36 protein-coding genes and 1 pseudogene (1 of these 37 cut by a window edge) are annotated in these 45,594 nt (G+C 70.0%); 11 read left to right on the forward strand and 26 right to left on the reverse strand.

The features are described 5' to 3' along the window. Positions 1 to 118, forward strand: the 3' portion of a protein-coding gene (locus BLU84_RS08205) for a DUF1684 domain-containing protein (protein WP_233431101.1). 869 nt of this gene lie to the left of the window's left edge; 118 of the gene's 987 nt are visible here — the last part of the coding sequence; the start codon falls outside the window, past its left edge; the stop codon is at positions 116 to 118. 736 nt (positions 119 to 854) lie between these two features. Continuing rightward, positions 855 to 1,949 carry a TraB/GumN family protein gene (locus tag BLU84_RS08210; RefSeq protein WP_074865062.1) on the forward strand — a complete coding sequence of 365 codons (1,095 nt, stop codon included), beginning with the start codon at positions 855 to 857 and terminating at the stop codon, positions 1,947 to 1,949. Between the two features lie 176 nt (positions 1,950 to 2,125). Here the strand turns inward: BLU84_RS08210 and rnfB are convergent, their stop codons facing one another. Both rnfB and metG read right to left on the reverse strand, forming a co-directional pair. Beyond that, positions 2,126 to 2,536 (reverse strand): Rnf electron transport complex subunit RnfB, encoded by a 411-nt coding sequence (gene rnfB / locus BLU84_RS08215; protein ID WP_074865065.1) that lies wholly within the window; start codon positions 2,534 to 2,536, stop codon positions 2,126 to 2,128. A 98-nt stretch (positions 2,537 to 2,634) separates the two neighbouring features. Further along, a complete protein-coding gene (gene metG / locus BLU84_RS08220) occupies positions 2,635 to 4,710 on the reverse strand; it encodes a methionine--tRNA ligase (RefSeq protein WP_074865068.1) in 2,076 nt (691 codons plus the stop codon). 35 nt (positions 4,711 to 4,745) lie between these two features. Between metG and BLU84_RS28400 the strand changes: the two genes are divergently transcribed. Further along, positions 4,746 to 4,979: a DUF6053 domain-containing protein gene (locus BLU84_RS28400; RefSeq protein WP_425479352.1), complete on the forward strand. Its 234-nt coding sequence runs from the start codon at positions 4,746 to 4,748 to the stop codon at positions 4,977 to 4,979. A gap of 81 nt (positions 4,980 to 5,060) precedes the next feature. On the opposite strand, the gene BLU84_RS08225 is transcribed toward BLU84_RS28400, so the two are convergent. From BLU84_RS08225 to BLU84_RS08235, 3 genes are all read right to left on the reverse strand, one after another. Further along, complete coding sequence (locus BLU84_RS08225; protein WP_074865071.1) at positions 5,061 to 5,498, reverse strand: DUF2147 domain-containing protein; 438 nt, start codon at positions 5,496 to 5,498, stop codon at positions 5,061 to 5,063. 260 nt (positions 5,499 to 5,758) lie between these two features. Further along, positions 5,759 to 8,752, reverse strand: a complete 2,994-nt coding sequence (locus BLU84_RS08230) for a TonB-dependent receptor domain-containing protein (protein ID WP_074865074.1) — start codon at positions 8,750 to 8,752, stop codon at positions 5,759 to 5,761. Positions 8,753 to 9,173: 421 nt separating this feature from the next. Continuing rightward, positions 9,174 to 11,996 (reverse strand): TonB-dependent receptor plug domain-containing protein, encoded by a 2,823-nt coding sequence (locus BLU84_RS08235; protein ID WP_074865077.1) that lies wholly within the window; start codon positions 11,994 to 11,996, stop codon positions 9,174 to 9,176. A 486-nt stretch (positions 11,997 to 12,482) separates the two neighbouring features. On the opposite strand from BLU84_RS08235, the gene apbC reads away from it, so the two are divergent. Next, positions 12,483 to 13,547, forward strand: coding sequence for an iron-sulfur cluster carrier protein ApbC (gene apbC / locus BLU84_RS08240; RefSeq protein WP_233431102.1), 1,065 nt, complete (start codon positions 12,483 to 12,485; stop codon positions 13,545 to 13,547). 163 nt (positions 13,548 to 13,710) lie between these two features. Continuing rightward, the gene (gene dcd / locus BLU84_RS08245; RefSeq protein ID WP_074865080.1) at positions 13,711 to 14,283 is read left to right on the forward strand and encodes a dCTP deaminase; all 573 of its coding nucleotides are present in this window, start codon (positions 13,711 to 13,713) and stop codon (positions 14,281 to 14,283) included. 64 nt (positions 14,284 to 14,347) lie between these two features. Here dcd and BLU84_RS28405 read toward each other — a convergent pair. After that, positions 14,348 to 14,671, reverse strand: a pseudogene (locus BLU84_RS28405) (DUF6053 domain-containing protein); the annotation flags it as partial. Positions 14,672 to 14,690: 19 nt separating this feature from the next. Between BLU84_RS28405 and BLU84_RS08250 the strand changes: the two are divergent. Next, positions 14,691 to 15,203, forward strand: a complete 513-nt coding sequence (locus tag BLU84_RS08250) for an RDD family protein (protein ID WP_074865083.1) — start codon at positions 14,691 to 14,693, stop codon at positions 15,201 to 15,203. Positions 15,204 to 15,378: 175 nt separating this feature from the next. On the opposite strand, the gene BLU84_RS08255 is transcribed toward BLU84_RS08250, so the two are convergent. The 14 genes from BLU84_RS08255 to BLU84_RS08315 all read right to left on the reverse strand — a co-directional run bounded on the left by BLU84_RS08255 (position 15,379) and on the right by BLU84_RS08315 (position 32,144). Then, on the reverse strand, positions 15,379 to 15,693 hold the full coding sequence (locus tag BLU84_RS08255; protein WP_074865086.1) for a hypothetical protein: 315 nt from the start codon (positions 15,691 to 15,693) through the stop codon (positions 15,379 to 15,381). Between the two features lie 206 nt (positions 15,694 to 15,899). Then, entirely contained in the window at positions 15,900 to 16,568 is a 669-nt protein-coding gene (gene pcp, locus BLU84_RS08260) for a pyroglutamyl-peptidase I (RefSeq protein ID WP_074865089.1), read from the reverse strand. After that, positions 16,565 to 17,518, reverse strand: coding sequence for a DUF979 domain-containing protein (locus BLU84_RS08265; RefSeq protein WP_074865092.1), 954 nt, complete (start codon positions 17,516 to 17,518; stop codon positions 16,565 to 16,567). Before BLU84_RS08265 ends, pcp begins: the two co-directional genes overlap by 4 nt. Continuing rightward, positions 17,515 to 18,237 carry a DUF969 domain-containing protein gene (locus BLU84_RS08270; RefSeq protein ID WP_074865095.1) on the reverse strand — a complete coding sequence of 241 codons (723 nt, stop codon included), beginning with the start codon at positions 18,235 to 18,237 and terminating at the stop codon, positions 17,515 to 17,517. The genes BLU84_RS08265 and BLU84_RS08270 overlap by 4 nt, the downstream gene beginning before the upstream one ends. Before the next feature lie 82 nt (positions 18,238 to 18,319). Further along, a complete protein-coding gene (locus BLU84_RS08275; protein ID WP_074865098.1) occupies positions 18,320 to 19,063 on the reverse strand; it encodes a LamB/YcsF family protein in 744 nt (247 codons plus the stop codon). A gap of 13 nt (positions 19,064 to 19,076) precedes the next feature. Continuing rightward, positions 19,077 to 19,241, reverse strand: a complete 165-nt coding sequence (locus BLU84_RS27090; RefSeq protein WP_170849122.1) for a LiaI-LiaF-like domain-containing protein — start codon at positions 19,239 to 19,241, stop codon at positions 19,077 to 19,079. A 988-nt stretch (positions 19,242 to 20,229) separates the two neighbouring features. Continuing rightward, positions 20,230 to 22,092 carry a DUF885 domain-containing protein gene (locus BLU84_RS08280; RefSeq protein ID WP_083382434.1) on the reverse strand — a complete coding sequence of 621 codons (1,863 nt, stop codon included), beginning with the start codon at positions 22,090 to 22,092 and terminating at the stop codon, positions 20,230 to 20,232. Between the two features lie 107 nt (positions 22,093 to 22,199). After that, positions 22,200 to 25,211, reverse strand: a complete 3,012-nt coding sequence (locus BLU84_RS08285; RefSeq protein ID WP_170849123.1) for a serine/threonine-protein kinase — start codon at positions 25,209 to 25,211, stop codon at positions 22,200 to 22,202. Then, entirely contained in the window at positions 25,208 to 28,228 is a 3,021-nt protein-coding gene (locus BLU84_RS08290; RefSeq protein WP_074865104.1) for a serine/threonine-protein kinase, read from the reverse strand. The genes BLU84_RS08285 and BLU84_RS08290 overlap by 4 nt, the downstream gene beginning before the upstream one ends. Positions 28,229 to 28,271: 43 nt before the next feature. After that, positions 28,272 to 28,937 carry an ECF-type sigma factor gene (locus BLU84_RS08295; protein ID WP_074865108.1) on the reverse strand — a complete coding sequence of 222 codons (666 nt, stop codon included), beginning with the start codon at positions 28,935 to 28,937 and terminating at the stop codon, positions 28,272 to 28,274. Positions 28,938 to 29,327: 390 nt separating this feature from the next. Beyond that, positions 29,328 to 30,314 (reverse strand): 5-oxoprolinase subunit C family protein, encoded by a 987-nt coding sequence (locus BLU84_RS08300; RefSeq protein ID WP_074865111.1) that lies wholly within the window; start codon positions 30,312 to 30,314, stop codon positions 29,328 to 29,330. Continuing rightward, complete coding sequence (pxpB, locus tag BLU84_RS08305) at positions 30,311 to 31,078, reverse strand: 5-oxoprolinase subunit PxpB (protein WP_233431103.1); 768 nt, start codon at positions 31,076 to 31,078, stop codon at positions 30,311 to 30,313. The genes BLU84_RS08300 and pxpB overlap by 4 nt, the downstream gene beginning before the upstream one ends. Further along, a complete protein-coding gene (locus BLU84_RS08310; protein WP_074865115.1) occupies positions 31,075 to 31,485 on the reverse strand; it encodes an HIT domain-containing protein in 411 nt (136 codons plus the stop codon). Before BLU84_RS08310 ends, pxpB begins: the two co-directional genes overlap by 4 nt. Next, the gene (locus tag BLU84_RS08315) at positions 31,482 to 32,144 is read right to left on the reverse strand and encodes a dienelactone hydrolase family protein (protein ID WP_074865118.1); all 663 of its coding nucleotides are present in this window, start codon (positions 32,142 to 32,144) and stop codon (positions 31,482 to 31,484) included. The genes BLU84_RS08310 and BLU84_RS08315 overlap by 4 nt, the downstream gene beginning before the upstream one ends. A gap of 172 nt (positions 32,145 to 32,316) precedes the next feature. Here BLU84_RS08315 and rimO point away from each other — a divergent pair, with 172 nt between their 5' ends. Beyond that, positions 32,317 to 33,687 (forward strand): 30S ribosomal protein S12 methylthiotransferase RimO, encoded by a 1,371-nt coding sequence (gene rimO, locus BLU84_RS08320; RefSeq protein ID WP_074865121.1) that lies wholly within the window; start codon positions 32,317 to 32,319, stop codon positions 33,685 to 33,687. Positions 33,688 to 34,010: 323 nt separating this feature from the next. On the opposite strand, the gene BLU84_RS08325 is transcribed toward rimO, so the two are convergent. The 3 genes from BLU84_RS08325 to BLU84_RS08335 all read right to left on the reverse strand — a co-directional run bounded on the left by BLU84_RS08325 (position 34,011) and on the right by BLU84_RS08335 (position 37,070). Further along, the gene (locus tag BLU84_RS08325) at positions 34,011 to 35,201 is read right to left on the reverse strand and encodes a BaiN/RdsA family NAD(P)/FAD-dependent oxidoreductase (protein ID WP_074865124.1); all 1,191 of its coding nucleotides are present in this window, start codon (positions 35,199 to 35,201) and stop codon (positions 34,011 to 34,013) included. After that, positions 35,202 to 35,762, reverse strand: coding sequence for a YaeQ family protein (locus tag BLU84_RS26255; protein ID WP_074865127.1), 561 nt, complete (start codon positions 35,760 to 35,762; stop codon positions 35,202 to 35,204). Positions 35,763 to 35,828: 66 nt separating this feature from the next. Continuing rightward, positions 35,829 to 37,070, reverse strand: coding sequence for a DUF418 domain-containing protein (locus tag BLU84_RS08335; RefSeq protein ID WP_074865131.1), 1,242 nt, complete (start codon positions 37,068 to 37,070; stop codon positions 35,829 to 35,831). 89 nt (positions 37,071 to 37,159) lie between these two features. Between BLU84_RS08335 and BLU84_RS08340 the strand changes: the two genes are divergently transcribed. Continuing rightward, complete coding sequence (locus tag BLU84_RS08340) at positions 37,160 to 38,098, forward strand: pseudouridine synthase (RefSeq protein WP_083382435.1); 939 nt, start codon at positions 37,160 to 37,162, stop codon at positions 38,096 to 38,098. 200 nt (positions 38,099 to 38,298) lie between these two features. Here the strand turns inward: BLU84_RS08340 and BLU84_RS08345 are convergent, their stop codons facing one another. Both BLU84_RS08345 and BLU84_RS08350 read right to left on the reverse strand, forming a co-directional pair. Beyond that, the gene (locus BLU84_RS08345; protein WP_074865135.1) at positions 38,299 to 39,054 is read right to left on the reverse strand and encodes a type 1 glutamine amidotransferase; all 756 of its coding nucleotides are present in this window, start codon (positions 39,052 to 39,054) and stop codon (positions 38,299 to 38,301) included. 307 nt (positions 39,055 to 39,361) lie between these two features. After that, positions 39,362 to 41,374 carry a DEAD/DEAH box helicase gene (locus BLU84_RS08350; RefSeq protein WP_074865138.1) on the reverse strand — a complete coding sequence of 671 codons (2,013 nt, stop codon included), beginning with the start codon at positions 41,372 to 41,374 and terminating at the stop codon, positions 39,362 to 39,364. Between the two features lie 345 nt (positions 41,375 to 41,719). Here BLU84_RS08350 and BLU84_RS08355 point away from each other — a divergent pair, with 345 nt between their 5' ends. Next, entirely contained in the window at positions 41,720 to 42,502 is a 783-nt protein-coding gene (locus tag BLU84_RS08355; protein WP_074865141.1) for a DeoR/GlpR family DNA-binding transcription regulator, read from the forward strand. Between the two features lie 318 nt (positions 42,503 to 42,820). After that, positions 42,821 to 43,990, forward strand: a complete 1,170-nt coding sequence (locus BLU84_RS08360; protein WP_074865144.1) for an MFS transporter — start codon at positions 42,821 to 42,823, stop codon at positions 43,988 to 43,990. Between the two features lie 134 nt (positions 43,991 to 44,124). On the opposite strand, the gene BLU84_RS08365 is transcribed toward BLU84_RS08360, so the two are convergent. After that, positions 44,125 to 44,628, reverse strand: a complete 504-nt coding sequence (locus BLU84_RS08365; RefSeq protein WP_074865147.1) for a YaiI/YqxD family protein — start codon at positions 44,626 to 44,628, stop codon at positions 44,125 to 44,127. Positions 44,629 to 44,720: 92 nt separating this feature from the next. Here BLU84_RS08365 and BLU84_RS08370 point away from each other — a divergent pair, with 92 nt between their 5' ends. After that, complete coding sequence (locus tag BLU84_RS08370; protein ID WP_074865150.1) at positions 44,721 to 45,398, forward strand: glutathione S-transferase; 678 nt, start codon at positions 44,721 to 44,723, stop codon at positions 45,396 to 45,398. Positions 45,399 to 45,594 lie beyond the last annotated feature (196 nt).

Here is a 45,594-nt window from a genome sequence, read left to right on the forward strand (position 1 = left end):
CGCGTTCACCCCGTTCGCGACCTGCCCGCTGCCGCCGCAGGGCAACCGGCTGGACCTGGAAGTCACCGCGGGCGAGAAGGCGTACAAGCACACGGACAAGACCGCGCAGGCATCTTGAGGCTTGCCGGGCGGGTTTGGTCAGGTGAAGCCCTGGATGCCCGCGTTCGCGGGCATGACGGTAGGAAGGTTGCGCGGTTTGGCGCAAGGCGAGTTGCACGGCTTGAGCGGGAGCTGGGTTTCGCCGCGCCCCTTCAAGCCGTCATCCCCGCGAAGGCGGGGATCCAGAGACTTCAGAGTCCTGTCGCGGTGAAGCCCTGGATGCCCGCCTTCGCGGGCATGACGGTAGGTCGGTTGCGCGGTCTGGCGCCAGGCGGGTTGCGCGGTTTGGGCGATAGCTGGGTTTCGCTGCGTCCCTTCAAGCCGTCATCCCCGCGAAGGCGGGGATCCAGAGACTTCGAGAGTCCTGTCGCGGTGAAGCCCTGGATGCCCGCCTTCGCGGGCATGACGGTAGGTCGGTTGCGCGGTCTGGCGCCAGGCGGGTTGCGCGGTTTGGGCGATAGCTGGGTTTCGCGGCGCCCCTTCAAGCCGTTATCCCCGCGAAAGCGGGGATCCAGAGACTTCAGCGCCATGCCTCGCCAACCCCGGCCCCGGCGCATCGATGGCCGCAAGCCGCACCCGCACGATTCGGCGCCCGCCCAATCCCGCAGCGCCCGCGATTTGCGATCGCAGTCGTTTACGCCTTCGTAATACGAACCCCAAGCCCCGCGTTCTACACTGGGCGCCCGTTTTCTCGCGCCGCGCCGCCGTCTGCGCCGCGGCCGCCGCCCGCCCATCTCCGAGGTCTTCGTCGCCCCATGCGGTTGCTCAAGCTGTTCGTCCTGCCCTTGTGCGCCGCGGTCGCGCTGAGCGCGCCGCTGACTTCGGCCACCGCCACCGGCGCGGTCGCGCAGGCGGCCCAGGCCGCGGCCAAGCCGCCGCCGGTGCCGATGCTGTGGCGGGTGTCGGACGCCGACAACGCGGTGTTCCTGCTGGGCTCGTTCCATCTGCTGCGCGCCGACGATTACCCGCTCTCGCCCGACATCGACCGCGCCTTCGCCGCCTCCGACAAGCTGGTGTTCGAAGTCGCGCCGGAAGAAATGTTCGACCCCAGCGTCGGCCAGCGCTTCCTGCAGCGCGCGCGCTACGACGACGGCCGCACCCTCAGCCAGACCTTGCCGGCGGACCTGCGCGAGAAGCTCAACCGGGTGCTGGCCAAGAACGGCCGCGCGCTGAGCCAGGTCGATGCGCTGGAGCCGTGGTTCGTGAACCTGTCGCTGGTGCTGGGTGTGTCGCAGTCGCTGGGCTTCAGCCCGCAGCTGGGCCTGGACCAATACCTGATGCGTCAGGCCGCCGAAGCCGGCAAGGGCGCGACCGGGCTGGAGAGCATGGACCACCAGCTCGACGTGATGGACGCCAGCCCGGCCGACGAGCAGATCAAGGCGCTGCGCGAATTCCTCGACCGGCCGACCGAAGTGCCGGGCATGCTCGAAGAGATGCACACCGCCTGGCGCGAGGCCGATCTGGCCAAGCTCGACGAGAAGGCGCGGGTGGAGATGCAGGTCAAGCAGCCGCAGACCTATCGCATCGTCAACGTCGAGCGCAACGAAGCCTGGGTGCCGCAGATCCAGAAGCTGCTCGACGAGCAGAAGAAGGGCGACAGCCTGGTCGTGGTCGGCAGCCTGCATTTGCTCGGCAGCGACGGTTTGGTCGAGCGTTTGCGCGCGAAGGGCTACAAGATCGAACGGATCTGCTCGGCCTGCGCCGCCGGCACGGCGGATCTGGCGCCGATGCCGCCGCCGCCCGCGCCGGTGGGGCCGCCGGTGCGTTTGACCGATGAGCCGCGCGAAGGCGGTCCGAGCGGGGCGGCGAAGCCTGAGGGCAAGGCGAGCGAGCGCAAACCCAAGCACTGACGTTCGCGCGACGAAGCGACTGTAGGAGCGGCGCAAGCCGCGACCGCGAAACTTCGCTTGCGTCGTATCCGCGATGGCGCGGTCGCGGCTTGCGCCGCTCCTACAGGTAGATTGCGCAGCAGCGCGTCGATCGGACGATTGCGCGCAGCCTTGTCGATCGAAAGATTGCGCGCGGCTCAGGCCGCCGGTGCGACCAGCACGATGCAATCGACCGGGCACGCCGGTACGCACAGTTCGCAGCCGGTGCACAGCGGTTCGATCACCGTGTGCATGTGCTTGGCCGCGCCGATGATGGCGTCGACCGGGCAGGCCTGGATGCACTTGGTGCAGCCGATGCAGTCGGCTTCGACGATCAGCGCCACCGGCGGCGTCGCCAGGTGGCGGCCGCGTTCGCGGTCGAAGGGCGGCGCCGGCACCTCCAGCAGTTTCGCCAACGCGCGCGCGCCGGCATCGCCGCCCGGCGGGCAGCGGTCGACGCCGGCTTCGCCGTGCGCCATCGCTTCGGCGTAGGGGCGGCAACCGGCGTAGCCGCACTGGCCGCATTGGGTCTGCGGCAACAGGCGGTCCAGGCGTTCGGTCAGGTCCATGAGAGCGGGCGTTGGCGAGAATCGGAGTCAGAAGTCAGCGAAAGCCCAGGAGCGCGGCTGCTTGCTGTCTGCTGACTCCCGACCGCTGCCTTCTGGCCTCAACGCACCGGCATGCCCGGCTGCGCGCCGCCGTCGGCGTCGAGCAGGAACAGGTTGCCGCCGTCGAAACCGGCCGACAGGATCATGCCTTCGCTGAGGCCGAAGCGCATCTTGCGCGGCGCCAGGTTGGCGATGAACACCACACTGCGGCCGACCAGCTTTTCGGGTTCGGCGTAGGAACCGCGGATGCCGGAGAAAATCTGGCGCTTGCCCAGTTCGCCGGCGTCGAGTTCGAAGCGCAGCAGCTTGTCGGAGCCGTCGACGAACTCGCAGGCCAACACTTTGCCCACGCGCAGGTCGAGCTTGGCGAAGTCGTCGATGGCGATGGTGGCGGGCGCGTCGCCGGTCGCGGCGGGCTGGGCTTCGGCCTTGGCCGCGGGTTTGGCGGCTGCGGTCTTGGCGCCGGCGGCGGGAGCCGCGGCGGTGAGGGATTCCTTGCTGGCTTCGATCATGGCGTCGATCAATTTCGGGTCGATACGGGTGAACAACGGGACGTAAGGGGCGATGGCGCGCGCGACCAGCGGCTGGGCGAGGTCGCTCCAGCGCGTCACCGGCGCGGCGAGGAAGGCTTCGCTTTGCGCGGCCACGCGCGGCAGCACCGGCTTGAGCGCGGCGGCGATCACCCGGAACAGGTTCAGGCCCTGGGTGCACACCGCCTGCAGCTCGGCGTCGGCGCCGTCCTGCTTGGCCAGCACCCACGGCTTGCGCTCGTCGATGTACTTGTTGGCTTCATCTGCCAGCGCCATGGTCAGGCGCAGCGCGGACGCGGCTTCGTTGGCTTCGTAAGCGCGCGCGATCGGCGCGATCTGCTCGACGAAACGCGCGTACATTGCCGGCTCCGGCAACGCGTCGGCCAGGCGCCCGTCGAAGCGCTTTTCGATGAAGCCGGCGCAGCGGCTGGCGAGGTTGACGAACTTGCCGACGGTGTCGGCGTTCACCCGGGCGACGAAGTCGGCGAGGTTGAGGTCGATGTCCTCGACGCCGCCGGTGGTCTTGGTGGCGAAGTAATAGCGCAGCGCTTCCGGATCCAGGCCCTGGTCGAGGTAGGTGCGGGCCTGGATGAAGGTGCCGCGCGATTTCGACATCTTCTCGCCGTTGACCATCAGATAGCCGTTGACGTGCAGGCGCGTCGGCGCGCGGAAACCGGCGCCGTGCAGCACCGCCGGCCAGAACAGGCCGTGGAAGGTGACGATGTCCTTGCCGATGAAGTGGTGCAGTTCGGCCTGGCTGTCGCGCGCGAGGTACGACCAGAAATCCAGGCCCTTTTTCTCGCACAGGGTCTGGAAGCTGCTCAGGTAGCCGATCGGCGCGTCGATCCACACGTACAGGTACTTGCCCGGGTGGCCGGGAATCTCGAAGCCGAAGTAGGGTGCGTCGCGCGAGATGTCCCAGGCGCGCAGGCCGCCGTCGGCGTCGAGCCATTCGTGCAGCTTGGCGCGGATGCCCGGCGTGGCGACGTCGCCGGCCAGCCACTCGCGCAGGAACGCTTCGAAGTGGCCGACCTCGAAGAAGAAGTGTTCCGACTCGCGCAGCTCCGGCGTCGCCCCGCTGACCACCGAATGCGGCTCGAGCAAGTCGGTCGGCGCGTAGGTGGCGCCGCAGTTCTCGCAGTTGTCGCCGTACTGGTCGGGGGTCTTGCAGTTCGGGCAGATGCCTTTGACGTAGCGGTCGGGCAGGAACATCTGCTTGACCGGGTCGAACAACTGCGCGACCGAGCGCCGGCCGATATGGCCGTTGTTGTCCAGGCGCGCGTAGATCGCCTCGGTCAACTGGCGGTTGGCGGCCGAGTGGGTGGAGTCGTAATGATCGAAGGCCACGCCGAAGTCGGCGAAGTCGCGCTCGTGGCGGACCTGGATTTGCGCGATGTACGCCTCCGGCGTCTTACCGGCCTTTTCCGCGCCGAGCATGATCGGCGTGCCGTGGGTGTCGTCGGCGCAGACGTAGTGCACCGTGTGGCCGGCCATTCGCTGCGCCCGCACCCAGATGTCGGCCTGCATGTAGCCCACCAGGTGACCGAGGTGCAAGTCGCCATTGGCGTAGGGCAGTGCGTTGGAAACGACGATTTCGCGGGACATAGACGGAAGGGCCGTAGGTGGTCGTGAATTATGGCATGGGCGGCCGCGAGGGCCGGGCTGTGAACGCTGTGCGGGCTTGTGGTTGTGTGCGCAAGGGCCTGGGCTGTGTGGGAGAACCTGGGCTGTTTGTGGGAGGGCCTTCAGGCCCGATGCTTTTGTCTCAGATCGCCGCTGATGGACCGGAAAGCGTCGGGCCTGAAGGCCCTCCCACAAACCTCAAGGTCGGGCCTGGATGCTTGATCTGGCGAGCCTGGAAGCAAGAAACCTAGTCAAGACCGAAATCGTCCGGCCCAAAAGCAAGAAACCCGGCCGAGGCCGGGTTTCCGTATGCGAAACGGACCGGCCGGGACTTATTCGTGACGCATCCAGGTCTGGTTGCGGCCGATCAGCGAGAAGCCGATGAAGCCGCGCACTTCCAGCTTCTTGCCGCCGTCCTGCGGGGTGACCTTGACCGAATAGACCTTGCCGCTGGCCGGATCGAGGATCTTGCCGCCGTCCCAGGTATCGCCGCTCTTGCGGATGCCCCACAGGATGACCATGCCCTTGATCGGCTTGCCCTTGCGCTCGCCGTCGCACTTGTCGCAGACCGGGTTGGGACCGTGCTCGGACTGCAGCACTTCGTTGACCCGGCCGGCGAGGCTGCCGTCCTTGGCCTCGTAGATCTCGACGATCGACTTGGGCTTGCCGGTCTTGTCGTCGATCGTGGTCCAGGACCCGACCGGCGTGGCCTGGGCGAACGCCGCCGCCGGCAGCGCGAGCAGCAGCAGGGCGAGCAGTTGTTTACGCATGTATCCCCTCCCAGAGACGTGAGCGTGGTGGCCGCGCGCCGTGAGCCGGCGCAGCGGGACGCGTTCTTTATACCGCATCCGCACAGGTATGGAAGCCGCGCGGCGCGCGTTCAGGCGCGGCGCGGCGAAACCGCCGCCGCGGGCGTCGCAGCCGGCGCGCGAACGTCTCGCCAATGGGCCGAAAACGGCCGGCGCCGAAAACGAAAAGCCCGGCATGCGCCGGGCTTTTCGCTGCAACGTTGGAGCGGTGATCGCCGACCTTAGAACTTGTAGGTCGCGCCGGCGTACACGTAGCGGCCGATGGTGTCGTAGTTCGAGTTGGTGGCCAGCTCGCCGAAGTAGCTCACCGGCGGATCCTTGTCGAACAGGTTGTCGGCGCCGATGTACAGGTCCAGTCCGGTGTTCGGGACCTTATAGCCGACCTGCAGGTTGTGGTAGGTGTACGACGCGTTGCGGATCGGGCTGACCTGGCCCGGGTTGCTCTGGTAGCTCCACGGTTCCACGCGCAGGTTGCCGTCGATGTAGCGCATGTCCCAGCTCGCGCGCCAGTTGCCGATCTTGTAGTTGGCGTTGAGGCTGGCGCGCCAGCGCGGATCGCTGACGTAGTTCAGGTACTCGCGGTACTCGTTCGGGAACTCCTGGAACGCCCACTCGCGCGAGGAGATCAGGCGCGTGCCGACGAAGCGCAGCGAGGCCTGGCCGCCGAACATCTCGAAGCGGTAGTCGGCTTCGATGTCCACGCCGGCGCGGCGCGAACGGGCCAGGTTCTCGTTGAGCGCGGTCCAGTTGTAGATCGAACCGGCCGGGAAGGTGCGGCCCTGCGGATCGACGTAGCCGCCGGCCGGAGCGCGCTTGATCATCGAGCAGAAGCCGTTGCCGACGCCGCCGGGCGAGTCGACGCAACGGGTCGCCAGCTGTTCGGCGGTGACCGCGCCGATCGCGTCCTTCAGGTTGACGCGCCAGTAGTCCACCGACAGGCCGAAGCCCTGGATGAACTCGGGCTGCCAGACGAAGCCGTAGGAGAACGAACGCGCTTCTTCCACGTCCAGGTCCGGGTTGCCGCCGCTGACGCCGGGGTAGTTGCCGCCGTACTCGTTCTGGAAGTTCGCCGGCAGGCCCAGCGCGGCGCAGTTGCGCGCGCGCAGCGCCGGATCGGCCGCGGTGTTGACCGAATTGCGGCGGCCCGCGCGGGTTTCGCAGGGGTCGTAGATGGTGGCGAAGTTCTGGGTCTGCGGGTTGAACAGCTCGCCGATGTTCGGCGCGCGCACCGCCTGGGCCAGGCTGGCGCGGACGCGGAAGGAATCGTTGATCGCCCAATCCAGGCCGATGTTCCAGGTCTTGGTCTCGCCGACCGTGCTGTAGTCGGAGTAACGGCCGGCCAGGTCCATGCTCAGGCGCTGCACGCCCGGCAGGTCCGCGAGCAGCGGGATGGTGGTTTCGGCGAAGATTTCCTTGACGCTGTACTCGCCCTTGCGGCTCGGGATCGCGTTGAGGAAGGTCAGGCCCTGGGCGGCCAGCGGATCGGTGTTCTCCTGGCTGGTCTCCTTGCGCCATTCCACGCCGCCGGCGAAGCCGACGCCGCCGGCCGGCAGCTCGAACAGCGCGCTGTTGGCGACCGACGCGCTGAACACCTTCTGGGTCAGCTGGGTGCGGTTGCGGGCGTCGTAGTTCATCCAGTCGGCCGCCTGGCGGCTGACCGCGCCGTCGCCGAACACGCTGAAGGGCACGCAGCCCTGGCGCGACAGGTCGAGGTAGCGCACGCCGGTGTTGGGGTTGATCGCGTTGGGGTCGAGCGTGGTGCGGCAGACCAGGTTGCCGGCGCCGTCGCGCACCACGTCCATGCCGGCCTGCCAGCGGTCGTTGATGCGGTTGTTGAGGTTGCGGCGGTCGATCTCGGTCTTGCCGTAGTTGGCCGAGACCTCATAGGTCCAGTTCTCGGTCAGATAGCCTTCCAGGCCGGCGACGTAGCGCTGGGTGGTGCGCTCGACGTTCTCGCCGCGACGGCCGGCGTCGACGTTGAAGCGCGAGACCTGCAGCATCTTGTCGCGGTCGGTCAGGCTGTTGAGGCCGTTGGCGTCCATCAGCGCGGCCAGCTGCGGCGAGATGTAGGCGTTGTCGCGGCGGATGCGGAAGGGCTGGTCGTAGCTGGGCTGGGCCAGGAAGTCCGACTCGGTCTTGGTGTACTTGCCTTCGAAGAAGAACTTGTGGTTCTCGTTGATATCGAAGTTGACCAGGGTGTTGACGCTGTAGCGGTCGAAGCCCGGCTGCAGGTCGGCCACGCTGTTGAGGTCGACGAAGTCGCAGTTCACGCAGGTGTTGGCGCCGTCGCGCGGACCGTCGTAACGGGTCGGGCGGAAGGTGCCGTCGGGGTTGAACTGATAGCGCTTGCCGCCGGCGTTGAAGGTGCCGCCGAAGGAAATGCTGGAGTTGCCGCCCGGGCCCATGAGCACGCGCTGCGGGTTGTCCTGGCTCGGCGGCAGCTTCGGGTTGAAGTTCGGGTTCGGCATGCTGACCAGGTTTTCGCGCCCGATCTGGCGGTCGTTGCGGCCGAAGCGGTCCTGCTTGCTGTACTCGGCCGAGTACACCACGCTGCCGCGGCCGCCGGCGAACTCGTTGCCGCCGGTGAAGCTGAAGAACGAGCGGCTGAAGTCGCCTTCGCTGGCGTCGCCGGTCTGGGCGCGCAGCTCGTAGCCGTCGAACTTCTTCTTCATGATGAAGTTGACCACGCCGGCGACCGCGTCGGCGCCGTACACGGCCGAGGCGCCGCCGGTGATCACTTCCACGCGCTCGATCAGTTCCACCGGGATGGTGTTGATGTCGACCGCGGTCGAGCCGGACAGGCCGCCGACGTGGCGGCGGCCGTTGACCAGCACCAGGGTGCGGGTGGTGCCCATGCCGCGCAGGTCGAGCAGGCCCAGGCCGGCGGTGCCGATCGAGCGGGTCGAGTTGCCCATGGTGTAGGTGGCCGACAGCTGCGGCAGCGTGGTCATCAGGTCGGCGATGGTCACAGCGCCCGTGGAGCGGATCTCTTCGGAGCTGATGCCGACGACCGGCGAGGGCGTGACGAAACCGATGCGCTTGATGCGCGAACCGGTGACGGTGACCGCGTCGATGTCGGTCGGCGAAGCGGCCGCGCCTTGGGCGGCGGCGGCTTCCTGGGCGCCGGCGGCGCCGGCAACGGAAAAGGCGATCGCGGAGACGAGCGCTGCCGTCAGCCTGCTGCGGTGCAGGCCGAACGAGTTGGGTGCTGCCATCGGTGGTTCCCCTAGCTGAAATTGAAGCGCGAAAACGGAAGTGCGCGGTCTAAGTACATGTTTTGGTTGCCTTCCAAGGCGTTAACACTCCCTTTACGAAACTGAACTTAACACATCCGTAATATTTGCTTTTTGGCTATGGGCGCTCGTTGATTTTGCCGAATCTGTCTTGCAAGTTGTTGATTTTTAAGTTCGATATCGGCTATGTAAAGTGAATGGGGCACCTTCGGGTGGGCAATCGATAAAGCCTTACATCACATAAAATCCGTGTGTCTTGCCGTTATTTGGCAATTGGAAGTTGCACTTCGGTTCGCTCGCCCGGCCGCTGGAGGCCGCCGTCGCCCAGGCGAAAAAAAGCCCGGCCGAAGCCGGGCTGTGTGAACAAATCGCAGGCCGCAAGGCCGATTCGTTTAAAGACGCATCAGTGGAAGGAGTATTCGAACTGCGCCGAGACCTCGCGGCCGATCGGGCTGTAGGCGCGCCAGAAGTACGGATAGGTGTTGAAGCCGCCGTCCTGGGGATGGAACTTGTTGAACACGTTGTTGACGAACACCGTCAGCCGCGCCTTCTCGGTGATCTGCTTGCCGAGGTTGGCGTTCCACAGGAAGTACGGCGCGATGCGGCCGGTTTCCTGCCAGTTCGGCAGGCTGCCGTAGCGGGTCATGAACACGGTCGCGTTCCAGTCGTTGCGCTGCCAGTTCACCGAACCGCGCACGCGGCTGCGGAAGTCGAAGTTGCCCGGGTCGTCGCGCCAGTCGCGGTCCACCGGGTCGGTGGCCAGCAGCTGGCGTTCGCTCTTGAGGGTGTGGGTCCAGCCCAGCTCGGTGCGGAAGTCGCCGAAGCGCTGCGTGCTGAAGCGCCAGTTGAGCGCGGCGTCGATGCCCGACACGCGCAGCAGCGACTGGTTGACCGGGCCGCTGCGCACGCCGTCGATGCGCGTGGTCGGCTCGCCCGGCGCGTCGATGCGGTTCACGCGGCTGACGATTTCCTGGCAGAACGCCGAATCCGGCGAGAACTGGAACGGCTGGCGGGTGCGGGTCAGGCCCGTGCGGCAGCCGGCTTCGTTGTCGAGGATGTAGGCGCTGGACAGGGTGGTGACCGCGTCGTCGAGCTTGATGTCGTAGTAGTCCACCGACAGCGACAGGCCGTCGACCACGTCCCACACCACGCCGGCGCCCCACGACTTGCCGGTTTCCTCGGTCAGCGTCGGCTCGCCCTTGCTGGTGGCGAACACCGAGTAGTTGTAGACCGAGCCGGTGCACGAGGCCGCCGGCAGGCCCGCGCTGAGGCAGCGGTAGGTGTCGAGCGAGGTGGTGAAGCTGCCGCTGCCTTCGTTGAACACGAAGTGCATGTCCGGCGCCTTGAAGCTGGTGGAGTAGTTGCCGCGGAACAGCAGGTTGTCGAGCGGGCGCCACTCCAGGCCGTAGCCCCAGGTCTTGGCGTCGTCGACCGCGGTGATGTCGTCGTACTTGTCGAAGCGCCCGGCCAGGCTGCCCTTGAGCGAGGGCAGGATCGGGATCGAGAACTCCACGCCGGCGGCGTAGCGGCTGCGGTCGCCGCCGCCGTTGGTGCCGGTGAGGTTGTAGGTCTCGATCACCGTCGGCAGGATGCTGCGCGGCGACTTGAGGTCGTAGCCTTGCTTGGTGAAGTCCAGCACCGCGGCGAAGCCGAGCGGGCCGGCCGGCAGGTCGAACAGATCGCCCGACAAGGTCGCGCTGCCCTGGGTGACCCAGGATTCGGATTCGTACTTCAGCGTGTCCGACATCGCCCGGTACTGCTCCGGGGTCAGCGGGGTGTAGAAGCGGTCGAGGTTGAGCTTGTAGCGCGGCGTGCCGGTGGTGTTCAGGCGCGGGCCGAAGAACCAGTCGGTGACCTTGGAGCCGTCCAGGCGCTGGCGGGTGCGCTCGGCGCGGTATTCGGCGCGGCCCAGGGTCACGTCCCAGTCGAAGCGGCCGATGGTGCCGCGCAGGCCGAAGGCCAGGTCGAGCGACTTCTCGGTGTAGCGCTGGTACAGGCCGTCGACGCCGCCGTATTCCTGCGGGGTCAGCACGCGCTGCATGTTGAGGTTGGTGTTGAAGCCGGTGTCGAACCAGGTGGTGACGCGGCCGGTGCCGTCGATGTGCGGGCCGCTGATCGCCTCGGTGCCGCCGGCGAGCTTGGACTTGGAATAGAAGCCCTGCAGGCTGGTCCAGGCCTGGATGCCGTTGGCGAAGTCGTAGGTGCCGTAGAAATAGCCCGACCAGTCGCTGTTGCCGTTGGCGATGGTCTGGTAGCTGACGTCCTTCCAGCTGCCGCAGCCCGGGCCGAGGTTGGTGACCGCGCGGGTCGCGGCGACGACGGTGCGGAAGTTGTAGTCGACGAACTCGCCGCCGAAGCGGTCGCAGGTGCCCGGCGGCGGCGCGATATAGGAACCCGCGGCGCTGCCCGGACGGTTGAGGCGGATGCTCGCGGTGGGCTGGTTGACGCCCAGTTCCGGGGTCGGCAGCGGGTTGTCGTCGGCCGAATCCATGAAGCTGCGCTGGAACGCCCACACCGGCTCGTCGGCGAAGTACTCCAACGCGTAGGTGACGCTCCAGTTGTCGCCGGAACGGCCGCCGACCCACTGCACGTCGCCGTAGTCGCCGCCGCCGGTGGTGGTGGTGCCGCCGCGCACGGTCAGCTTGTCGCCGTTGAAGTTGGTCTTGAGCACGACGTTGATCACGCCGGCCACGGCGTCGGAGCCGTAGATCGCGGACGCGCCGCCGGACAGGATCTCGATGCGGTCGACCGCGGCCGAGGGAATGTTGCCGAAGTTCTGGAAGTTGCTCTGGCCGTTGTACGGGAACGGATAGTCCGCAGCGCGGCGGCCGTTGATCAGCAGCAGGGTGCGGCCCGGGCCGAGGCCGCGCAGGTTCACCGGGCTGCCGTTCGGGGTGAAGCCGCCGGCGGAGTTGAGCTCGTTCTGCACCGCGCCGCCGTTCTGGGTCAGCGTGGACAGCGCGTCGAACACGGTGACGAAGCCTTCGCGCTCGATCTGGGTGGAGCTGATCACGGTGACCGGCGAGGGGCCTTCGATCTGGGTGCGCTTGATGCGCGAGCCGGTGACCACCACGCCTTCGACGTTGGTCGGCTTCTTCGCGCCTTCGCCGGCCGCGGCCGGTTCCTGCTGCGCCTGCGCCGTCCCCACGACGCCGCCGATCAGAATCGCGGCCGCAAGCGCCCGCGACAGCCTGCTCGGGCGCAGGCCGCTGTTGTTGAGTGCCATCTAGGTTTTCCCCTGGAACGATTGAAGTTCGCGGTCGTGTGCCGCTGTGTGCCGACCTTGGCGGAAATCTTGCTCCCTAGAGTCGAAATTAACACGGGATTAACCGTGGAGTCATCATAAAACAATCAAAACGTGGTCGATCGGCCCTTGCTATTTAATAAATTATTGAAATTTAAGTATATTTTTTCATTATTTGAGGCGCCGAAGCAGCGAAAATCCTCACGGCGGGGTGAATTCGCACCCGTATCGGCATGCTTCGTCGCAGGATTATCCAATTTTGAATTGCATATTCAGCGAGCGTTCGGTTGCATAGCACGCCCGGTCGGGCGCCCGCTCCGGCAGCGCCATCGGTTGCGGCGGCAACGGCCCGGACGGGACGTTTGTGCGACCCAGGCCTTAACATGAGGCCCGGGCCGCGCCAGGCGGCCGCTGGTTTCCTTTCAGAGCCTCCATGCCTCTCCATTTCCCTGTTGCCGGGCGTCCGGCATGAACGAATCGCTGCAGGCCGCGATCGCGGCGATCCACCTTCCCGATACCGAACTGAGCCTGGCCGACAGCGGCGCGCGCGTGCGCGCCGGCGCCGCCGACGGCCGGGTCGCGGTGTCCATCACCGCCGGTTTCGCCCTCGACGGCATGCGTCCCGCGCTGGAAGCGGCGATCTCTGCGACGCTGGCGCCGCGGGGGCTGGCCCTGGCCAGCCTGGAACTGATCGGGCGCATCGTCTCGCACGCGGTCCAGCCCAAGCTGTCGCCGCTGGCGAACGTGCGCAACCTGATCGCGGTCGGCTCGGGCAAGGGCGGGGTCGGCAAGTCGACCACCGCGGTCAACCTGGCGTTGGCGCTGGCGCTCGACGGCGCCCGCGTCGGCGTGCTCGACGCCGACATCTACGGCCCCAGCGTGCCGACCATGCTCGGCGCGCACGGCAAGCCCGACAGCCCCGACGGCAAGCACATCGAACCGCTGCGCGCGCACGGCATCGAGGCGATGTCGATCGGCCCGCTGGTCGAGCAGGACACGCCGATGATCTGGCGCGGGCCGATGGCGACTTCGGCGCTGACCACCTTGCTCAACGACACCCAGTGGGGCGAGCTGGACTATCTGATCGTCGACCTGCCGCCGGGCACCGGCGACATCCAGCTGACCCTGGCGCAGAAGATCCCGGTCGCCGGCGCGGTGATCGTGACCACGCCGCAGGAAGTGGCGACGTTGGACGCGCGCAAGGCGCTGCGTATGTTCGAAAAGGTCGAAGTGCCGGTGTTGGGCCTGGTCGAGAACATGGCCGTGCACGTGTGCTCGAACTGCGGCCACGCCGAGCACCTGTTCGGCGACGGCGGCGGCGCGCGCATGGCCGCGCAGTACGGCGTGCCGCTGCTGGGCAGCCTGCCGCTGGAGATCGCGATCCGCGAGCAGGGCGACGCCGGCGTGCCGGTGGTGATCGCGCAGCCCGATTCGGCCGCCGCGCGCGCCTACCGCGGCACCGCGCGCCGGCTGGCGGCGGAACTGGCGAAGCGGCCGCGGGTGGCGCCGTCGATTTCCGCCTCGCTGCTGTAAGCGCGGGTTGAGCCCGCGCGCGCCTGCGTGCGCGGGCGCCGCGCCCAGGCCGCAAGAACGCGGCCGCGGCCGCAGCCTTTACAATCCCGGACCGGGCGCCCCGCGCGGCCGGCCCCCACAACGCAGACCGCGCGGCCCGGCCGCGCCTTCGAAGGAACACCGCATGAGCATCAAGTCCGACCGCTGGATCCGCCGCATGTCCGAGCGACCCGACGGCATGATCGAGCCGTTCGAGCCCGGCCAGGTCAAGCAGTCCGCCGACGGCCAGCGCATCGTCAGCTACGGCACCTCCAGCTACGGCTACGACGTGCGCTGCTCGCGCGAGTTCAAGGTGTTCACCAACATCAACTCGACCATCGTCGATCCCAAGCATTTCGACAGCGGCAGCTTCGTCGACGTGGAATCGGACGTGTGCATCATCCCGCCGAACTCGTTCGCGCTGGCGCGCACGGTCGAGTACTTCCGCATCCCGCGCGACGTGCTGGTGGTGTGCCTGGGCAAGAGCACCTACGCGCGCTGCGGCATCATCGTCAACGTGACCCCGTTGGAACCGGAGTGGGAAGGCCACGTGACCCTGGAATTCAGCAACACCACGCCGCTGCCGGCGCGCATCTACGCCAACGAGGGCGTGGCGCAGATGCTGTTCTTCCAGTCCGACGAAGTCTGCGAGACCTCCTACAAGGACCGCGGCGGCAAGTACCAGGGCCAGGTCGGCGTGACCCTGCCGCGCACCTGAGCTTGCCGCGCAACGGAGCCGGGCACGTTCGCGCCTGGGCTTGTGCGGCAAGGGCTTTGGCTTTTGTGGGAGGGACTTCAGTCCCGATGCTTTTATTTCCGGTCGCCGCGACCTGAGCGGAAGGCGTCGGGACTGAAGTCCCTCCTACAAGGTCGGCCGCCGCCTGCCGCAGGCGTCGTTCTTTTCCGAATCGGGGCAACCGCCCGCACCGCACGCTGCGCCCTGCGCGTCGCCGTTTTTCGCACCGCTTGCGCATCGGCGGTGCCTGCGCAGACCGTCGTCGGCCGAGAAAAGACCGCGATCGGTGCATCCGCGCACGGTTTTGCCTGTTATCTTTCCCGGGCCCAACCTGGGGCCGTGCGACGGGGAATCGCGCGGACCCCTCCATCCCTGCAAGGAGTAGACGAATGGACCCGCAAAACCCTTACCAGAGCCCGCAGTCCGAACTCACCGCGCCCAGCGGCGGCGACGATGAGCTGGCCGACCGCGGCATCCGCCTGGTCGCCGCGATCATCGACGGCGTCATCATGATGGTGGTGATGCTGCCGCTGATGTTCCTGGGCGGCTATTTCACCGCGATCATGGAAGCCGCGCAGGCGGGCCAGCAGGCCTACGGCCTGCAGATCGCCTGGGGCATCGGCGGCCTGCTGCTGTTCTTCGCCGTGCAGTACCTGCCGCTGAGCCAGAGCGGCCAGACCTGGGGCAAGCGGGTGATGAAGATCAAGATCGTCGACCAGGACGGCAACAAGCCCGACCTGGCCACGCTGATGGGCAAGCGCTACCTGTTCCAGCAGGGCATCGGCCTGATTCCGTGCCTGGGCGCGATCATCGTGCTGGTCGACGTGCTGATGATCTTCCGCGAAGACCGCCGCTGCCTGCACGACCAGATCGCCGGCACCCGCGTGGTGATCGCGCGCTGATCCATCGCGCAACGCAGTCGCAAAAAAGCCGGCGCCGCAAGCGCCGGCTTTTTTGTTGGGGGGCTTCCTGTAGGAGCGGCGCGAGCCGCGACCGCGGCAACGCAGCTACGACGAAACCTGCGGCGCAGTTGCGTTGTCGCGGTCGCGGCTCGCGCCGCTCCTACAGGGGCTGCGGTCAGCCGCGCGGCTTTTGGTAGGTGACGAAGAAGCCCTGCAGGTCGCCGTTCTCGATGTACGGCTCGACGCTGACCACGTCGTAGCCGCGGGTGGCGAAGGCCTGGTGGGCGCGGCTGAGCGCGTTGGCCGCGCCCTGGTTGCGGAAGCCCCAGGTCGCGTCCACCCACAGCGTCACCGCATGCAGGTTCTTGGTCACCGCGTCCTGCGCGACCTGGTCGGGATTCTTGTCGAACAGGCCGGCGTGGGCGGGCGCGATGCCTGCGCCGACGGTGGCGGCCGTGGCGAGCAGGGCGGCGAGCAGGATGCGGTGCATGAAGAGTCTCCGGCGTGCGGCCGTCGCGGCCGCGGTCGAGGGGAAAGGCCGCCGGCGTAGCGGCGGTCGGGTGCGGCAAGGGTGGCACGGCGGCGGCCGCGCTTCGACCCGCCGGCGCGCGGCGTTCAGCGCTCGCTGCGCTCGGCCGGGCGATGCGCGATGGGCGAAGCGAGGTGCGCGACCTCAGCGGCCGCGCGCGATGGCGCTCAGTGCTCCGCGCCGCCGGCCAGCCGATGATCGACCTCGGTGGTCAGCGCGGTGGCGATCATCGTGCGCAAGGCGCGCGCCACGCTGTCGATGTCCAGGCTCGGCGCGCCCGGTTGCTGCGCGGCCTGCGCGGGCGAGTACGGGATATGGACGAAGCCGCCGCGCACGCGCGCGTCGCCGCGCAGCGCCAGTTCGTGCATCAGCCCGTAGAAGACATGGTTGCACACATAGGTGCCGGCGGTCTGCGAGATCTCCGCGGGCACGCCGGCCGTATTCACGGCCGCGCGCAACGCCTTGATCGGCAGCGAACTGAAGTACGCCGCCGGCCCGCCGGCGATCACCGGCGTGTCGATCGGCTGCGCGCCGAGGTTGTCGGCGATGCGCGCATCGTCGACGTTGATCGCGATGCGCTCGATCGACAGCTGCGCGCGTCCGCCGGCCTGGCCGATGCACAGCACCAGCGCCGGGCGCAGCGCGTCCAGGCGTTCGCGCAGGCGTTGCAGCGAGGCGCCGAACGCCACCGGCAAGCAGTCGGCGACGACGCGGCGGCCGCCGATGCGCTCGCCGTCCAGGCGCTGCACCGCCTCCCAGCTGGGGTTATCGCTTTCGCCGCCGAACGGAGCGAAGCCGGTCAGCAGTACTGGCGCGCTGTCGAAGCCGCTCGTCATCGCAGCGCGATCCAGTACATCAGCAGCACGTTGCAGGCCAGCAAGATCGCGCCGGTGGGCCACTGCGCGCGGATCACGCCGTAGGGATCCTTGAGTTCCAGCAGCGCCGCCGGCACCAGGTTGAAGTTGGCCGCCATGGGCGAGAACAGCGTGCCGCAATAGCCCGAGAGCATGCCGATCGCGGCCAGCGGCGCGGCGTCGGCGTGGTGGTGGCCGACCAGCAAGGGCAGGGCGATGCCGCCGGTCATCACCGGGAACGCGGCGAAGGCGTTGCCCATGATCACCGCGAACAGCGCCATGCCCACGGCGTAGGCGACGACCACGGCGAAGGCGTTATCGACCGGGATCGCCATGCGCACCACCCCGGCCACCGCCTGGCCGACGCCGCCGGCTTCGAACACGCTGCCCAGGGTGGCAAGCAGCAGCGGCAGCAGCGCCGCCCAGCCGATCGCGTCGACCAGTCGGCGCGATTGCTCCACGCCGCTCCACGGCGTCTGCCGGGTCAGCCGGCAGGCGGCGACCAAGGCGACGATGCAGGCGAAGGCCAGGCCGATCAGGGTGACGTTGGCGGTTTCCAGCAGCGGCGTTTGGCCGATGCGCACGTACTTCAGGCCCAGCGCGAAGACCAGGGTGACCGCGGGAATCAGCAGCGCCGGCCAGAACAGGCGGTTGCCCAGGCGCTGCGCCTCGCCGGTTTTTTCCTCGCCGCTGGTTTCGGCGTAGCGGCCGCGGCCGAGGCCGCCGAAGCCGGCCAGCAGCGCCAGCGCCACCACGCAGGCGCCGACGACTTTGTTCGGCAGGTGCTCGGCCAGGAACATCAGCGTGGCGATCAGGCCCCAGAACGCGGCCGTGGTCCAGCGCCGCGGATTGGCCGCGTCGCGCGCGCCGCGCCACGCCAGCGCGGCGAAGTACAGGCCCATCAGCCAGTAGACGAAGCTCAACCCGATCATGCGTCGCGCGCCTGGTCGGCGAGCGCGGCGACTTCGGCCGCGCGCTGGCGCTGCAGTTGTCGGATCATTCGGCGCTCGAAGCGCAGCACCCGGATGCAGTGGATCACGAACGCGCAGATCGCGGTCGGGATGCCCCACATCGCGATGTGCAGCGGGTCGAGGTTGAGGCCGTGTTCCTTGAAGAAGCTCTGGATCAGCAGCACCGCGCCGAAGGCGATGAAGATGTCCTCGCCGAAGAACAGACCGACGTTGTCGGTGCCGGCGGCCATCGCGCGGATGCGCTGGCGGGTGTCTTCATCGAGATCGCCGTGGCTGGCCTGGGCCGCGCCCTCGGCCATCGGCGCCAGCAGCGGGCGCACGGTCTGCGGATGGCCGCCGAGGCTGGTCAGGCCCACCGCCGAGGCGATCTGGCGCATCAGCAGGTAGGCGATCAGCAGCCGCGCCATGGTCGCCCCGCGCAGCCGTGCGACCCAGCGTTGCGCGTGTTCCTTCAGGCCGTGGCGCTCGAGCAGGCCGATCACCGGCAAGGTCAGCAGGAACAGCAGCAGGAAGCGCTTCTCGGTGTAGGCCTTGCCGAGCACTTCCAGCACCTCCAGCGGCGAGATCTTCGCCGCCAGCCCGGTGATGAAACCGGCGACGACCACCACTAGGGCCGGATTGAGCCGCAGCACGAAGCCGAGCGCGAGCGCGGCGACGCCGATCAGGGGCCAATAGTTCATGCAGCAGCGTCCTCGCGTGGCGGAAGGAAGAACCCATCGATGCGAACCGGGCAGCGATCCTTCGCCTCGCGCGCCGCCGCCGTCACAGGGCGGCGACCCTCACGCCCTGGGCTTCGAGCGCGGCGCGCACCGCGCGCGCGAACTGCGGCGCGTCGCTGCGGTCGCCGTGCAGGCACAGGGTGTCGGCGCGCAGCGCGATGGTCTCGCCGCCGGCGACGCGCACGCGTCCGTGCAGCGCGAGCTCGCGCACCTGGGCGATGGCCGCGTCGAGCGATTCGATCACCGCGCCGGGCTGGCCGCGCGGCAGCAGCCGGCCGTTGCCGGCGTAGCCGCGTTCGGCGAACACTTCGTGGGCGACGCGCAGGCCCAGGCGCTGGGCGGCGTCGGTGAGTTCGGACTGGGCCAGGCCGAACACGATCAGGGTCGGATCGAACTGCGCCACCGCGCCCGCGATGGCGTCGGCGACGCTGCGGTCGTCGGCGGCGAGGTTGTACAGCGCGCCGTGCGGCTTGACGTGAGTCAGGGCGACGCCTTCCTCGGCGGCGATCGCGGCCAGCCGCTGGAGCTGGCGGCGTACCAGCGCGGCGATGTCCTCGCCGGGCAGCGCCAGCGTGCGGCGGCCGAAATGCTCGCGGTCTTCATAGCCCGGATGCGCGCCGGCGGCGACGCCGTGGGCGCGGCACAGGCGCAGGGTCGCGCGCATCGTCGCCTCGTCGCCGGCATGGCCGCCGCAGGCGATGTTGGCCGAGCTCACGTACGGCAGGATCGCGGCGTCGTCGCCGCAGCCTTCGCCGAGATCGCAGTTGAAGTCGATGCGTCCGGACATGGCGTGGGCGGAACTAGTTGCGCTTGAACAGCAGGCCCAGGCCGACGGCGATCAGCACGGCCGGCCACCAGGTCACCAGCAGTTTGGTCAGGCTGAGATTGGTGAAGCCCAGGTTGTTGAGCAGGAACATGGTGCCGATGACGATCAGGATCAGGGCGCCGACGACGTGGGATTTCATGCTGTTGCGGTCTCGCTGTGGTGCGGGGGCGGGTGGGCTTGGGACGGGGACGAGTCTAGTCGGGTTGGGGCGGCGGGACTATGGGGTGGGAGGTGAATGGGGCGAGGCGAGGGGGCTCGGTCTGGGGCTGCGGCGAGTGTGGGGATGCATTCGAGGAACTAGGCTGGGCGCCGATCGGTGTGATCGCGTTCGAGCGGGTGATCGGGTGGGGCCTGTGTCGCGTGCGGGCCGATGCGGTGGTCGCGAGGATTTCGTCGTGGTTGTGTTGTTGCGGTCGTGGCTCGCGCCGCTCCTACAGTCGGATACGAAACTTGCCGGAGCCTCCTGTAGGAGCGGCGCGAGCCGCGACCGCGACAATGCATCTACGACGAAACTCGCCTATGCCCGTTGGTTGCGTTCGACGACCAGCGAAGATCAGGAGCTTCCGTCCGCAAGCGGCCGGGTCACTTTCTTTGTCTTGCCAAAGAAAGTAACCAAAGAAAGGCGCTTTCCTTGTTTTCGAATCAAGAGCCACTAACGGGCAGAGCCTGCGCAGGGATGCGCCACACAGGCCATCCATGGCCTGGGTGGCGCACGGCGCACATCCTGTGCGCCGCCCTATCGGGTCTACGCTTGCCTGTGGCGAGTTCGGGGCGGCGGGGGGAGCGAAGGGCAACGGCAACGGCCATGTGCATTCCGGTTTTCGTCGGAATGATGGGCTGGAGGTTGTGGGGCTTGGAGATTGCGGCGGAGCTGCGTCGCTGCGGTTGGATTCCGTTTTTCGCCGGAATTGCGCAGTAACGGCTGGCGGCAGGCGAGGCCGGTTCCGTGAGCCCGATGAACTTGGGCGTTCACTGGGGCTAGGGCGCGGCGGATCCGCGTTGCGGATCGTTGCGGGGCAGGCGTCCGGTCAGCGCTCGCAGATAAAAAATCGGGGCCGCGAACGGCCCCGTGTTCCAAGCGAAAGATCTCGCCAAATCGATTCGTGTCGGGTGCGGCGCCGTTGCGGTTACGACGCCTTCTTGGCGTCGCCGGCCGGAGCGGCAGGAGCGCTCGTCGGCGCGCCGGCGTCGGGCGCTGCGGGCGGCGGCGTGGTCGGCGCGGCGGTGGTCGGGGCGCTCCACAGTTTGGTTTCCGGTTTGCCGCTCATCATCTGCGCGCGCACCAGCGGCACCGGCGGGCCGCCGTAGCTCAGGAACTGGTCGTGGAAGGCCTTCCAGCCGCTGCGGCCGCCGTGGTTGGCGGTCCAGTCCTCGCGCAGTTGCAGGATCATCAGCTTGCCCAGGGTGTAGTTGAGGTAACCCGGGTCGTAGGTGCCGCGCGCGGCCTGTTGGCGGGCGTTGCCGGGGTCCTGGAAGGCCTTGTCCTTGAACAGTTGTTCGGACTGGGCCACGGTCATGCCGCCGGTGTGCAGGCCGATCGCGGAGACGTAGCGCACGTCGCGCAGCAGCGCGTTGGTGAGCTGGCCGATGTGGATTTCCGGGGTGGCGCCGTCGAGGCCGGCGTCGAACATCATCTCTTCGGTGTAGTGCGCCCAGCCTTCGGTGTAGGCGTAGCCGACGAACAACTGGGCGAACTTCCACTGCGAGCGGTTGGCGTGCAGGAAGTGCAGGAAATGCCCCGGCCAGACTTCGTGCGCGGAGGTGAACAGCAGGTCGGCCTTGCCCGGCACGTAGGCGTCCTGTTCGGCCTTGGGCCACTTCGGATCGGGCGGGGCGATGTAGTAGACCGAGGGCAGGTTCTTCTCGTACGGCCCCGGAATTTCGATGTAGGCGAAGTTGCTGCGGTTGAACGGCGGCGCTTCTTCGACCTTGGCCTGTTCGGTGCCGGGGATCGAGACCAGATCCTTGTCGACCACGAACTGGCGCAGCCCGGCCAGTTGCGCGCGCGCGCCTTCGACCGCGCCGCCGACCGGCTTGTCGGCGCCGGCCTTGTCGACGCAGGCCTGCAGGCTCTGGCCCTTGGCATAGGCCTCGCACGCGCTCTTGAGCGCGGCCAGGTTGCGGGCGAGGTCGGCTTCGCCGGCGGCCTTGAGCTGGTCCAGCGGCAGGTCGACGCCTTCGGTGGCCTTGAGCATGCGCGCGAACTTGTCCGCGCCCAGGGCGAAGTCCTGGGTGGCCTGCGGCTTTTGCTGGCTCAGGTGATCGGCCAGGCCCTGCATCGCTTCGATGGCCTTGGCGTTGGAGGCGGCGAAGCGTTTTTGCAGCGCCTCGTCCTTCACTTCGGCGAAAGCCTTGGGCACGTCGGTCTTGAAGAACTCGGCCATGCCGCCGAAGCCCATGACGCCCAGGTCGATGTAGGTCGCCGGCAGCGGGCCCTGGAGGTTGGCGCGGATCTGCTCGGCCGCCTTGGGCAACGCTTCCTGGTAGGCGGCGAACGCGGCCATGCGCTGTTCCAGCGGCGCGTAGGGGCGGGTCAGGTACATGCTCGGCGACAGGTCGCCGAGGTAGAAGGCCGGGTTCTTGGTGGCGAAGCCGGAGTCTTCTAACCAGAACAACTGGCCGTCGATGGTGGCCAGCACGTAGTCGCGCTGGAAGCGCTGGCCGGCGTCGAGGCGGTCGTCGCCGAACGCGGCCACCGCGTCGCGCTGCTGGTGCAGCCACTGGATGGTGGCCTGCAGCGCCTGCGGCGAGTAGTCGGGCAGCTTGCCGTCGAACTCGTGCTTGCCGGCGTTGGCGGCGGCGACCGGGTTGCGTTCGAAATAGCCTTGCACGAAGGCGTCGACGGCGGCGTTCCATTCCGCGCCGGCGGCGGGCTTGGCCGCGGCCGGGGCGGCGGCGTCGCCGGCGGGCGGGGCGGTTTCGGATTTGCAGCCGGCGACCAGCGCGGCGGCGACACAGGCGGACAGGGACAGCAGACGCAGGCTACGCATTGCGGGGTCTCCGGGCATCCAGGGCGGGCGCGGCTGGCGCACCATCCTCTGCGCTGTGGCGACGTTTGCACAGTGACTTTCGCCATACCGCCGGCCATCGGGCCGGCTCAGCGCGTCGGTGCGGCGCAGGCGCGCAGGCTGCGCTCCAGGCGCGCCCGCTCGGCTTCGCGCAGCACCGTGGGCGTGGCGGCCGCCGCGACGCGGCCGGCGCGCAGGCCCTCGTACAAGGCCCGGACCCGGCGGGTCAGCTCCGCATCGCCGCCGCGCGCGGCCTCGGCCAGGCGCACGGCGCGGGCCAGTTGGTCCCTGCCTTCGCTGTCTCGGCACTGTTCCAGCGCGAACAGGCCGCGGTAGACCAGCGCCCGCACCAGGTCGGGGCTGCGGCCGTGCTGGTCGAGCAGCGGGCCTTCGCCGCGTCCGTCGGCGGCGATGAAGTCGCGTTCGGACGCGAGCAGGGCGGCGAACTCGCGATCGGCCTGGTCGCGGTGGCCCTGCAGGTAGAGCAGGTGGGCCTGGCGGTAGCGCACATGGGCGAAACGGTAGTTGTCCGGCGGGAAGACCGTAGCCAGCTGCGCGCGATAGTCGTCCAGCCGGGTCTGCAGCTCCGGCAGCGAGGCGTCGTCGCCGTAGTCGGCCAGGCTTTCGACCAGCAGGTAGTTCTCCAGGATCGTCGGCAGGCCGGCCCGGCGCTTGGCCTCGATGGTGCGGCGCAGCAGGTCGAGGCCTTCGGCGCGGTCGCGCGCCGGGTCGGCGCCGGGCGAATAGATCAGGTCGAGCGCGAGGTTGAAGTTGGCCGACAGGCGCGGATCGCTGTTCGGCGGCACGGTCCGCTCCAGCAGGGCGGCGGCGGCGCGCGTCTTGGCGCGGCGGTCGGCCGGGTCGAGCGCGATCGACGCCGCGGCGGTGGACAGCGCGGTGGCGTACTCCGGGTGGCCGCTGCCGTAAGCCGCGCGGATCGACGCCAGCGCTTTGCCGATGTCGTAGGTGGGCTGGTCCGGCGCATGGAATACGTCGGCGCGGATCATGGCGTAGGCGGTCTTGGGATGGTTCGGCCCGAGCGAGGCGATCCGCCGCCGCACCAGTTCGGCCGCCAGCGCCGGCGCCTCGCCGCCGCCGCGCAACTGCACCGCGCGCATGTAGCGCTCCAGCGCATCGTCGGCGAGGACGGGATCGAGCGGGCGCGCCAGTGCGACCGCGCGGCGCGCATCGGTTTCGGCGGCGCCGGCGCGCCACAGCCGGCGCTGCATTTCCGAGCGCAGGATCAGCAACTGCGCGAGCGCTTCGCGATGGCCGCGGCCGAGCGACTCGGCCTGGGCGATCAAGTCGGTGCAGGCGGCCACCGCGGCCTGGGTCCGGCCTTCGCCCCACAGCGCCCGCACCAGCTCGGTGCCGTAGCCGATGCGCTGGCTGCGCGCGGCCCGGTCGTCGCGGCCGTCGAGCTCGGCGATGCGCTCGCGCGCCAGCCGTTCGGCGTCGGCGTAGCGGGCGCGGATGTTGAGCATCGCCAGGCGGGTCGCGGCGACCAGCCCGTCGCGGTCGGGTTCCTCGCCGAGCGTGCGCTGGGCCTCGCCGGCCAGGGATTCGGCGCGCGCGTAGTCGCCGAGCAAGGCGTAGCTGCGCGCGAGCATCGCCAGGCTGCGTGCCTGCACGCTGGGCTGATCGTCGAGCTTCATCGCGCGCAACTCGCGCTCGGTGCGTTCCAGCAGCGCGCGCGAGGAAAACGGCGCGCTGCCCAGGCCCGACTGGGTGGCGCTGCCCAGGGTGCTGGCGAACAGCCGGCCGACGCTGTGGCTGGCGCGGGTCTCGCGCAGCGCGCGCTGATGCTGCCAGACGATCGCCGCGGTGCCGGACGCCACCACCAGCGCCAGCGCAGCGAACAGCGCCGGCGCGGTGGGATTGCGCCGCCGCCACAGCCGCGCGGTTTCGCGCCAGCCGCCGTGGCGCGCGCTGACCGGGCGATGGGTGCGCCAGGCGCGCAGGTCGCGGGCGAACTCGGCCACGCTGGGGTAGCGCTCGTGTGGCTTGCTCGCCACCGCCTTGAGCGCGACCGCGGCCAGGTCGCCGGCCAGCGCCCGTTGCAGCGCGGCGATATCGTCCAGGCCGCGGCGGCGGGCGATCGCCTCATCGGCGTCGTCGAGCAGGCGGTCCATCGGCTCGGGCGCGCCGGCGGCGGCGAGCGGTACCAGTTCGCGCAGGCTGTGCAGCCGGGTCGGCCATTGCCCGCACAACAGGCGATAGCTGAGCACGCCGAGCATGTACAAATCGGTGGCCGGCCCCTGGGTGCCGTGCTGGCGCGCTTCCGGCGCGGCGTAGTCGGGGCTGATGGCCAGGTGCGCGCGCGCGTCTTCGCCGCCGCCGAAGCGGGTGGAGATGCCGAAGTCGAGCAACTGCACCCGGCCCTGCGCGGTCACCAGCAGGTTCGACGGCTTGATGTCGCGATGCAGCACGCCTTGCGCATGCGCATAGGCCAGCGCTTCGCAGGCTTGCAGCAGCAGGTCCACGCGCGCGCCGACGCCGAGCGCGCGGCGGTCGCACCACTGGTCGATCGGTTCGCCCTCGACCCGGCGCAGGGCGAACCACGGCCGTCCTTGCTCGTCGATGCCGCCGTCGACCACGCCGGCGATGCCGGGATGGTCCAGGCGCGCGAGCAGGTTGCGTTCCTCGCGGAACGCGGCCGCCAGCTCCGGCGATTCCAGCCCGCTGCGGATGCATTTGAGCGCGACGCGCTGTTGGTAGTGGCCGTCGTCGCGGTGGGCTTCGTAGACCGTGCCCATGCCGCCGCGGCCGAGGATGCGGTCGATCCGCCACGCGCCGAGCAGGGCGCCGACGCGCAGGTCGGCGGGCTCGTCGTCGTCGCCGTCATCATCGCGGTCGTGATCGGCCGCGCCTGCGTCCGCTGCGGCGTTCGCCGGCGGCGACTGGCGCTGGGCGACGATCTGCGCCGGCGAGCGGTCGAGCACGCCGGCGTCCTCGCTCTCCGCATCGAGCAGGGCGCGCAGGGCCGCATGCAGCGGCGGATCGCTCGCCGCCAGCGCCGCCAGCCGGCGCTGGCGTTCGGGCGCGGGCAGGTCGACGTAATCGTCGAACAGGTGCAGCGCGCGGGCGAGGTGGTCGGTCATCGGCGCGCGGCAGAGCTTGCGGCCGGTGCGGCGGACGCGCCGCGGCAGTCGGGCGCGACCAAGGTCGCGGCGGCGACGGCGCGCGGATCGGAGGGAAACCACAGCGGCGGCCGCGGCGGCAGCCGGCCGCTGCGCGCGCTGCGTTTGAACGCGCGCGCCTCGTCGAAGAACGGCGAGGAGACCTGCTTGCCCGGCGCTTCGCCCACGCGCACGGCCGCCGCCAGGAATTGCGCCGCCTCGCGCCGGCGGCAGTTGCGGAACGCGTAGACGCCTCGGTACAGCAGCGCGATGGTCTGCGAATCGTTGCGCCGCATCAGCGATATGCCGCCAGCGGCGGCGGGGGCGCGCGCGATTTCGTCCAGCATCTGCGCGAAGGCGGCATCGGCCTCGGCGTAGCGGCCTTCGCGGTAGCGCACCACCGCATCGAAGATACGCAGGTTCAGCCATTCGATGTCGCCGGGGCGGTAGAAGCGCGGCGCCGCGCGCGCGGCCTCATCCAGCGCCCGCCGCGCCTGCGGCAGAGTCGGATCGCTGCCGTACTGGGCCAGATTGACTACGACGGAGTAGCGGTCCGCTTGCGGCGGCAGGCCGGCGCGCTCGCGTTCGCCGATGTTGCGTTCGAGCAAAGCGACGCCCTCGTTCAGGCGCGGCAGCGTGGGAATCTCGTTGCCGCGGCCGAGCAGCGCCTTGGCGTAGTTGCTGCGTGCGTTGAACAGCATCTCGCTGTGCGGCAGGGTGCGCTCGAGGGTCGACACCGCCTGGTGCTGCAGACGCAGCTCTTCGGCGGGGTCGCGCGCCAGCGTCCAGGCCAGGCGCGACAGGACCAGCGCGTAGACCGGATGCTCGCGGCCGTACCCCGCCTCCACCCGGCGCAGCGTCGCCAGCGCGGAGTCGCGCGGTACGTCCGGGTAGCGGGCGAGGGCGACGTAGACCTCGGCCGCCGCGGTCTGCGGATGGTCCGCGCCGAGATTGCGCCGGCGTTCGTCGAGCAGGCGCTGCGCGGTGCCGGCGAAGGCCGGGCTCAGCCGCAGCCGCTGTGCGTCGGCGAGGCGTTCGAGCGCATCGTCGGCCAACACCGGGTCCAGCGGCGCGGCCAACGCGAGCGCGCGCTGCGCATCGGCCTCGGCGGCGGCGGCCCGGCCGAGCTGGCGCAGGAAGCCCGAGCGCAGGATCAGCGTCTGGGCCAGGCGCGCGGCATGGCCGCGGCCCAGCGCCTGCGCCTGGCGCACCAGGTCGTCGGCGCTGGCCAGCGCCTGTCCGGTCCGGCCCAGGTCCCATTGGGTGCGGGCCGATTCCAGGCCGATGGCGATGCGCGCGTCGCGCGCGAACGGATCCGGCGCCGCGGCCAGCGCGTCCAGGCGCGCTTGCGCCAGCGCCAGCGCCTCGTCGTGGCGACCCTGGTAATTGAGCGTGGACAGCCGGGTGGAGGCGACGAACCCGTCCTCGTCGCGGTCGCCGGCGGCGATGGAAATGCGCTGCGCCTCTTCGGCCAGCGCGGCGGCGTGACGGTAGTCGCCGATCTGGACGAAGCTGCGCGCCAGCGTCGCCAGCGCGTGCGCGCGCAGCGCCGGCTGGTCGGCCAGGGCCAGCGCGCGCAATTCGCGTTCGCTGCGTTCCAGCAGCGCGCGCGAGGAAAAACGCGCGCTGCCCAGGCCCGACAGCGTCGCGCTGCCGAGGGTGGAGGCGAACAGGCGGCTGACCTGTTCGTTGGCCTCGGCCTCGCGCACCGCTTGCCGATGCTGCCAAGCGGCGGCGAGCAAGCCGGCGGCGGCGGCCAGGATCATCGCCGCGCCGAGTCCGGCGGCCAGGCGATTGCGCCGCAGCCACTTGCGCGCGCGCGCCAGCCACGAACCCGGCCGCACCCGCACCGGCCGGCCCTCGCGCCAGCGCCGCAGTTCGTCGGCGAATTCGGCGACGCTGGGGTAGCGGTCCTGCGGCCGCGTCGCCACCGCCTTGAGCGCGATCGCCGCGAGGTCGCCGCGCAACTGCCGCGCCAGCGTCTGCGCGTCGGCGGCGCCGCGCTGGCGGGCGAGGGCGTCGTCGCCGGGGCGCGCGCCGAGCAGGCCATCCATCGTCAGCGGCGCGCCGGAGTCGGCGCCGGGCATCAGCGGGCGCAGTCCGTGCAGCGGCGTCGGCCAGTGCCCGGCGAGCAAGCGGTAGCTCAGCACGCCCAGCGCGTACAGGTCGGTGGCCGGGCCCTGCGCGCCGTGCTGGCGCGCTTCCGGCGCGGCGTAATGCGGGGTCAGCGCCGGCAGCTCGCCCGGCGCCTCGCGCAGCGGGCCCAGTTGCGCGGACAGGCCGAAGTCGAGCAACTGCGCGCGCCCGTCGGCGGTGATCAGCACGTTCGACGGCTTGAGGTCGCGGTGCAGCACGCCCTGCGCATGGGCGTAGGCGACCGCGTCGCAGACCTGCAGCAACAGGTCCACGCGCGCCTCGATGCCGAGATGGCGCTGATCGCACCAGGCGTCGATCGGTTCGCCTTCGACATAACGCAGGGCGAACCACGGCCGGCCGTCGCCGTCGACGCCGCCGTCGACCAGCGCGGCGATGCCGGGATGGTCCAGGCGCGCGAGCAGGTTGCGCTCCTCGCGCATCGCCGCGAGCAGCAGCGGCGAGTCGAGCTCCGCGCGCAGGCATTTGATCGCCACGCGCTGTTGGTACTGGCCGTCGTCGCGATGGGCCTCGTACACCGTGCCCATGCCGCCGCGGCCGACGATGCGGTCGATGCGCCAGGCGCCCAGGCGCGCGCCGACGCGCAGGTCCGCCGGTTCCGGCGCGGGTGTCGGCGCGGCGACGGATGAGCGCTCGCGTTCGTGCAGGTCGGCGAGCACGCGCGCCGGCGAACGCTCGAGCACGCCGGCCGCCTCGTCGGCGTCGGCGGCGAGCAGTAGCAGCAGGGCGGCGTGGGTGTCCGGTTCGGCCGCAGCCAGCGCGGCGAGCCGGTGCTCGCGTTGCGGCGCGGGCAGTTCGACGAATTCGTCGAACAGGCTCAGGGCGCGGGCGGTGGCGGCGTTCATGCGCGCGGGTCGGCGCGGCGGGCGGATCGGTGCGAAGGCGCGCTCAGGCCGCGTCGCCCTCGTCGTCCAGATCCGACGGCGTGCGCAGGTGCGCGGCCAGGAACGCGCGCGCCTTTCGCCAGTCGCGGCGGATGGTGCGGTCGGTCAGGCCCAGTACCTCGCCGATCTCGATATCGCTCATGCCGGCGAAGTAGCGCATCTCCACCAGTTGGGTCAGGCGCGGCTCGACCGCGCTGAGCGCTTCCAGGGCGCGGTCGATCGCCAGCAGCTGGTCCAGGTCCGGATCGTAGGACGGCTCGTAGTTCGGGTCGGCCTTGTCGGCCAGATAGCTTTCCTCGTACTTGAGCCGCTTGAGCCGGCGCACCTCGTCGAGCAGCGCGTAGCGCATCGCCTGCGACAGCACCGCGAGCAGGTGTTGGCGGTTGTTGAGGTTGAGCTTGTCCTGGTTCAGCCGCAGCCAGGTGCGGTTGATCAGCGAGGTCGGCGAGCGCTTGTTGCCGCGCCGCCAGCGCCGGCGGATCTGCAGCGCCGCGGCCTCGTGCAGGTCTTTGTAGAGCAGGGTGTAGACGCGGTCCCAGGCGCCGGGTTCGCCGTTCTGGGCGGCGACGATGAGCTGGGTCACCGAGTCCAGGGTGGCTTGGGGGAACTCGAATTCATCCCGGGCCGGCGCTGCGGCGGTCGGGTCTAGCGAAGGGCCTTCTTGGGTCATGTCCGGATGGGTTTCGGCAGGACGATGGGATTTCCGTTAGCCCCGACTACGCGGCTGAGTATTCGACTGCGCAAAGAGATACGCCAAACAAGTGCAATTGTCGATAACGCGTCTTCGAAAAAAGCCGGCCTGCGACATGGCATTTGATCATGTAGGGGGATGCGCAATTACGGGTTGGCATCTTTCCGGTGCGCTCGCCTGAGTGTTTCGCACATCCAATCCTCGATGCGGCGTCGGCCGACGACAGGATTAAGTGGAAAAGTGATGCAATCGATGTGCATCGAATCGCCGCGCTATCTGCGCGGACGGCGAAAAATACCGGGAATTTCCGCTGCTATCGCTGCACGTGCGGACGCTCGCGCCGATGCAAGGCGATGCGAACGTTCGCGCTCAGGATCCGCCTAGGCGATCAACGATGGCCCAACGCAGCCGGGCCAGCTCGGCCGCCGCCGCGGCGCGCGCGGCGCGCGCCTCGTTTTCGTCGCAGGCGCGGAAATACAACTTCGTATTGGGCTGCGCCTGCGCCAGCCGCGGCAGGTCGGCGGCGATGACGTGGCCCAGGCGCGGGTAGCCGCCGACGGTCTGCGCGTCGGCCAGCAGCACGATCGGACGGCCGTCGGCGGGCAGTTGGATGGTGCCCGGCGCGACCGGTTCGGACACGCCGCTGGCGGCCGCGAGCACGCCCTCCAGCGCGTCGCCGCCCAGGCGCAGGCCCTGACGGTCGCTGGCCGGATCGACCCGCCAGCCGCTGTCGCCGAAGCGCGCGGCGGCCTCGGCCAGGGCGGCGGACTCGGTCGGGCGGTAGCGGATCGGGGCATGCGGGTCGAGGCCGAAATCCGGGTCGATCCACCAGCCGCTCGCGCGCGGCGCATCGAGCGCGAGCGCGCGCTGCGGGCCCAGCGGCAAACGGTCGCCGGCGCGCAGCGCGCGCCCGTGCAGGCCGCCGAAACCGCCGCGCAGATCGGTCGCGCGGCTGCCGAGCGCGGCCTCCACAGTGAAACCGCCGGCCACCGCCAGCCACGCGCGCACGCCGGCGCGCATGCCGCCGATGGCGAGGGTGCCGGCAGGCAGATCGAGCGGCCGCGCGGCAGGCAGCGGCTGGCCGTCGAAACGCATCTGGCAGGTCGCGCCGAGCAGGGCCACCCGCGCCGGCGCATGCAGGCGCAGGGTCGGGCCGTGCAGGGTCAGTTCCAGCACCGCGGCATCGGCGCGGTTGCCGACCAGGGCGTTGGCGAGGATCGCGCAGCGCGGGTCCAGCGCGCCGCCGCGGCCGACGCCGAGGTGGCGCCAGCCGTCGCGGCCGAGGTCTTGCACGCAACTCAGCGCGCCCGGCGCCAGCACCTCGATCCAGGCGTCGCGGCGCGGCTGCGGAGTCATCGCGGCGCGTCCGCGTTGCGCGGGCCGTCGGCGGACGCAGTATCCGCATCGGCGGCGAGCGCGTGGAATTCGTCGGCGCCGATCGCGCGCAGGCGCACGTGGTCGCCGGGTTGCAGCAGGCTCGGCGCGGCGCGCGCGGCGTCGAACAGGCGCAGCGGCGTGCGCCCGAGCAGGCGCCACCCGCCCGGGCCGGGGCGCGGATAGATGCCGGTCTGGGCGCCGCCGATGGCGACGCTGCCGGCGGCGACCTGGGTGCGCGGCGTGGCCAGCCGCGGTAGCGCCAGCGCCGGTTCCAGCCCGGACAGATACGGAAAGCCCGGGGCGAACCCGATCATCGCCACGCGGTAGTCGCCGCCGCTGTGGCGCTGGATCAACAGCGCCGGCGTCAGCTGCAGTTGCGCGGCGGCCGCGTCCAGGTCCGGCCCGAACTCTCCGCCGTAGGCGACCGGAATCTCGACCGTGCGCGCGCCCGCGCCGGACTCGGCCGCCGCGTCGTCTTCGATCACCTCGCAATAGCGCAGCAACCACGCGCGCACCGCTTCGGCCTGGATCGCCTGCGCATCGAAAAACACCGCCAGGCTGGCGTAGGCCGGCACCAGGTCGCGCAACCACAGCGGCGCCTGCGCGCGCACTCGCGCGGCCAGCGCGTGCACGCGCGCGTTGAGCGCGTCGTCGATGCGCTCGCCCAGGCGCAGCAGCCAGGCGTCGTCGGCCAGGGCTTCGAATTGCACCGCCGCCGCGGCCTCGCGCACGCGTTCGTTCACCGCGCCAGCGCGTCCTGCAGCACGCGCAGGCGCTGCACCAGCGCCTCGGGCGAATACGGCTGCGCGGTGGCCATGCCCCACACCGGCCGCGGCCAGGCGATGTCTTCGCGATAGCGCGCGATCACGTGCACATGCAACTGCGGCACCAGATTGCCGAGCGCGGCGACGTTGAGCTTGTGCGGCGCGAACCCGGCCTGCAGGGCGCGGCTGACCACGGCGATTTCGCGGGTCAAGGTCTGCTGCTGGGCTTCGTTGAGATCGACCAGTTCGGTCGCGCCGTCCACGCGCGGCACCAGGATCAGCCACGGATGGTTGGCGTCGTCCATCAGCCGCAGTTCGCACAGTTCGAACTGCGCCACCGGGTGAGTGTCGTCGGCCAGTTGCGGATGCAGATGCCAGGGATTCATTTCAGCGCGTCCGCGAGGAAGTCCAGGGTGCGGGTCCAGGCCAGCGCGGCGCTGGCGGGATCGAAGTGATCGCCGATGTCGCGGTTGAAGGCGTGGTCGGCGTCGTAGAGATGGATCGGCGCGTTCGGCAGCGCTTCGCGGTGGCGCTCGATCGCCTCCGCCGGGATGCTGGCGTCGCGCGTGCCGAAGTGGAACAGCATCGGCGCGCGCAGCGGCTCGCCGAGGAAGGGCAGGGTGCGCGCGCCGTAGTAGCTCACCGCCGGCACGCCGTGGCGGGTGTTGGCCAGGAACGCCAGCGACCCGCCCCAGCAGAAGCCGACCGCGCCGGTGCGCAAGCCTTCGCTCTGCAGCAGATGCGCGGCGGCGCCGACGATGTCGCTGGCGCGGTCGAAGCCGACCGCGTTGCGCAGTTCGACCCCGCGGGCGTAGGCGCTCTTGTCGTACTCCAGCTCGACGTCGCGTTCGACCGGGTCGAACAGGGCCGGGGCCAGGGCGACGTAGCCGGCCTCGGCGAAGCGCTCGGTCACCGCGCGGATGTGTTCGTTGACGCCGAAGATTTCCTGCAGGACCACCACGCCGCCCTGCGGCACGCCGGCGGGGTCGGCGCGCCAAGCCCGGACCGGGCCGGCCGGGGTGTCCAAATCGATCCAGTGAGCCATTGGGGGATGCTCCGTGTGCGAATGAACCCGATTCGCTGCCAGTTTAGCCCCGCAGGCTATAATTCGCGCCCCCGAGCGCCCCGCGCCGGATTTCGCGTCTATTCGCACCGCCCGCGCCGGCCCGCCGCGCGCGCATTCTCGTTCAGGTCCACCGAGCAGGTTTCCCGCCAGCATGTCCGCCAGCGCCCCCCTTAATCCCAAAGTCGGTTTTGTCAGCCTGGGTTGTCCCAAGGCCTTGGTCGACTCCGAGCGCATCCTCACCCAGTTGCGGGTGGAGGGCTACGACATCGTCCAGAGCTACGACGACGCCGACGTGGTCGTGGTCAACACCTGCGGCTTCATCGACTCGGCGGTGACCGAATCGCTGGACGCGATCGGCGAGGCGATCGCCGAGAACGGCAAGGTCATCGTCACCGGCTGCCTGGGCAAGCGCTCGGAGCTGATCCGCGAAGCGCACCCGGACGTGCTGTCGATCAGCGGCCCGCAGGACTACGGCAGCGTGATGAGCGCGGTGCACTCGGTGCTGCCGCCCAAGCACGATCCCTTCGTCGATCTGGTGCCGCGCCGCGACGACGGCATCGGCGTCAAGCTCACGCCCAAACACTACGCTTACCTGAAGATTTCCGAAGGCTGCAATCACCGCTGCAGCTTCTGCATCATCCCTTCGATGCGTGGCGACCTGGTTTCGCGCCCGGTCGACGACGTGCTGCGCGAAGCCGAAAAGCTGGCGATGGGCGGGGTCAAGGAACTGCTGGTGATCTCGCAGGACACCTCGGCCTACGGCGTGGACGTGAAGTACGCCGAACGGCAATGGCGCGGCCGCGCCTACCAGACCCGGATGAAGGCGCTGTGCGAAGGCCTGAGCGAGCTGGGCATCTGGACCCGTCTGCACTACGTGTATCCGTATCCGCACGTGGACGAAATCATCGCGCTGATGGCCGAGAACGGCGCCAACGGCATGCCCAAGCTGCTGCCGTACCTGGACATCCCGTTCCAGCACGCCAGCCCGCGCGTGCTCAAGCTGATGAAGCGCCCGGGCGCGGTCGACAAGACCCTCGAGCGCATCCAGCGCTGGCGCGCGATCGCGCCGGACATCGCCATCCGCAGCACCTTCATCGTCGGCTTCCCCGGCGAGACCGACGCCGAGTTCGAAGAACTGCTCGACTTCCTCGACGAAGCCCAGCTCGACCGCGTCGGCGCGTTCGCCTATTCGCCGGTCGACGGCGCCAAGGCCAACGACCTGCCCGACCCGGTCGACGAAGAGGTCAAGCAAGAGCGACTGGCGCGCTTCATGGAGCGGCAGGCGGAGATTTCCGCGGCCAAGCTCGAGGCCAAGGTCGGAAGCGTGCAGCGCTGCCTGGTCGACGCGATCGACGGCGAACTGGCGATCGCGCGCTCGATGGCCGACGCGCCGGAGATCGACGGCCTGGTGCAGATCCAGAACGGCGAAAGCGCCGGCCTGCGCGTAGGCCAGTTCGTCGACGTCGAAATCATGGGCAGCGACGAACACGACCTGTTCGGCGAAGCGATCGAAACCCACTGATCGCCGCGCATCCGCCCGAAGCCCCCCTGTAGGAGCGGCGCAAGCCGCGACTAACCGAAGCGACGTTCGCAAGCGTCGCCATCCGAAGTTATGAGCCGGCAGAGCTCGCTTCTCGCAGATAGGTAGCCTCGGTGGGGGCGCGTTGTTCGTCTCTTCGGTTGGTCGCGGCTCGCGCCGCTCCTACAGTCGTACTACGAACCTGCCGAAGCCCCTGTAGGAGCGGCGCAAGCCGCGACTGCGGGGTATCCGCTCGCGGCGCAAGTAGCGTCGTAGTTGAGTTGTCGCAGTCGCGGCTCGCGCCGCTCCTACAGTAGGAAACCCGCTCAGACCGCCAGGCCGGCCGCATTGCCCGAGGCCCAGGCCCACTGGAAGTTGTAGCCGCCCAGCCAGCCGGTCACGTCCAGCACTTCGCCGATGAAGTACAGGCCGGGCACGCGCTTGGATTGCATCGTGCTGGAGGACACGCCGTCGGTGTCGACGCCGCCCAGGGTCACTTCGGCGGTGCGGTAGCCTTCGGTGCCGCTCGCCACCAGCGGCCAGGCCGACAACGTCGCGGCCGCTTGCTTGAGTTCCGGCAGGTTGTACTGCTTGAGCGGTTTGTTGCTCAGCCAGTGCTCGCACAGGCGTTGGGCGAAGCGCTTGGGTAGCGCTTCGCCGAGCGCGGTCTTGAGCTCCGCCGCGGGGCGTTCGCGCTGTTGCCGCTGCAGCCAGTCCAGCGCGTCGCGGCCGGGCAGCAGGTCCAGGCGCAGGTCGTCGCCGGGCTGCCAGTACGAGGAAATCTGCAGGATCGACGGGCCGCTGACGCCGCGATGGGTGATCAGCATCTGGTTGCTGAACTCGCGGCCGTTGCAGCTGGCCGTCACCGGCAGCGATACGCCGCTGAGGTCGGCCAGCCGCTCCTGGTGCTTGCCGCTGAGCGTCAGCGGCACCAGGCCGGCGCGGGTCGGCAGCAGCTCGTGGCCGAAGCGCCGGGCGACTTCGTAGCCGAACCCGCTCGCGCCCATGCTCGGGATCGACAGGCCGCCGCTGGCGATCACCAGCGACGGCGCGGCGAACGCGCCGCGCGCGGTGTGCACGCGGAAATCGCCGCCGTCGCTATCGCCGTGGGCGATGCGTTCGATCGAGCAATCGGTCTCGATGCGCACGCCGGCGGCCAGGCATTCGTCCACCAGCATCTTCACGATCAGCTTGGACGAGATGTCGCAGAACAGCTGGCCGAGTTCTTTCTCGTGATAGGCGATGCGGTGCTTGTCGACCAGGGCGATGAAATCCCACGGCGAGTAGCGCGCCAGCGCGGATTTGCAGAAATGCGGGTTGGCCGACAGGTAATTGGCCGGCGCGGCGCCGGTGTTGGTGAAATTGCAGCGGCCGCCGCCGGACATCAGGATCTTCTTGCCGACCTTGTTGGCGTGCTCGATCAGCAGCACGCGGCGGCCGCGACGGCCGGCGGTCAGCGCGCACATCAGGCCGGCGGCGCCGGCGCCGACGATCAGCGCGTCGAAACGCTCGGCCACTCAGGCCGCCCGCGCGGCGGCGTCCAGGCGCCGGCGCGGAATCAGGGCGAGGCTGGCCTTGTCGGTGGTCAGCGCGACTTCGCCGTCCTGGATCTGGCAATCCAGGCGGAAGCTGCGCTCCACCAGCGCCGCCATCGCCTCGACCGAGGCGCTGTCGATGTCGATCACGCTGAGGTTCTTGAGCCGCTGCAGCGCATTGGCGTTCTTGTCCCACCACACGTCCGCGGCGTTGCCGCCGTAGTTGACCACCACCACCTGGCGCGAACGCCCGCAGGCCTTGCGGATGCGCGATTCGTCGGGCTGGCCGACGTCGATCCACAGTTCGATGTCGCCGGTGTAGTCGCGCAAGGCGATTTCCGGTTCCTCGCCTTCCGAGCTCAGCCCGGGGCCGAATTCGAGCCGCTCGTGCGCGTGCAGGGCGAAGGCGAGGGTGCGCACCATCAGCCGTTGCGGCGTTTCCGACGGGTGCTGGGCCAGGGTCAGCGCGTGACTGGCGTAGTAATGCCGGTCCATGTCGCTGATTTGCAGTTCGATTTTGACGATGGTGGCGTTGGTCGCCATGGGCGCAGCCTGCGTGAAAACAGCGCGCATTCTACCTGCGCGCGGCCGGCGCCGGCCGGTTGCGCTTCAGGCCGCGCCCGGTGCGGGCCCGGGCGCGCGCCGCAGCGGCAGCGCACGGCGGTAGGTCAGGCAGCGCCACAGCCATTCCAGCGGGCCGTAGCGGAAGCGCCGCAGCCACCAGTGGCTCAGCGCGGTCTGCGCGGCGAACACCAGCGCGAACGCGGCCAGCACGCCGATCAGCCCGTAGCGCGGCCCCAGGCCCAGGCCGATGCCGTAGAACAAGGTCAGGCCGAACACGGTCTGGGCCAGGTAATTGCTCAGCGCCATGCGCCCCACCGGCGCCAGCCAGGCCAGCCAGCGGCGCGCGCGCGGCTGCTGGAACAGCAACACGAACGCGGCGACATAGCCCAGGCCGAGCGACAGATAGGCCAGATTGCGCAGCAGCCGGCTCAGCGCGCGCGCGGCGCCGCCTTGCAGGCCCAGCAGCTCCGGGCCAAGGCCGCCAAAGTCGCGGAACAGGAAATACACCGCCAGGATCAACCCCGGCGGCAGGGTCCAGGCCAGCAGCCGGCGCCACGCGCGCAGGTGCTGCTGCGGCCGCTGCAGCCAGCCGGCGCGGCCGATCGCCATGCCCAGCAGCAGCCGGCCGAGAGTGAACAATGGCAGGCTCCAGGCGGTGGCGTGCACCCACAGGTCGTAGTCGCGGTTGCCGGCCAGCATCGTCGTCCACGACGGCGCGGCGAATGCGGCGCGCGCCTCGGCCGCGGCCTGCGCGGCGGGCGCGAACTGCGCGGTCCACGGCTTCATCCACGGCTGCAGCGCGGCGCTGGCGAACACCGCCACCAGCACGCCCAGCGCGGCCAGCGTCGCCGGCCGCCAGCGCGCCAGCGGCAGCAGCAACAGGCCGAGCACGGCGTAGTAACGCAGGATGTCGCCGTACCAGAACGCCGCGTGCAGCAGGCCGAAGCCGAGCAGCAGGCACAGCCGCCAGGCGTAGCGGCGGCGCGCGGCGCGGCTGTCGTCGGCGTTGCCGGTGTCGGCGCGTTCGAGCTGCAGCGCGAAGCCGACCCCGAACAGCAGCGCGAACACGGTCATGGCCTTGGCGTCGAGCAGCGCCGCCAGCGCCATCTGCAGCCAGCGCTCGCCCGGCCATAGCGCCGGCGCGTCGGCTTCGATCAGGGTGTAGAGGCTGAAATCGCGCAGGTTCGACAGCAGCACGCCGGCCAGGGCGAAGCCGCGCAGGGCATCGATCAGATCCAGGCGCTGTTCGGCGGGACGGTCGGCGGGCGCGGCGTTCGGGGTCGTCATCGGTGCGGGCGTGATCGTCTCGGGCGGGTCGCCACGGTGGTTGTGCCCGCGCAGCAGTGTGGGCGGGCGAACTGAGCGATGATGGTCGCATGCCGATTCTTCCGCCGGATGCGAGGTTCGACCGAGGTCCGTTCGACGCGGCGGACCCGTCCGCGCGCACGCCGATCGATGCTGTCCCGCCCAGCCGCCTGCAATTGCCGCCCGGGCCGTGGACGAGCCTGCTCGATGGCGTGTGCGCGCGCTTTCCGGCGATCGGCCGCGAGCGCTGGCGCGAGCGCTTCGAGCGCGGCCGCGTGCTCGATGCGCGCGACGCGCAACCGCTGCGCGCCGATGCGCCGTACCGGGCCGGGCTGGAGATCCTGTATTTCCGCGAAGTCGAGCGCGAGCCGCAGATCCCGTTCGCCGAGCGCATCGTCCATGCCGACGAGCGCCTGCTGGTGGTCGATAAACCGCATTTCCTCCCCGTCGCGCCGGCCGGCCGCTTCGTCGCCGAGACCTTGCTGGGACGGCTGCAGCGCCGTTTCGGCGAGCCGGCGCTGGCGCCGCTGCATCGCCTGGACGCGGCCACCGCCGGGCTGGTGCTGTTCTCGCGCGAGCGCGCCAGCCGCGGCGCCTACCAGGCGCTGTTCCGCGAGCGCCGCATCGGCAAGCGCTATCTGGCGCTGGCGCCGCCGCTGCCCGCGTTGGCGTTTCCGCAGGTAAGGCGTTCGCGCATCGAAGCCGGCGAGCCGTTCTTCCTGATGCGCGAGGTCGCGGGCGAGGCCAACAGCGAGACCAACATCGAGGTCGTCGCGCGCCAGGAAGAGGTTTGGACTTACGCGTTGCAGCCGATCACCGGCCGCAAACACCAACTGCGCGTGCACATGGCCGCGCTCGGCGCGCCGATCCTGGGCGATCGTTTTTATCCGTTGCAGCCGCAGGCGGAAGAGGACTTCGCGCAGCCGCTGAAGTTGCTGGCGCAGTCGCTGCGCTTCGTCGATCCGCTGGATGGGCGCGAGCGTTGGTTCGAGAGCGGGCTGGCGTTGTAGCGGCGGCCTGGGCGGGTTCGCGGGCGCGTTGCCGGTTTCGGCGTGGTTGCGGGTTCGCGGTCGCGGCTTGCGCCGCTCCTACAGGGGCTTCGGCCGGTTTCGTTTGCGACTGTAGGAGCGGCGCAAGCCGCGACCGCGACACCGCGACTACGACGAAACCTTCGACCAGAACCGCGCCACCGCGACCACCCGCAACCCCCTCACACCCACTCGCGCGAAGGCAGCGTATAGCGCCGCTGCGGCCGCCCGATCAGATCGAGGAAGTTGTTGAACACCGCGTCGGCGCGCCGCTGCATGCCGGCGATGTGCTGCGCGGTCAGCGCGCGGATGGCCTCCTCGCTGGTGCCGTGGCCCAGTTCGGCCAGTTCCGCGCGGTAGACGGGATTGGCCAGCCAGCGTTCGATCAGCGGCACGTCCATTTCCAGGTGGAACTGGAAGCCGTAGGCGTTGTCGCCCCAGCGGAAGGCCTGCTGCTCGCAGGTGTCGGTGCGGGCCAGGTGATGGGCGCCGTGCGGGATCTCGAAGCTGTAGCGGTGCCACTGGAACACCGGCGCGGCGCCGGCCAGCGGCGCCAGCACCGGGTCGTCGCGGCCGGCGTCGGTGCTGTGCAGCGGATACCAGCCGATCTCGGGCACGTGGTGCTTGCGCACCGGCGCGCCGAGCACGTGCGCGAGCAACTGCGCGCCCAGACAGATGCCGAGCACCGGCTTGCCTTGTTCGAGCATGGCCTCGATCGCGCGCAGTTCGGTGCTCAGGTGCGCGCGTTCGGCGCGGTCTTCGACGTTCATCGGGCCGCCGAGCACGACCAGGCCGCGATAGCGCTCGACATTGGGCTCGGCGCCGGGGTCGCGGTCGAAATTGACGAAACGGATGCGATGGCCGCGGCGGCGGATCAGCGGATCGAGGGTGCCGAGCGGTTCGGCGGCGACGTGTTGGAAGACCAGGATGCGGGACATGAGCGGCGTAGCGGCGGCTTACGCCTGCGACTATGCCAAAGCGCGCGGCGCTGTGGGGCGTTGCGGCTTATGACTTTCTGGTTTTTGTGCGAGGGGCTCATCGAGCCGTCGGCTCGCGCGGCGTCGAACGCCCGAACGCGGTGCGTTCGGGCCGGGTAACGGACTGGCCGGGTGTTGCGCGGGCGGGCGCCCTCATCCGGTCCTTCGGACCACCTTCTCCCGCGAGCGGGAGAAGGAATAGCGAGCGACGCTGCGGCTCTAAGTCCCTCTCCCGCGTGCGGGAGAGGGGTTGGGGTGAGGGCAAACCTCAGCGCGGCCCGCGCGGCTTGAACGGCTTGCGCGGACCGCCGCCGTGCGGCTTGGGCCCGCGCGGACCGCTCGGAGGACGGCCGGCCCCGCGGCCGCCACGCCCGCCTTCGGCATCGCCCGGCCCGGCGCGCTGGATGCGCAGCGGCTGGCCGGCCACGCGCACCTTCTTCAGATGCTCCATCAGCTCGCGCGGCATGCCCTCGGGCAGGTCGACCAGGGTGTACTCGTCGCGGATGTCGATGCGGCCGATGTAGCGGCTTTCCAGATCGGCCTCGTTGGCGATGGCGCCGACGATGTTGCCCGGCTGCACGCCGTGGCTGTGGCCGACTTCGATGCGGAAGGTCTCCATGCCCACGTCGCCCTCGCGCGCCGGCGCGCGTTCGCTGCGCGGGGCGCGCGGCGCCGGTGCGTCGTCGTCGAAGAACGACTCGGCGCGGTTGACCGGCGGACGCGCCGCGCCCGGCGGAGTGTACTGGCGATCCTCGTGGCGGTTCGCCGGACGCTCTTCGCGCGGCGGCCGCGGCTCGAAGCGCGGCGCTTCGCGGCGGTTGTCGTCGCGACGATGCGCGCCCGAGTTGGACGCGTTGTCGCGCTCGATGAACTTGCGCGTGGCCTGGCCGCGGTGCTCGCGCGGGCCGTCGCGCTCTTCGCGGGCGTACTTGGGTGCCGCCGGCGGCGGAGTCAGCAGCAGCGGGTTTTCGCCCTGCACCAGCTTGGCCAGCGCCGCGGCGATCTCCACCGCCGGCACGTTCTTTTCGCGCTCGTAGCGCTCGACCAGGTCGCGGAACAGGCCCAGATCGTCGCTTTCCAGCGCCTCGCTGATGCGGCCGAGGAAGCGCGAAACGCGCTGCTCGTTGACCGTCTCCACGCTCGGCAGCTCCATCGGCTCGATCGGCTGGCGGGTGGCGCGCTCGATCGCGCGCAGCATGCCGCGCTCGCGCGGGGTCACGAACAAGATCGCCTCGCCCTTGCGCCCGGCGCGGCCGGTGCGGCCGATGCGGTGGACGTAGCTCTCGGTGTCGTAGGGGATGTCGTAGTTCAGCACGTGGCTGATGCGGTCCACGTCGAGGCCGCGCGCGGCCACGTCGGTGGCGACCAGCACGTCGATCTTGCCGTCCTTGAGATTCTGGATGGTCTTCTCGCGCTGCTGCTGCTGCACGTCGCCGTTGATCGCCGCGGCCGAAATGCCGCGCGCCATCAGCTTCTCGGCCAGTTCCTCGGTGCCCAGCTTGGTGCGCGAGAACACGATCATCGCATCGAAGGTTTCGGCCTCCAGGATGCGGGTCAGCGCGTCGAGCTTGTGCACGCCGCTGACCGACCAGTAGCGCTGGCGGATGTTGGCCGAGGTGGTGGTGGTCGACTTGATCGCGATCTCGACCGGATCCTTCAGATAGGTCTGGGCGATGCGCTTGATCTGGGTCGGCATGGTCGCCGAGAACAGCGCCACCTGGCGCGATTCCGGGGTCTTCTTGAGGACGTTCTCGACGTCGTCGATGAAGCCCATGCGCAGCATTTCGTCGGCTTCGTCGAGCACCAGGCAGCGCAGCTGCGACAGGTCGAGCGAGCCGCGCTCGAGATGGTCGATGACGCGGCCGGGCGTGCCGACCACGACCTGCACGCCGCGCTTGAGCGCCTGCAGCTGCGGGTAATAGCTCTGGCCGCCGTAGATCGGCAGCACGTGGAAGCCGGGCAGGTGGGTGGCGTACTTCTGGAACGCCTCGGCGACCTGGATCGCCAGTTCGCGCGTGGGCGCCAGCACCAGCGCCTGCGGCCGGGCCTGGGCCGGGTCGATGTTGGCCAGGATCGGCAGCGCGAACGCGGCGGTCTTGCCGGTGCCGGTCTGGGCCTGGCCGAGCACGTCGCGGCCTTGCAGCAGCGGCGGGATGGTGGCGGCCTGGATCGGCGAGGGCGATTCGTAGCCGACGTCGGCCAGCGCGCGCAGCAGCGGCTCGGACAGGGCGAGGTCGGTGAACTTGGGGGAGGGGGCGTCGGTGGGGGTGTCGGCGCTCATGTCGAGGCTCTAGCAGCGCCGGCAGTGCCGGTCGGATGACCGACCAGTTTACTCCGATGCGGGTGGAGCTACGGCTCGGATGCGCACGACGGCACGGCGAGGCTGCTGTGGCGGGCTTGCGGGGGCTGCGCGGCGGCGTGTTGGAGCGGGCGCTGGCGGGAAAGTGCGCGGATGCGTGCGACGCGCTGCGCGGGGCGGGCGCGGACAAGGGCTCTGCCGGGCCAGTTCGGGTGGCGGCGCGACTGTGCCGGATCGGCCCGATGGCGCCCGGTCGTCGGTCGGGGCTTGCACGCGTTTGCACGTTTGTGCACGATTGAGTCGAATCGTGAACGATCCGGAGCCCCGATGTCCCTCGAGGAACTGCTGCCGCAGCAACGCCACCGCCTGATCCTGGAGCGCCTGCTGGCCCAGGGCCGGGTCATTGCGGTCGATCTGGCGCGCGAACTGGAGGTCTCGCACGACACCATCCGCCGCGACCTGCGCGAGATGGCCGCGTCCGGGCAGTGCCGGCGGGTCTACGGCGGCGCGCTGCCGCTGGCGCCGGACCGCGGCACCCTGGCCCAGCGCCAGACCCAGGCGCCGGGCCGCAAGGCGGCGCTGGCGCACGCCGCGGTCGCGCTGATCGAGCGCGGCCAGGTGCTGTTCCTCGATGCCGGCTCGACCAACATCGCCATCGCCCAGGCGCTGCCGGCCGACTACGGCCTGACCGTGGCGACCAACGCGCCGGCCATCGCCGCGCTGCTGGCGCCGCGCGAAGACCTGGAGCTGATCGCGATCGGCGGCCGGATCGAGCCGCGCATCGGCGCCGCGCTCGGCGCCGGCGCGCTGCGCGAGGTCGAGGCGATCCGCAGCGACTGGTACTTCCTCGGCGTGTGCGGCGCCGACCACGAGGCCGGGATCAGCGCGCGCGACTACGAGGACGCTCAGTTCAAGCAGGCCGCCGCCGCCGCCGCGCGCGCGGTGGCGGTGGTGGTCACCGACGATAAGTTCGGCACCGCCGCGCCGTACACGGTGCTGGCGGCCGAGGCGGTGTCGGCGCTGGTGATCGAACACGGCGGCGACCCCGCGCAGGCGCGCGCGTTCGCGGCCAAGGGCGCGCGGGTGCTGCGCGCGGAGCCGATGCGGTAAGCCCGCGGGCGTTGCGGCGTCGGCGTTGCCGGCCGCAGCGCAGCGCAAAGCGTCGGGACTGAAGTTCCTCCCACGGCAGCTTCGGCTGCACCCCTCCACCGTGGGAGGGACTTCAGTCCCGACGCTTTCGCTGTTGCAGCAGGGCCTGCAGTCCCGGCGTTCTCGCTGTTGCAGGAAGGCCTTCAAGCCCAGCGTTTTCGCTGTGGCAGGCGGGCTTCAGTCCCGACGCTTTCGCTGTTGTGGGAGGGCCTTCAGGCCCGACGCTTTTTCCCGCTCGCCGCAAACCCACCCCGAATTTCGACCCCCGAAGAGACCTCAATGAGCGATCCGCAACCCGCCGCCGCCCGCGCCGAACCCATCGGCGCGCTGGAACGCCTGTCGACCCGCATCGCCTTCTTCATCGCCGGCCTGGCGATGGCCGCGTGGGCGCCGCTGGTGCCTTACGCGAAGGCCCGCACCGGCGTCGACGAGGGCACGCTCGGGCTCTTGTTGCTGGCGCTGGGCGCCGGCTCGATGACCACGATGCCGCTGACCGGTGCGCTGACTGCGCGCATCGGCTGCCGCAAGGTGATCCTGCTGGCCAGCGCCGCGGTCGCCGCGACCCTGCCGCTGCTCGCGCACCTGGACACCGTGCCCGGCATGGCGCTGGCGCTGTTCGCGTTCGGCGCGGCGATCGGCGCGGTCGATGTGGCGATCAACATCCAGGCGGTGATCGTCGAGAAAGCCAGCGGGCGCGCGCTGATGTCCGGTTTTCACGGCTTTTTCAGCGTCGGCGGCATCGCCGGCGCGGCCCTGGCCAGCGCCTTGCTGTGGCTGCAGGCGACGCCGCTGGTCGCCGCATTGAGCGCGGCGGTGCTGCTGGCGCTGCTGATGCTGGCCGGCAGCCGCGGCCTGCTGCGCTACGGCGACGACGGCCACGGCGGTTCGATGTTCGTGTTGCCGCACGGCATCGTGATCCTGGTCGGCGCGCTGTGTTTCATGGTGTTCCTGGCCGAAGGCGCGATGCTGGACTGGAGCGCGCTGCTGCTGGTCTCGCAGCGCGGCGTCGAGGCCAGCGCCGGCGGCCTGGGCTATGCGGTGTTCGCGCTGGCGATGACCGTCGGCCGCTTCAACGGCGACCGCATCGTGCAGCGCTTCGGCCCGCGCCCGGTGCTGGCGCTGGGCGGCGCCTGCGCGGCGGCCGGTTTCGCGCTCGCCGCGGCCTTGCCTTGGGTCGGCACCACCTTGCTCGGCTTCGCCTTGATCGGCCTGGGCTGCTCCAACATCGTGCCGATCCTGTTCACCGCCGCCGGCAGCCAGAAGGTCATGCCGGCGGGCGCGGCGATTTCGGCGGTGAGCACGCTCGGTTACGCCGGCATCCTGATCGGTCCGGCCGGGATCGGCTGGATCGCCAAGATCAGCAGCCTGCCGGTGGCGTTCGGTGTGTTGGGCGCGGGCTTGGTGGCGGTGGCGGCTAGCGCGCGGCTGGTGGCGGCGCGCAAGGGCTGAGGCGGGGGGAGGGTTCGCTTCGTAACGGGTATGTGCGTGGGCGGCCGCTGTCGAAGCGGCCTGCGACGAAGCCGGCGGACGGCGCGCGGTGCGGGCGCTTCGCGCGAAACTTCGCCGCGGGCGCCGCCGCTTCGCTAGGACTTATCGGCCGGATCCGGCGACGACGCCGGACGCGGCCGCCGCGCCAGCCATCGGTCCAGCTGCGCCGCGAACGCCTGCCGGTCGCGCGCGTGCAGCGCCGGCGGGCCGCCGGTCTGGACCCCGGCGCCGCGCAGCTCGTCCATGAAATTGCGGATCGACAAGCGCTCGGCGATGTTGTCGCGGGTGTACAGATCGCCGCGCGGATTGAGCGCGACCGCGCCCTTGGCCAGCGCCAGCGAGGCCAGCGGAATGTCCTGGGTCACCACCAGATCGCCCGCGGCCAACCGCTGCACGATCGCGTCGTCGGCCACGTCCAGCCCCGCCGGCACCTGGATCGCGCGGATCCAGCGCGACGGTGGCGTGCGTATCCACTGGTTGGCGACCAGGGTCAGCGGAATCCGCGCGCGCTCGGCGGCGCGGAACAGGATGTCCTTGATCACGACGGGGCAGGCGTCGGCGTCGACCCAGATCTGCGGTTCGGCGGGGGTATCGGTCATGGCGACATTGTGCGGCCGCGGCGCGCCGGCGTCATGGCGGCGGCGTCCGCGCCCGTTACCATGCGGTATCGCCCCCACCGACATCGCCGGCCATGATCAAGGTCCACCACCTCAACAATTCCCGCTCCCAGCGCGTGCTGTGGCTGCTGGAGGAGCTGGAACTGCCTTACGAGGTGATCCGCTACCAGCGCGATCCCAAGACGATGCTGGCGCCGCCGGAGCTGCGCGCGATCCATCCCCTGGGCAAGTCGCCGGTGGTGGAGCTGGACGGTCAGGTGCTGGCCGAGTCGGCGGCGATCATCGAGACCTTGTGCGAGCGCTACGACAGCGGCCACACGGTTTCGCCGGCGCCGCAGCCGCTGGACGGCGAGGAGCGCCGCCGTTACCGCTACTGGATGCATTACGCCGAGGGCTCGGCGATGCCGCCGCTGCTGCTGAGCCTGGTGTTCGCGCGGATCCGCTCGGCGCCGATGCCGTTCTTCGCCAAGCCGGTGGCGCGCGGGATCGCCGACAAGGCCATGCGCGCCTTCGTCGGGCCGCAGCTGGCGCTGCATCTGGGCTATATCGAAAGCGAGCTGGGCCAGCGCGAGTGGTTCGCCGGCGATCGCTTCACTGCGGCCGACATCCAGATGAGCTTCCCGGTCGAGGCCGCGACCGCGCGCGCCAGCGGCGAGCGGCCGCGCATGCAGGCCTTCGTCGAGCGCATCCGCGCGCGGCCGGCGTACCAGCGGGCGCTGGAGAAGGGTGGGCCGTATTCGTTGTTGAGTTGAGTGGGGCGGGGCAGGCGATTGTCGGGCGGGGTGAGCCTTCTGGTCGGATGACGCTGAAGTCTCTGGATCCCCGCCTACGCGGGGATGACGACGTGGAGAGGTGCGGCGGAACCTACTTGCCGCGACACCTACCTATCGTCATGCCCGCGAAGGCGGGCATCCAGGGCTCCATCGAGGCATGACTCTGAAGTCTCTG

This window comes from Lysobacter enzymogenes (genome assembly GCF_900106525.1).
In the GTDB taxonomy this organism is placed as follows: domain Bacteria; phylum Pseudomonadota; class Gammaproteobacteria; order Xanthomonadales; family Xanthomonadaceae; genus Lysobacter; species Lysobacter enzymogenes.

Excerpts from the sequence above, each read along its gene's own strand:
- BLU84_RS08210 (WP_074865062.1), top strand. The coding sequence starts at position 855 with ATGCGGTTGCTCAAGCTGTTCGTCCTGCCCTTGTGCGCCGCGGTCGCG.
- rnfB (WP_074865065.1), bottom strand. The coding sequence starts at position 2,536 with ATGGACCTGACCGAACGCCTGGACCGCCTGTTGCCGCAGACCCAATGC.
- metG (WP_074865068.1), bottom strand. The coding sequence starts at position 4,710 with ATGTCCCGCGAAATCGTCGTTTCCAACGCACTGCCCTACGCCAATGGC.
- BLU84_RS28400 (WP_425479352.1), top strand. The coding sequence starts at position 4,746 with ATGGGCGGCCGCGAGGGCCGGGCTGTGAACGCTGTGCGGGCTTGTGGT.
- BLU84_RS08225 (WP_074865071.1), bottom strand. The coding sequence starts at position 5,498 with ATGCGTAAACAACTGCTCGCCCTGCTGCTGCTCGCGCTGCCGGCGGCG.
- BLU84_RS08230 (WP_074865074.1), bottom strand. The coding sequence starts at position 8,752 with ATGGCAGCACCCAACTCGTTCGGCCTGCACCGCAGCAGGCTGACGGCA.
- BLU84_RS08235 (WP_074865077.1), bottom strand. The coding sequence starts at position 11,996 with ATGGCACTCAACAACAGCGGCCTGCGCCCGAGCAGGCTGTCGCGGGCG.
- apbC (WP_233431102.1), top strand. The coding sequence starts at position 12,483 with ATGAACGAATCGCTGCAGGCCGCGATCGCGGCGATCCACCTTCCCGAT.
- dcd (WP_074865080.1), top strand. The coding sequence starts at position 13,711 with ATGAGCATCAAGTCCGACCGCTGGATCCGCCGCATGTCCGAGCGACCC.
- BLU84_RS08250 (WP_074865083.1), top strand. The coding sequence starts at position 14,691 with ATGGACCCGCAAAACCCTTACCAGAGCCCGCAGTCCGAACTCACCGCG.
- BLU84_RS08255 (WP_074865086.1), bottom strand. The coding sequence starts at position 15,693 with ATGCACCGCATCCTGCTCGCCGCCCTGCTCGCCACGGCCGCCACCGTC.
- pcp (WP_074865089.1), bottom strand. The coding sequence starts at position 16,568 with ATGACGAGCGGCTTCGACAGCGCGCCAGTACTGCTGACCGGCTTCGCT.
- BLU84_RS08265 (WP_074865092.1), bottom strand. The coding sequence starts at position 17,518 with ATGATCGGGTTGAGCTTCGTCTACTGGCTGATGGGCCTGTACTTCGCC.
- BLU84_RS08270 (WP_074865095.1), bottom strand. The coding sequence starts at position 18,237 with ATGAACTATTGGCCCCTGATCGGCGTCGCCGCGCTCGCGCTCGGCTTC.
- BLU84_RS08275 (WP_074865098.1), bottom strand. The coding sequence starts at position 19,063 with ATGTCCGGACGCATCGACTTCAACTGCGATCTCGGCGAAGGCTGCGGC.
- BLU84_RS27090 (WP_170849122.1), bottom strand. The coding sequence starts at position 19,241 with ATGAAATCCCACGTCGTCGGCGCCCTGATCCTGATCGTCATCGGCACC.
- BLU84_RS08280 (WP_083382434.1), bottom strand. The coding sequence starts at position 22,092 with ATGCGTAGCCTGCGTCTGCTGTCCCTGTCCGCCTGTGTCGCCGCCGCG.
- BLU84_RS08285 (WP_170849123.1), bottom strand. The coding sequence starts at position 25,211 with ATGACCGACCACCTCGCCCGCGCGCTGCACCTGTTCGACGATTACGTC.
- BLU84_RS08290 (WP_074865104.1), bottom strand. The coding sequence starts at position 28,228 with ATGAACGCCGCCACCGCCCGCGCCCTGAGCCTGTTCGACGAATTCGTC.
- BLU84_RS08295 (WP_074865108.1), bottom strand. The coding sequence starts at position 28,937 with ATGACCCAAGAAGGCCCTTCGCTAGACCCGACCGCCGCAGCGCCGGCC.
- BLU84_RS08300 (WP_074865111.1), bottom strand. The coding sequence starts at position 30,314 with ATGACTCCGCAGCCGCGCCGCGACGCCTGGATCGAGGTGCTGGCGCCG.
- BLU84_RS08310 (WP_074865115.1), bottom strand. The coding sequence starts at position 31,485 with ATGAATCCCTGGCATCTGCATCCGCAACTGGCCGACGACACTCACCCG.
- BLU84_RS08315 (WP_074865118.1), bottom strand. The coding sequence starts at position 32,144 with ATGGCTCACTGGATCGATTTGGACACCCCGGCCGGCCCGGTCCGGGCT.
- rimO (WP_074865121.1), top strand. The coding sequence starts at position 32,317 with ATGTCCGCCAGCGCCCCCCTTAATCCCAAAGTCGGTTTTGTCAGCCTG.
- BLU84_RS26255 (WP_074865127.1), bottom strand. The coding sequence starts at position 35,762 with ATGGCGACCAACGCCACCATCGTCAAAATCGAACTGCAAATCAGCGAC.
- BLU84_RS08335 (WP_074865131.1), bottom strand. The coding sequence starts at position 37,070 with ATGACGACCCCGAACGCCGCGCCCGCCGACCGTCCCGCCGAACAGCGC.
- BLU84_RS08340 (WP_083382435.1), top strand. The coding sequence starts at position 37,160 with ATGCCGATTCTTCCGCCGGATGCGAGGTTCGACCGAGGTCCGTTCGAC.
- BLU84_RS08345 (WP_074865135.1), bottom strand. The coding sequence starts at position 39,054 with ATGTCCCGCATCCTGGTCTTCCAACACGTCGCCGCCGAACCGCTCGGC.
- BLU84_RS08350 (WP_074865138.1), bottom strand. The coding sequence starts at position 41,374 with ATGAGCGCCGACACCCCCACCGACGCCCCCTCCCCCAAGTTCACCGAC.
- BLU84_RS08355 (WP_074865141.1), top strand. The coding sequence starts at position 41,720 with ATGTCCCTCGAGGAACTGCTGCCGCAGCAACGCCACCGCCTGATCCTG.
- BLU84_RS08360 (WP_074865144.1), top strand. The coding sequence starts at position 42,821 with ATGAGCGATCCGCAACCCGCCGCCGCCCGCGCCGAACCCATCGGCGCG.
- BLU84_RS08365 (WP_074865147.1), bottom strand. The coding sequence starts at position 44,628 with ATGACCGATACCCCCGCCGAACCGCAGATCTGGGTCGACGCCGACGCC.
- BLU84_RS08370 (WP_074865150.1), top strand. The coding sequence starts at position 44,721 with ATGATCAAGGTCCACCACCTCAACAATTCCCGCTCCCAGCGCGTGCTG.